The sequence below is a fragment of the Mesorhizobium sp. B2-8-5 genome (assembly GCF_006440675.2).
In the GTDB taxonomy this organism is placed as follows: domain Bacteria; phylum Pseudomonadota; class Alphaproteobacteria; order Rhizobiales; family Rhizobiaceae; genus Mesorhizobium.
This window is the reverse complement of sequence record NZ_CP083951.1, coordinates 1821028-1875885: the sequence shown is the minus strand read 5'-3', so window position 1 is coordinate 1875885 and position 54858 is coordinate 1821028. Positions and strand designations below refer to the sequence as shown.

The following is a 54858-nucleotide window of genomic DNA, read 5'->3' as shown; positions in this document are numbered from 1 at the left end:
GAAGGCCGATATTCGGGACAAGGAGATATTGCCATGAACGCTCAGATGACCATGAATACCCGCATGAAACCGACCGCGATCCTCCAGAACGACATCACGCCGGAAGGCAGCGACTACGAGGTCGTGCGCCGCGCCATCGAGAAGATCAGCCTCGACTATCGCGACCAGCCCTCGCTCGAGGTCCTGGCCGAAGAGGTCGGCGAGACGCCCACCGGCCTGCAGAAACTCTTCACCCGCTGGGCCGGCCTATCGCCCAAGGCCTTCCTGCAGGCGGTGACGCTCGACCATGCGCGCAGGCTGCTCGATTCCGGCATGCCGCTGCTGGAGACCTCGTTCGAGCTCGGCATGTCCGGTCCCGGCCGGCTGCACGACCTCTTCGTCACCCATGAGGCGATGTCGCCCGGCGACTACAAGACCCGGGGCGCGGGCCTCACCATCCGCTACGGCTACCACATCTCGCCTTTCGGCATTGCGCTGATCATGGTCACCGACCGAGGTCTCGCGGGCCTCGCCTTCTGTGACGCCGGCGGCGAGCGGGCGGCCTTCGCCGACATGTCCGGCCGCTGGCCGAACGCGACTTACGTCGAGGACATGTCGGCCACCCAGGCTTACGCCGCGCGGGTCTTCGACCCGACGCAATGGCGCGCCGACCAGCCGCTGCGCGTGGTGATGATCGGCACCGATTTCCAGCTTCGCGTCTGGGAAGCGTTGCTGCGCATCCCGATGGGCAGGGCCTGCACCTATTCCTCGATCGCGGCAAGCATCGGCGCACCCAGCGCCAGCCGGGCCGTGGGCGCGGCCGTGGGCGCCAACCCGATGTCCTTCGTGGTGCCCTGCCACCGGGCGTTGGGCAAGTCCGGCGCGCTCACCGGCTATCACTGGGGGCTGACGCGCAAACGCGCCATCCTCGGCTGGGAAGCGGGGCAAGTAGCGTCGTGAAGTCGACGGCCAAGGCCCTGTGGAGATCTTCCTAGCACTTTGATTTTGCGCATGATCCTTTCTAAAATCGGTTCCGATTTTCAGGGGCATGCGTTAGCCTCCCGCGCAACCAGCGGGAGGCACTTTCTTGATTATCGTTGTCGGCTCTATCAACCTCGACCTCATCGCCAATGTCGACCGCTTGCCGGCGCCCGGCGAGACGGTGCGCGGTTCCGGCTTCGCCACCGCGCCCGGCGGCAAGGGCGCCAACCAGGCCCTGGCCGCGGCGCGCGCCGGCGCGCAAGTGCGCATGGTAGGCGCGGTCGGCAAGGATAGCTTTGCCGCCGAGGCGCTCGCCCTTCTCAAGGCCGGCAATGTCGATCTGTCCGGTGTCGGCCAGAGCTTCGCCTCCACCGGCACGGCGTTGATCCTGGTCGGCGCTGATGGAGAGAACGTCATCGCCGTCGTGCCGGGCGCCAATGATTCGGTGGTGCCGGGCGATATCGCCAAGGCCTTCCTCAAAAAGGGCGACGTCGTGCTCTTGCAGCATGAGATCCCGCTGCAGGCGGTCGACGCCACACTCGACGCGGCGCGCGCGGCGGGCGCTGTCAGCGTGCTCAACACCGCCCCTTTCCGTGCCGAGGCCGCCGGCTTCGTCGGCAAGGCCGATTATGCCGTCGCCAACGAAACCGAGTTCGATCTCTATGGCGAGGCGCTGGCGCTTTCGGGGCGCGATCGCCCTGCCCGCATGCGCGACTATGCCAAGAAGACAGGCCGCGCCATCGTCGTCACGCTCGGTGGCGACGGAGTGCTGGCCGCCACGCCGGACGATTTCCTCACCGTTCCGGCGCTGAAGATCACGCCGGTCGACACGGTCGGCGCGGGCGACACCTTCTGCGGTTATTTCGGCGCCGGCCTGTCGTCCGGCCTGCCGCTTCAGGAGGCGCTCACCCGCGCCGCCGCGGCTGGCTCGCTCGCCTGCCTCAAACCCGGCGCGCAGCCGGCAATTCCACCGGCAAAGGATGTCGACGCCGCCTTGGCGGCGGCGCGGTAATGGCCATGCGTCCCGTCACCAAGCACGCAGTGCCGCCGGCCGGCGATATCTGCCGCCTCCCCGCTGTCGAGCTTGCAGGGAAGATCAGGCAGCGCCATTTGTCGGCGCGCGAGGTGGCCGGCGCTTTCCTCGACCGCATCGAGGCGGTGAACCCGCTGGTCAACGCCGTCGTTTCGCTGCGCGAGCGCGCCGATATCCTGGCCGAGGCCGACAGGGCCGATGCTCATCTGGCCCACGGCGGCGAGGCCGGATCGCTCTTCGGCCTGCCGATCGCCATCAAGGACCTCGCCCTGACCAAGGAGCTCAGAACCACCTTCGGCTCGCCGATCTTCGCCGATTTCATCCCCGACGTGGACGATTTCTTCGTCGAGCGCGTCCGCAAGGCCGGCGCCATCATCATCGGCAAGACCAATGTCCCGGAATTCGGGCTGGGCTCCAACACCTACAATCCGGTCTTCGGGCCGACGCTCAACGCCTTCGACCCGGCGCTGACCGCCGGCGGCTCGAGCGGCGGCGCGGCCGTGGCGCTGGCGCTCGACATGGTGCCGGTCGCCGATGGCAGCGACTTCGGCGGCTCGCTGCGCAACCCGGCAGCCTACAACAATGTCTACGGCTTCCGTCCCTCGCAGGGCCTTGTGCCTGCAGGCCCGGACTTCGATGTCTTCCATTCGCAGATGGGCGTCGAAGGGCCGATGGGCCGCAACATTCGCGACATCGCGCTTTTGCTTGATGAACAGGCCGGCTATCACCCGCGCGCGCCGCTGTCATATGCCAAGGAGGGTTCGTTCCTCGACGGCTTGAGCGCGAAAGCGTCCGGCGGCCGCATCGCCTGGCTGGGCGACCTCGGCGGCCACCTGCCGACGGAACCGGGCGTGCTTGACCTTTGCGAGGCCGCGCTTGCCCGCTTCGCCGCTGCATCCTTCCGCAGCGAGGCCCTGGTTCCGGATGTCGATTTCGAGGCGCTCTGGCAGGCCTTTGTCACCTTGCGCCAGGCGAGCAGCGGCTGCGGGCTGAAGGCGCACTACGACGACCCGGCAAAACGCAAACTTCTGAAGCCCGAGGCTGTCTGGGAAGTGGAGCAGGCGATGGGCCTGACCGCGCCGCAGGTCCATGCCGCCAGCGTCCGGCGCACCTCGTGGCACCGAACGCTGCTTTCGCTGTTCGAGCGTTTCGACCTGATCGCGCTGCCGACCGCGCAGGTCTTCCCGTTCGACGTCACGACCCACTGGCCGCGCGAGGTCGCGGGACGACCCATGGACAGCTATCACCGCTGGATGCAGGTCTCCGCCTTCGCCACCCTGGGCGGCTGCCCGGCGCTTAGCGTCCCGGCGGGGTTCGACGAGAAAGGCCGACCCATGGGCATGCAGTTGATCGGCCGCCCACGCGGCGACCTCGCTGTGCTCAAGGCCGGCGCCGCCTATGAGGCGATATTGCCGTGGACGGCGGGCGCCTGCTGAGCAGCCTCTGAATCGGGCAAGTCGGCACCGCTTGCGCCAACAGTGACGCCGTGCATTGATCCAGCAGCCACCGCCGCATCACCTCTGTCGGTCCAAGGAAAGACCATGTCGCTGGAACTTTACGCAACCTATGTCGTTGCCTGCATCGTCATCATCCTGGTGCCCGGTCCGACGGTGACGCTGATCATCGCCAACAGCATCCGCCACGGCTCGCGCGCGGGCCTGGCCAACGTCGCCGGCACCCAGGCCGGGCTCGCGATCATGATCGCCATCGTCGGCATCGGCCTCAACACGCTGATCGCCGGCATGGGCCACTGGTTCGAGTGGGTGCGGCTGATCGGCGCCGCCTATCTGATCTGGATGGGCGTGCAGATGTTCCGCTCCAAGGGCCCGCTCAATCCCGACGGAACGGCGAGAAAACCGCGCGGCGGCTTCTTCCTGCAGGGTTTTCTGGTGGCGATCAGCAATCCGAAGACCTTGGTCTTCTTCGGCGCCTTCTTCCCGCAGTTCATCGCGCCGCAGGGCAATTACACGCTACAGATCGTCGTGATGGGCCTGACCGCGATGACCTTCGCCGCCATGTCGGATTCGACCTATGCCCTTGCCGCGGGCCGCGCCGGGCGCGTTCTGTCGGCCAGCCGCGTCAGGCTGATGTCCAGGATCAGCGGCAGCTTCCTGGTCGGCGGCGGGCTATGGCTGGCGTTTTCGAAGGCGAAGTGAGCGCCTCACCTTCTCCCCTTTTGGGGGCCCACAGGGGGAAGCTTGCGGGCCCCCAGGGGGAAGGAAGAAGCGGCCCTTACAGCCGCCCCAGCCTCTCGACCAGCAGCGCGAAGAAGCCGTCATGGTCGATGTCGCGCATCACCATGGCGTTCTTTTTCCGCTTGGTGACACCCCACCAGTCGATCACCGTCATGCCCATGGTGAGCTCGGAGGTCGTCTCGACGCTGACGTTGCAATGGCGGCCCTTGAACAGCTCGGGCTTGATCAGATAGGCGATCACGCACGGATCGTGCAGCGGCCCGCCATCGGTGCCGTATTTTTCCTCGTCGTAGCGCTCGAAGAACTCCAGCATCTCGGCGGTCGCGGTGCCGACCTTGGTGCCGAGCTGGCGGAAAGCCTGCGTGCGCTTGGACGTGGTCAGCGCCTTGTGGGTGACGTCGAGCGGCATCATCACGATCGGAATGCCCGATTTGAACACCAGATCGGCGGCCTGCGGGTCGACATAGATGTTGAATTCGGCGGCCGGCGTGACATTGCCGCCCTCGAAGAAGCCGCCGCCCATCAAGACGATTTCCTTGATGCGCGGCGCGATCCTCGGCTCGCGGATCAGCGACAGCGCGATGTTGGTGAGCGGCCCGAGCGGGCAGAGCGTGATCGTGCCGCTTTCCTCGCGCATCAGCGTCTCGACGATGAAATCGACGGCGTATTGTTCCTGCAACGGCATGGTCGGCTCGGGTAGTTGCGGGCCGTTGAGGCCGGTCTTGCCGTGCACTTCCTCGGCGGTGACGAGTTCGCGCGCCAGCGGCCGGATGGCACCGGCATGGACCTTGATGTCGGGCCGGCCGGCCAGTTCGCAGATCTTGCGGGCGTTGTTCTGGGTCAGTTTCAGCGGCACGTTGCCGGCAACCGCAGTGATGGCGACGATCTCCAGCTCGGAACTGCCGAGCGCCAGCAATATGGCGACGGCATCGTCCTGGCCGGGATCGGTGTCGATGATGATCTTTCTGGACTGGGGCATTTCAATTCCTTTGGGGAGTCTTTTTGGGCGGGATTTAGAGCATGATCCCGAAAAGTGGGACCGGTTTTCGGACAAGATCATGCTCCAACGAAGTGCTGAACCAGGATGGCGGTTCAACGAAACGTCATCCTGATTTCAGTGGCTTGAACTTGATCGCGCGGCGGACCATATCAAGACCATCGGGAAAAATGCCATCCGGGTTTTTCCAGTTTGTGTCGCTCTTCAGAGGACAGTGTAACAATGAGTCGAATGACGCCCTTCTCCAGCCCGCTTCTTCTGGGCTTCGATGCCATGGAAAAGACGCTTGAGCGTCTGGCGAAGTCCGGCGACAGCTATCCCCCGTACAATATCGAGCGCCTCAACGCCGCCGACGGCAAGGCCGAAAGGCTGCGCATCACGCTGGCCGTTGCCGGTTTCGCCGAGAGCGACCTCGATGTCACCACGGAGGAGAACCAGCTAATCGTGCGCGGACGTCAGACTGACGACACCGAGCGCGAATTCCTCCACCGCGGCATCGCCGCGCGCCAGTTCCAGCGCTGTTTCGTGCTGGCCGACGGCATGCGGGTGATCGCGGCGGAGCTGAAGAACGGCCTGTTGTCGGTCGATCTCGACCGGCCGGAGGCCGAGCGGCTGGTACGGAAAATAAACATATCGGTGAAAGACTGATCTTTGCCGATGGCTCTGTGCGAGGCGGCCAATCCTGGCGTCCTCGCGCCAAGGAGGCTTGAAATGACCAGAACTGACGAAACGACCACCATGACCAGCGGCGAACTCGCCCATCTCGGCGAAGGTTCGGTCGCCTATCTCAGGAAAGTGTCGAGCGACGACCTGCGCGGCCGCTTCCCCGGCCTCGACGAAATCGCGCCCGGTATGGAGCTGTGGGCGCTGTTTGCCGCCAACGGCCAGCCGATCCTGCTTTCCGATGCCCGGGACCGGGCGCTGGCGGGTGCGCGGGAGAACGACCTGACCACAGTCGCGATCCACTAACGCGACTCCTGGCCTTCGAGACTCCTGGCCTTCGAAATGAAAAGGGCCGCTCACGGCGACCCTCCGAAGGTTTCAATCCTAAGATTTCAGGCCGCGTGCGAGGCCTGTGTGTCCGACAGCAAGGCGTGGATCGCCACCGCGTCGCGCGTCCCCCTGATCTTGGCCACCGTGTCGGCGTCGCGCAGCACGCGCGCGATGCGCGACAGCGCCTTGAGATGGTCGGCGCCGGCGCCTTCCGGCGCAAGCAGCAGGAACACCAGGTCGACCGGCTGGTCGTCGAGCGCCTCGAAATCGACCGGCGTTTCCAGTCGGGCGAAGACGCCGGCGATCCGCTTCACGCCGGCGAGCTTGCCGTGCGGAATGGCGATGCCGTTGCCGACGCCGGTCGAGCCCAGCCGCTCGCGCTGCAGGATGGTGTCGAACACCTCCCGTTCCGGAATCCCCGAAATCGCCGAGGCCCTCTCCGACAGCAATTGCAGAAGCTGCTTTTTGGAATTCGCTTTCAACGCCGGCATGATCGCCGGGACGCTGATGAGATCACTGAGATCCATGCTTGAAAAATCCCTTGCTCGCCTGCCGCGCCAGTCGTCGCCCCCTCGCGCGGCTGGCTTTTTATCCCTGCGCGACTTTGGTCGTCGACGGATCGATCCAGCCGATATTGCCGTCCGGCCGGCGGTAGACGATGTTGAGATGGTCAGTTCCGGCGTTGCGGAACAAGAAGACCGGGCTGTCGCTGTTGTCGAGTTCGATGACCGCCGAAGCCACCGACATGGTCCGCAGCGTCATGCTTGATTCGGCGACGATGACCGGAGCGAAGTCCTCCGGAATATCTTCCTCATCGTCGGTGAGAGGAGCCATCACGGTGTAGGCGATGTCGGTCGGCTCTTCGCCATTGCCGTTGCCCGTATTGCGCGACTTCAGCCGGCGCTTGTAGCGCCGCAGCCGCGTTTCAAGGCGGTCGGCGGCCGCCTCGAAGGCCAGCGTCGGATCCTGGGCGTCGCCGGTCGCCTGCAGCGAAGCGCCGGAATCGAGCCGGACCATGCAGTCGGCGGAGAAACGCGACCCCGATTTGATGACCGTGACATGTCCTGAAAAACCCCGATCGAAATATTTCTCGATCGCCTCGCCGACCCGGTCGTTGATGCGTGTGCGGAACGCATCGCCGATGTCCATGTGTTTTCCCGAAATGCGTAGATTCATCTGAAAACTGACCTTCCTTGCTCAGGCTTCAAACTGTTCCCGAGTTTATACCCGTGGTGCGCGCGCACAAGCTTTGCAGCGGCATGCGCGCCGATTTTAGACCCGAACTTTCCGGTTGATCACAAGTCGCCTTCTTGGCCGTCCATGGCCGTGTCTGACGGACCCATTCGCTAGCGGGCATCACCGCCCTGCTCCATGCGGGCGGGCTTCTAGACACTTCATTGCGGCTTGTCAATGAAACTCGGGAATTGTGGGAAATCAGCACCGTCTCGCACCGGCCAGGGCTTGTCGAGATTCGCATCGGCCTAGCGGCCGGCGTTCGCGAGCGCCCGCTTCTCCCGCCGCCGCTGCACCGACGAGGGAATGTTCATGCCTTCGCGATATTTCGCGACGGTGCGGCGCGCGATGTCGACCCCGCTTTCCTTGAGCATGTCGACGATGGCGTCGTCGGAAAGCACGTCGATGGGCTTTTCCTCGTCGATCATCTGCTTGATGCGGTCGCGCACGGCCTCGGACGAATGCGCTTCGCCGCCTTCCGCGGAGGCAATCGACGCGGTGAAGAAATAGCGCAGCTCGAAAACGCCGCGCGGCGTCAGCATGTATTTGTTGGCGGTGACGCGGCTGACCGTCGATTCATGCATGCCGATGGCGTCGGCCACCGTACGCAGGTTGAGCGGCTTGAGGTGACGCACGCCATGGACGAGGAAAGCGTCCTGTTGCCGCACGATCTCGGACGCCACCTTGAGAATGGTCTTGGCCCGTTGATCGAGACTGCGCGTCAGCCAGTTGGCGTTCTGCAGGCATTCGGCGAGAAACTCTTTTTCCGCCTGGTCCTTGGCATGGCTCGAAATGCGGGCGAAATAGACATTGTCCACCAGCACGCGCGGCAGCGTATCGGCATTGAGCTCCACCGCCCAGCTGCCGTCATTGGCGGCGCGCACCTCGACATCGGCGACGATCGCGTCGCTCGCGCCGCCCGAAAACGCCAGGCCGGGCCGCGGATCGAGCGCGCGGATCTCGGCCAGCATGTCGAGCAGGTCTTCCTCGTCGACGCCGCAGATGCGTTTCAGCGTCTGGAAATCCCGCCGCGCCAGAAGCTCGAGGTTGGCGACCAGCGCCTTCATCGCCGGATCGAACCGGTCGCGCACCGCCAGTTGCAGCGACAGGCACTCGGCAAGGTCGCGCGCGAAAAGTCCTGCCGGCTCGAAGGTATGGCAGACGCCAAGCACCCGCGCCACCGCCGCGCCGTCCGTGCCGAGCCGGACCGCGATCTCGTCGAGTTCGGTGCGCAGGTACCCGGCTTCGTCGAGCCCTTCGGCCAGCTCACCCGCAATAAGGCGTTCGCCGGGGCTCAGGGAGGCAAGCGCGATCTGCTCGCCGACATGTTCGCGCAGCGTGATGGCGGCCGCGGCCATGTCGCCGACGTCGAACCCCTCGGACGATGCTGCGCCCGCGCCGCCCCCGGCGGCCGACTTCCATTGCGCCGTGAGATCCGGCCCCAGCCTCTCGCTGGTGCCTGGATCGTCGGGAAACAGGTTCTCCAGGGAAGAATCGAGCTTTTGCGAGATCGCTTCCGCGCTCCACTCCATCTCGCCCTCGAACCAGTCGCCTTCTCTGTCCTTTTCCGGCGATGTCTCGCTTTTCTGGGATAGATCGCCGGCGGCATCGTCCTGCGGCTCGGCCCGTTCCAGCAGCGGGTTGCGCTCGATCTCCTCGTCGATGAAGCGCTCGAGCTCGACATGGGTGAGCTGCAGCAGCCGGATCGACTGCATCAGCTGCGGCGTCATCACCAGCGACTGGGATTGTCTGAGCTGCAGTTTGGCTGCCAGCGCCATGATGGACTTCAAACGCCTCGTCTACGCGTCGACTGTTTTTCGGTCGGGCATAGAAACTGGCCCGGCTTTTGCTTGTCAAGGAAAACGCTAGCAGTTGCGGCTTACCGGAGCGTTATCGAGCGCTAAAATGACCGAAAGCCGTGACGCGGCCATCGAACCGCGTCGAAACCCGCGGTCAGAGCGTGAAACCCTCGCCGAGATAGAGACGCCGCACATCGGCATTGGCGACGATCTCGTCGGCGCGGCCATGCGTCAGCACCTGACCGGCATGGATGATGTAGGCGCGGTCGATCAGACCGAGCGTCTCGCGCACATTGTGGTCGGTGATCAAGACGCCGATGCCGCGCGCCGTGAGGTGGCGAACGAGCTGCTGGATGTCGGCGACGGCGATCGGATCGATGCCGGCGAAGGGCTCGTCGAGCAGCATATAGGCAGGCCGCGTCGCCAGCGCCCGCGCGATTTCGAGGCGACGCCGTTCGCCGCCCGACAGCGACATGGACGGCGCCTTGCGCAGATGGCTGATGTGAAACTCCTCGAGCAGCTCGTCGAGCGTGCGCTCGCGTTCCTTGCGGCTCTTTTCCACCACCTCCAGCACGGCCCGGATGTTCTGCTCGACATTCAGGCCGCGGAAGATCGACGCTTCCTGCGGCAGATAGCCGATGCCGAGGCGGGCCCGCCGGTACATCGGCATCGAGGTGACATCGAAGCCGTCGATCTCGATCGAACCTTCGTCGACGGGAACAAGGCCGGTGACCATGTAGAAACAGGTGGTCTTGCCAGCGCCGTTGGGGCCGAGCAGGCCGACAGCCTCACCGGCGCGCACGCCGAGCGTCACACCGCTCACCACCTTGCGGCCCTTGTAGCTCTTGGTCAGCCCCTTGGCGATCAGGGTGCCCTTGAACTTCGCCTTGTCGGCGCCGACCGTCGCCGGCGCAGCGGGTTGTGCGGCTGCCCGTCCCGGGAGACGGGCCAGCAGCGAAGTCACGCCGGCCATTACTTGCTCGACGCTCCCTGCTGCGCGTCCTGTTTCTGCGGCTTGAACATCATGATGACGCGAGGACAGCCTTCGACATTGCCGAGGCCGCTCTTCATCTGCACGGTGAGCTTGCAGCCCTTGAGCACATTGTCGCCCTGCGACAGCACCACTTCCTTGCCGGAAAGCACCAGCACCTGCGTCTTCATGTCGAATTTGCCGGTGTCGCCGGTGGCGATCTGGTCGTTCGATTTGATGTAGACTTTGTTCTCGACCTCGAGATGGTCGATATTGGCGGCGCCCGTCATCGCCGATGCGCCTGCCGCGGCACTTTTGCCGGCATTGGCATCCTTGACATAGTAGACCGTCATCTTGCCGGCCTTGAGCAGGGTCGGCCCCTGATTAACCGTCACATTGCCGCTGAACACGGCCATGCTGTCGGCCTGGCGGACCTCGAGCTTGTCGCTTTCGATCTGGATCGGCTGGTCACCCGACAGCTTGAGCCCGGGAATCTGGCTGGTCGCGCTCGATTGCGCGAACGAATGCGCCGTTGCCAAAAACAGCAATGCGGAAGCAGCGCCCGGAAGCCATGCGGATTTACTGCGACGCATTCTGTTCTCCACCGTTTACCCCCGCTGCCTTCAGCGCAGTTGGATCTATGTTGACGCGAACCCGGCTCTCGAAGACCACGAGCCTGCCATTGTCCTCGACCGACATCGAGTCCGCGGTGATGCGCGACCCGCCACGGCTGACGTCGACCGGATTGCTCGTCTTCATAGAGCCTTTGCCCATGTCTAGGAAGATCGATTTGAACTTCGCCATCAGGCCGTCCGTCGTCGTCACGCTGACGTCGCTGGTCAAATCCATCGTGTTGGCGTCGCGATTGTAGATACCGTGCGCGGCATCCACCGACACGATGTTGTCGGTGGCGACGGGCAGTCTGGCGTTGATGCCTTCGAGGTCGATGACGGCCTGCTGGCCGACATCCTGCGTCGCCCTGGTAGCCGTCAGCGAATATGGCAGCTTCTGCTTGGTGAAGCCGTTGAGCTTCGGATTGGCCATCACCAGCTTGCCATCGGAAAACGCCGTGCCGTCGGCCTGCACCGATACCGACAGCGGCGCTTTGAGGTAGGAATAGACCGGAAAGGCGACGGCGATCGCGACCGCGAGCAGCGGTACCGCAAATTTCAGCACGCGGACGCGGCGCGAGTGCCGCCGGGCGCGGTTGAACGCATCGCCACGCGTGCCGCCTTGGTTCGCGGGAGCCGATGCCTCACCGGCATCGCTCGTTTCGTCAGATCGCGCCAACATGACTTTTTCTAATGGACCTTTGCCCGCCCAAACACCGCCTATAGGTGGTATGCCGGCACCTACAAGCAAGCACAAGCGGAGGAAAACTGCAAAAATGTGACAGCTGCCGCGCGCAAAATCGAAAGGAATTCGGCGATACGGCCTGTACTTCATAGCAGATACGGACTGCTTGCGTTAATTTTTCGTGAGCCCGGCGTCACCGCCGGAGGCCGAAGCCGGGCCTTTCGGAACAGTTCCGGGAAAGCTGCGAGCGGTTTCCGACAGGAATTGCATCAGGACAAGAAAGTAGAGGGGTCACCCTTCTGTGAAGCGGATGACCCGCGCCAGGAAACGGTAGCCGTGTGTAGAAGCTTGCTTTAAAAGCGTGCTTTCCCACCACCCATGAGGCTGACAATGGCAATGAGAGCCGACGACTTGATCGACCGCCGCCGCTTGCGCCGCAAGCTGACGTTCTGGCGCGTGGTCGCGTTTCTGGTTCTGGCGGCAGCGATCATCGCTTTCTCGACCTGGGTCTATGACGACAATTTTACCGGCCGGGCGGTCCCCCACATCGCCAAGGTCAAGATTGAAGGCACCATCACCGAAGACGAGGAGCTGCTCAAAAGGCTGGAATCGATCCGCAAGTCGCCGGAGGTGAAGGGCGTCATCCTTTCGATCGATTCGCCCGGAGGCACCACGGTCGGCGGCGAGTCCACATTCGACGCCGTGCGCAAGCTTGCCGGTGACAAGCCGGTGGTGGCCGAAGTCGGCACGCTGGCGGCATCGGCCGGCTATATGATCGCAAGTGCAGCCGACCACATCGTCGCCCGCAAGACATCGATCGTCGGCTCGATCGGCGTGCTGATCCAGTATCCTGACGTCAGCGGTCTCATGGACAAGCTCGGCATCAAGCTGGAGGAGGTGAAATCGTCGCCGCTCAAGGCTTCGCCCTCGCCCTTCAAGCCGACCAATGACGACGAGCGCGCCATGGTGCGCAAGCTGATCCTCGACAGCTACGACTGGTTCGTCGGCATCGTCGCCGATCGCCGCAAGATGACGCATGAGCAGGCGCTGGCGCTGGCCGACGGTTCGATCTTCACCGGCCGCCAGGCTTTGGCCAACCACCTGGTCGACGCCGTCGGCGGCGAGCAGGAGGCGATCGACTGGCTGGCGACCAAGGGCGTGGACAGCAAGCTCAAGGTCGTCGAGTGGAAGGACAAGGACAGGCGTGGCGGTTTCCTGTTTTCCCAGTCGATGGCAAAATTGGCGGCCAAGGCGCTCGGCCTGCCGGATGCCGGCGGCGATATCATTCACGAACTTGGCGCCGACCGCTTGTTTCTTGACGGTCTCGTTTCGGTCTGGCACCCTTAAGGTGCCGTTGGGACGAGCCGAAAAAGCAATAAAATCATCCTGATAATCGGTTGCAGTGGTTTTACGGGGAATGTTCTATGATCAAATCCGAGCTTGTGCAGATCATTGCTGCACGCAACCCGCACCTTTTCCTGCGCGACGTCGAAAACATCGTCGGCGCGATCTTTGACGAGATCACCGACGCGCTTGCTGAGGGCAACCGGGTCGAACTGCGCGGTTTCGGCGCCTTTTCGGTGAAGAACCGTCCGGCCCGCACCGGTCGCAACCCGCGCACCGGCGAATCCGTTGAAGTCGAGGAAAAATGGGTGCCGTTCTTCAAGACCGGCAAGGAGTTGCGCGAAAGGCTGAACGGCGGCAAATAGGCGCCGGGCCGGCGGATCGAAACGGCATCTCGGCGCCTAAACGCATGTCTCCCGAAAGTGGAGACCGGTTTCGGGACAAGGACATGCGCGCTTCAAGAAGCCTCTCCATGGAGATTTGATGTTCAATCGCTTCGTCCTCGTCGTGGTCTTCGTGCCGCTGGCCGTCATCCTGATCGCGCTCGCCGTCGCCAATCGCGGCCCTGTCGCCTTCACGGTCGATCCATTTCATCCCGGCAATCCCGCGCTGACGCTGAGCCTGCCGCTTTTCATCTTCCTGTTCCTGGCTTTGGCCATCGGCATGGTCGTCGGAAGCCTGGCCACCTGGGTGAAGCAGGGACGCTATCGCAAGCTCGCGCGCCAGCGCGGCCTCGAGGCGGAAAACCTGCGCCAGGCGGTGAGCCGCACGCCCGTGGCGCCCAAGGGACCGGCGCTGCCCAACCCGACGAACTAATGCATGTCGCCCAGAAGTGCGCAGCGGTTCTGGGACAACGACATGCATCGAACAAAGGCTTAAAGCGCGTCGCCTGAATCTGTTTTCAGCGCGACGCGCTTTAGCAATTCCAGGCAAAGTGCGTAGCGGTTTTCCGTCCGGAATTGCGTAGAAGATAGCCGAGCGTCCTTTCCACACCACGGAGCTTTCAATGCTGACCATTTCGGCCGCACAGGTCGACCGCGCGCTGACCTTTCCCGGCCTTGTCGAGACGCTGCGCACCGCCTTCCGCGATGGCGCCGTGCAGCCGGTTCGCCACCATCATGGCATCGAGCGGCCGGACGGCGCCGCCTCGACCTTGCTTTTGATGCCGGCCTGGACCGACTTCAACGCCGCGGGCACCTCCGAGGGAGGCCATATCGGCGTCAAGATCGTCACCGTGTCGCCGGACAACAATACCATCGGCAAGCCGGCGGTCATGGGCCTTTATCTTTTGCTCGACGGCGTCACCGGCGAGCCGCAAGCGCTGATCGACGGCCAACGGCTGACGCAGTGGCGCACGACCTGCGCTTCCGCGCTCGCTGCCTCCTATCTCGCCCGCAAGGATGCCTCGCGGCTTCTGGTGATCGGTGCCGGCGCGCTGTCGCCCTTCCTTGCCAAGGCGCATTCGGCGGTCAGGCCGATCACATCCATCCGCATCTGGAACCGCACGCCGGCCAATGCCGAAAAAGTGGCCGCCGCCTTGCGCGCCGAAGGCCTTCCGGCAAGTGCCGCCGGCGATCTCGATGCGGAGCTTGCCGAGGCCGACATCGTCGCCTCCGCAACCATCTCGAACACGCCGCTGGTCAAGGGCGCGCTGCTGAAGCCGGGCGCCCATGTCGATCTCGTCGGCGGCTTCACGCCGACGATGCGTGAGAGCGATGACGATGCGATCAAGCGCGCCCGCGTCTATGTCGACACCCGCGCCGGCGCCACCAAGGAAGCCGGCGACATCGTCCAGCCGCTGGCGTCAGGCGTGCTGAAGCCGGAAGCGATCGTCGCCGACCTGCACGAGCTCGCGCGCGGCGAGAAACAGGGCCGGCAAACCGACGACGAGATCACGCTGTTCAAGTCGGTCGGCGCGGCGCTAGAGGATCTCGCCGCCGGCGTCGCCGTCTACAACGCGCTCAAATAGGCAGTAGGGATTGGGCAGCAGGCAATAGGGAAGATAGGCCTACTGCCTACTGTCCATTCGGCCAGTAGACGCGCAGGCGGTGATTGTCGGGATCGAGCGCGACGAAGGTGCGGCCGAAATCAAGATCGGTTGGGGTCTGCAGAATGTTGAGGCCCCTGCCAGTCCAATCCGCATGGGTGGCGTCGACCGCAGCCGCATTCTCGACCGCGATCACGAGCTCGCCGCCACCGCCTGCTGCCGCCGCAGCCGGCTCGACCGTGTGGCGCGACCAGAGGCCGAGCTTGAACCCCTTGTCGAGCACGAACATGACGAAGGTCGGCGAGGATTCAACCGGCTCGCGTCCGAGCAGCGAAGCGTAGAACGCGCCGCTCTTTTCCGGGCTGTCGACATAGAGGATGACGAAATTCGGCGTGGTCATATCTGATCTCCAAAGTGTCTGAACCTTGGAGACGATATGCGAACCTGCTGTCAGATTCTGGCAGCAGCGATCAGCCGGAAGCGTCTTTCGCGCGTTTCCGGCCGGGCGCGTCAAGGCTCGCCCGCCACTCCTTCAGCATCGCCTGGCGGCGGCGCGGATAGCGGATGTCTGTCGCTGTCAGGCCGGACATCCGGTCGGCGCGGAAATGCCGGAAATCCTGGCGCGTTTCGCACCACGCCACCATCACCCGCACCTTGTCGAAGAAGGCGAGCGCGAACGGCCAGACCAGACGCTTCGATGCCGCTCCCCCCGCGTCACGGTAGAGGAAGCCAAGCTTGCGCTCGTCCCGGATCGCCTGCCGCACCATGCCGAGGTCGATCGCTTCGGCATTTTCCGAGCGCGGCCCGACGAGCAGTGTCGTCGCGTCGAGATCGTCGCGCAGATCATCCGGCAGCACCGCCGCGATCTTGGCCAGCGCATCCGCCGCGGCGGCCGCCAGCCTTTTGTCCGGCTGCTTCGCCACCCAGCGCGAGCCGAGCACGATTGCCTCGATCTCCTCGTCGCTGAACATCAGCGGCGGCAGCATGAAGCCGGGCTTCAGCACATAGCCAAGCCCCGCCTCGCCTTCGATCGGCGCGCCCTGCCCCTGCAGCGTCGCGATGTCGCGATAAAGCGTGCGGATCGACACGCCGATTGCGTCCGCAAGCGTGCGGCCGCTCACCGGCCGGCGGTGGCGGCGAAGGATCTGGACGAGGTCGAGCAGGCGGGCTGAACGGGACATGAATGGCTAACCGGCGTGCCGGACAATAGGGCTGGCCTGCACATCGCGGCAAGCGACCTTCTGCCACGGAACGCCCGCGTCCCGTTCCCGTTCTCCCCACAATGGAGATGCGCGGGACCCTGCTGTTCTGGTCGGTGCTGACCGCTTTCGTCGCGGCGCTCAGCCTTGGGCCGTCCTTTGCCCATGTGCTGGAATCGCTGCCCAGGCTGACGAAATGGTCGCCGGCGCTCTGGCGAGAGGCGACGGTCTTCAACGGTCAGTTTCTGCTCTTTGCCGTCATTGGAGCGCCGCTCGATATCGCTGCGATCCTCTGCCCGGCGCTGCTTGCCTGGATGCTGCGCGGCCAAGCGACAGCCTTCTGGCTCGTGCTCGCCGCCACAGTGCTTTATGCCGTCTCGCTGGCGCTCTGGTTCGGACTGGTCAAACCGGCCAACGACATTCTTGCGACCTGGGCGCCCGGACCGATCCCGGACAATTTCGAAGCCGTCCGGCTGCGTTGGGAGACCGGCCACATGGCGGTGGCCGCGGCGAAGGCGCTTGGCTTCATTTCGCTTTGTTTCGGCCTGCTCGGCATCCGGCATGGTTGATGACAGCACCATTGAATGAGGCAGGCTTTGTTGCGCCGGTGGGCTGAGCTGTGGCAGAAGCGGGCCGAACCGCCGGAGATGACCCTTCTTGAAATCTTTTCGCGACAAACGCCGCGATGGCCGACCGCATCCCGCAAGGGCGGAACAGCCCCGCCCGCGTGATGCGTTCGCGGCCGGACGGCAGCAGGCCGCACCTGCCGAGCGCCGTGAAACGAAACCGGCGGAGCGGCAGGAAGCCAAGCCGGCGCCGCGCGTGCTCGCGCGCCGCGAAGGCGCGTTGCCTGCCGAGCGCCTGCCGTTGATCCTCGAAGTCGCGCCAAACGCCGATTACGCCCTGCTTGACAGCGGCGCCGGTGAGAAGCTCGAGCAATACGGCCCGTACCGCATCATGCGGCCCGAAGGCCAGGCGATCTGGCAGCGGGCCCTGCCGGCGAAGGAGTGGGAGCGCGCCGACGCCATCTTCACCGGCGACACCGACGAGGAAGGCATCGGCCGCTGGCGCTTTCCGAAGGCGCCGCTCGGCGAAACCTGGCCGATGAAGCATGACGGCATCGATTATCTCGGCCGCTTCACATCCTTCCGCCATGTCGGCGTCTTTCCGGAGCAAGCCTCGCATTGGGACCATATGGCGGGGCTGATCGCGTCGGCGAAGCGTCCGGTCAAGGTGCTGAACCTTTTCGGCTATACGGGGCTTGCCTCGCTGGTGGCGGCTCGCGCCGGCGCCGAGGTCACCCATGTCGATGCCTCGAAGAAGGCGATCGGCTGGGCGCGCGAGAACCAGGAGATGGCCGGCCTTGCCGACAAGCCGATCCGCTGGATCGTCGAGGACGCGATGAAATTCGCCGAGCGCGAGGAACGCCGCGGCAGCCGCTACGACATCGTGCTGTTCGATCCGCCGGCCTATGGCCGCGGACCCAAGGGCGAGGTCTGGCAATTGTTCGAGGACCTGCCGGGCCTCACCGAGCTTTGCCGCTCGATCCTGACGCCGAAACCGCTCGCCGTCGTCCTCACCGCCTATTCGATCCGCGCTTCCTTCTTCGCCATCCATGCGCTGATGCGCGATACTTTCGCCGGTATGGGCGGCACGGTCGAATCCGGCGAGCTGATCATTCGCGAGAAATCCGCCGGCCGCGCGCTGTCGACTTCGCTGTTCTCGCGCTGGGTGGCTTGAATGACGGCACATGACGGCGCTCGCCCGGTCGGGCAGGTCAAGGAAGTCACCAGCCTTGCCAATCCCCTGGTCAAGGACATCAAGGCGCTGGCGCTCAAGAAATTCCGCGACCAGCAGAACGCCTTCATGGCCGAGGGCCTGAAGCTGGTCATCGATGCCCTCGACCTCGGCTGGTCGATCAGGACCTTGGTCTTCGCCAAGGCCGGACGCGGCAACCCGGCCGTCGAAAAGGTCGCCGCGAGGACCGTCGCCGCCGGCGGCATGGTGCTCGAAGTTTCCGAAAAGGTGCTCGCTGCCATCACCCGCCGCGAGAACCCGCAAATGGTGGTCGGCGTCTTCGCGCAGCAGACGGTGCCGCTGAAGGACATCCGCGCCAGGGATGGCGATGTCTGGGTGGCGCTCGACCGGGTGCGCGACCCCGGCAATCTCGGCACCGTGATCCGCACCGTCGACGCCGTCGGCGCCAAGGGCGTCATCCTGGTCGGCGACACCACCGACCCGTTCTCGCTGGAGACGGTGCGCGCCACCATGGGCTCGATCTTCGCCGTGCCGGTCGCCAGGGCGACCGAGCAGGCCTTCCTCGCCTGGCGCCGCGATTTCTCCGGCCTTGTCGCCGGAACCCATCTCAAGGGCGCGGTCGACTATCGCTCGGTCGATTTCTCCAGGGGACCGGTCCTGCTGCTGATGGGCAACGAGCAACAGGGCCTGCCGGACAGTCTCGCCGAAAGCTGCGACCGGCTGCTCAGAATTCCCCAGGCAGGCCGGGCCGATTCGCTCAATCTGGCGGTCGCCACCGGCGTGATGTTGTTCGAGATCCGGCGCGGCGCGTTGAAGCTCGAGCCTGCCAATGACATCCGATGAGAACCGCCAAATGAAATACTGGTCGCCTTACGTCGTGCTGGTCGTCATCGCCATTGCGCTCGACCAGTGGATCAAGCAGCTGGTCGAGAACGGTCTCGCCTTTCAGGAGAAGGTCGATCTGCTGCCATTCCTGGCGCTGTTTCGCACCTACAACACCGGCATCGCCTTCTCGATGTTCGAGTCCTTCGGCGATACCGGCCTGGTAGTCATCGCCGTGCTCGTCGTCGCCTTCGTGCTCTATCTCGCCACGCGCACGCAAGCCGGCCATGTCGTCGCTCGTATCGGCTTTGCGCTGATCATCGGCGGCGCGCTCGGCAACCTCATCGACCGCGCCGTCTACGGTCACGTCATCGACTACATCCTGTTCCACACGCCCGTCTGGTCCTTCGCGGTCTTCAATCTCGCCGACACCTTCATCTCGGTCGGCGCAGCGCTTGTCGTCTTCGACGAACTGATCGGCTGGGGCCGCGAGGCCAAGCCGCAGGATCCGGGCAATTGACCTCACGCGGTTGAAACCGCAGACTTCTCAACAGCCAGAACCGAGGAGAAAAAAATGTCGGATACCTTCAAAGCCATCCTCGTTTCGCGCGATGCGGACAAGAAGCAGTCCGTCGATGTCGTCGACCTCGCCGAGGCCGACCTGATGGAAGGCGATGTCACTGTCGCCGTCGAGGCGACGACGGTGAACTACAAGGACGGGCTCGCCATCACCGGCAAGGCCCCGGTCGTGCGCCGCTGGCCGCTGGTTCCAGGCATCGATTTCGCCGGCACCGTGATCTCCTCCTCGCATGCCGACTGGCGCAAGGGAGACAAGGTAATCCTCAACGGCTGGGGCGTCGGCGAGACGCATTACGGCGCCTATGCCGGCCGCGCCCGCGTCAAGGGCGACTGGCTGGTGCCGCTGCCCGAGGGCATGAGCGCGCATGATGCGATGGCTGTCGGCACGGCGGGCTACACGGCAATGCTCTCGGTCATGGCGCTGGAGCGGCACGGCATCGTGCCGGACCGCGGTCCCGTGGTGGTGACGGGCGCTGCCGGCGGCGTCGGCTCGGTCGCCATCTCGATCCTGTCGAGCCTCGGCTACCATGTCATCGCCTCGACCGGCCGCAACGCCGAGAGCCCCTATCTGATCGACCTGGGCGCGGCCGAGGTGATCTCGCGCGAAGAGCTCAGCCAGCCCGCGAAACCGCTCGCCAAGGAGCGCTGGGCAGGCGGCGTCGACTCGGTCGGCAGCCATACCTTGGCCAATGTGCTGTCGATGACCTCCTATGGCGGCGCGATCGCCGCCTGCGGCCTGGCCGGCGGCATGGATCTGCCGGGAAGCGTCGCGCCCTTCATCCTGCGCGGCGTCTCGCTGCTCGGCATCGATTCGGTGATGGCGCCGAAGCCGGTACGCCTGGAAGCATGGCGCCGCATCGGCACCGACCTCGACTCCAAGAAGCTGTCGACGTTGTCCCGCACGATTGGTTTCGACGGCATTGTCGCCGCCGCGCGCGATATCGTCGAAGGCAAGGTCAGGGGGCGCGTCGTTGTCGATATGTAGCTCGCAACGACCTCGCGAAGCTCGGTTTCGCCCGCGCATGCGGACAGCCGGATCCGCTCAAATAGCTAAAATTCGAACGATCCCTCCCAGCCTTCCATAATTTCTGTCTGGCATGATCTGCGCATGGTCGCGGACTCCGACATCAGACAGGACAGCAAAGCCGCTGGCGCTCACAGGCTCATCCCCGATGCGCCGAAGCGGCAGGTGCTCGTCGCGCCGCCGCTGGCTCCCGACCTGCCGGGGGCCAGCCACGACGGCCTGCCCTTCCTGACGATCGTTGCCGCCATCGCCATCATGGCGGGGCTCGCGCATCTCACCGGAGCGCCGCTCATCATCACCGCCGGCCTCGCCGCCATAGCCTTTGCGGGCTTGGCCATGCATCTGCGCAGCCGTCGCGATGAGCGCCGCACCGCAGCGCTTCTCGACGAGACCGCCGCGCGCAGCCGCGCCGAGATCGAAACCCTCGCCGACCGCATGTGGGAGATGCAGGAGAGCGAGGAGCGCTTCCGCGGCCTGATCGACGCGCTGGGCGACCTCGTCGTCCATCGCGATCGCGACGGCCACATCGTTTATGCCAACAGCGTCTTTGCCTCGCTTGTCGAGCTCGATGCGCGCGATCTTGCCGGCAAGACCTTGTCTGAGCTTGGCATCGATGTCGGCATCGTTCCCGACGCCGCCTTCTCCGATCATGAATGCCTGAGCTCGACGGATGTCGCGATCCGCACCCCGAACGGACCACGCTGGTTCTCCTGGATCGAATTGTCGGTGCGCGACAAGGACACGGGCGCGGTCTCGCACCGGGCGATCGCCCGCGACATCACCGCCCGCAAGCGCGCCGAATCCTCGCTGATCACCGCGCGCGAACGGGCCGAATATGCCAGCCAGGCCAAGTCACGCTTCCTCGCCACCGTCAGCCATGAGATCCGCACGCCGATGAACGGCATCATGGGCATGGCGAAGCTGCTTGCCGATACCGACCTCTCGCCCGAACAGCGCACCTATGTCGGCGCCATTTCCACCTCGGCCAGCGCGCTGCTCGCGCTCATCGAGGACCTGCTCGACTATTCCAAGATCGAGGCCGGCCGCTTCGAACCCGAGCCCCAGCCGACCTCACTGCGTGAGATCGCCGACAACATCATCGAGCTTCTGGCCGCAAAGGCCTTCGCCAAGAACATCGGCCTCGGCTGCCATGTCGAGCCCGATGTGCCGCAGATGATCACCGCCGATCCCGGCCGCGTGCGCCAGGTGCTGCTCAACCTCATCGGCAATGCGGTGAAGTTCACCGACACGGGCGGGGTGCTGCTGACCGTGGCGCGCGCCCGCAGCGAAACCACCGACCGTATCTGCTTCACCATCGCCGACACCGGCCCGGGCCTGCGCGAAGAGGACATGGAGCGCATTTTCGAGGAATTCGAGCAGTCCGACGGCACCTCGACCAGGGTGCATGGCGGCGCCGGCCTCGGGCTTGCCATCTCGAAGCGGCTGGCGACGGCGATGGGCGGCTCGATCTCGGTCTCGAGCCGGCTCGGCGAAGGATCCGAATTCGTCCTGGAGCTTCCGGCGGTCGCCGCGACCGAGCCGCCGCCGCATCGCCACAACATCCTTGCCGACCGGCGGGCCGTAATCGTGTCGAAAAACGCCATCGAGGCCGATGCCATCGCCCGCGCGATCAAGGCCCATGGCGGCATCGTCGAGGTTGCCGCGACACCGGGCCAGGCCGCCACCTTCGCTGCAGGCTGCAACGTCCTTCTGATCGATGCCGCGCTCGAAAACAGCGACGGGAGGCTGCTCAAGCGGCTGCGCGATTCTGGCTTTGCCGACTGCGAGGCCATCACCCTGATTGCGCCGACGGATCGCGGCATGCTCGGCGAATTCCGGGCCAGCGGCTATGCCACCTTCCTGGCCCGGCCGGTGCGGGGCGAGACCCTGCTGCGTGTGCTGTTGACCAGCCATGGCTCGGCGCTAGCCAAGCCGCTGCCGAAGCCGCGCGGTGCCCCCTCGGTGCGCAAGCGCGACCAGGGCCTGTCGGTGCTGATCGCGGAAGACAATGACATCAACGCCATGCTCGCCCGCGCCACGCTGCTCAAGGCCGGACACCGCGTCAAGATCGTCGGCAACGGCAAGGCCGCGGTCGATGCCGTTACCGATGCCGGCCTCAAGTTCCGCTTCGACGTGGTGCTGATGGACCTGCATATGCCTGTCATGGATGGGCTGGACGCGATCGCCGCCATCCGTCGCCATGAAGAGTCCCTGGCCATGCCCCCGATTCCGATCATGGTGCTTTCGGCCGACAGCCAGGAAAAGACCCGGCATGCCGTGCTCGCCCATGGCGCCAGCGGTTTCGTGACCAAGCCGCTCGACCCGGACGCGCTCGTCCAGGCGGTCGAGGGCCAGGTTGCCGCCTGAGGAAATTTCTAACCGTTGAACACCTTGGCTTGCTTGGCTTTCGCGATCACAAGATAGCCGGTTGAGTGTATTGCCCAGCCGACAAAGTATTGCCCGCCACGTCGTATCACGGTACTGTCACAATCCTGTTGCACCTACACCGTATCCCCGTGCCAAGAGGGATGGCTCGAAGGAGAATCACTCGTGCATACAGTCGTGCCTGAATGTGACACTCGGCCGAATGCCGGCGGCGCCCTGCTCGCCGCCCGTACCGCCGACGCCGTCGCAAGCGGCGCTCCGCTGGGCCGCATCGGCAATCTCGAAGTGCGGCTCGCCCGCAACGAGGCCGAGATCGCCGCCGCCCAGGAAGTGCGCTACCGGGTATTCTACGACGAGCTTGGCGCGAGGAAGGACCTGTTCCAGGCGCAGGACCGGCGCGACGCCGACCGGTTCGACCCGCTCTGCGATCACCTTCTTGTGTCCGATACCTCCCTTCCCGGTCCTGAGCATCGCCGCATCGTCGGCACCTACCGCTTGCTGCGGCAGGAGATCGCCACGGCCGCCGGCGGCTTCTATTCCGAAGGCGAATTTGAGCTCACCAAGCTGATCGCGCGGCATCCCGGCCAGCGCTTCCTCGAGCTCGGCCGTTCCTGCGTTCTGCCGGAATACCGCTCAAAGCGCACCATCGAGGCGCTCTGGCAAGGCATCTGGGCCTATATCAACCATTACGGCATCGGCGTGATGACGGGCTGCGCCTCCTTCCATGGCATCGTGCCGGCGGCGCATGCCGAGGCGCTGACCTATCTCGCCCATCATTGCCGCACCGATTCCGCGTGGGATGTCCGCGCGGTTCCGGGACGCTACTGCTCCATGGACCTGATGCCGATCGAGGCGGTGAACACCAAGGCGGCGATCGCCGCCATGCCGCCGCTGGTCAAGGGCTATCTGCGCGTCGGCGCCCGCATCGGCGACGGCTGCGTCATCGACCACGAATTCTCGACCGTCGACGTCTTCGTCGTCATGCCGGTCAAGGAGATCGGCGCCCGCTACGTCAACTACTATGGCGGCGAAGGGCAGCGTTTCGCGGCGTGATTCCAGTGAGTAGTGAGTAGTGAGTAGTGAGTAGTGAGTAGTGAGTAGTGGTGGACACCATCGCTCGAGCTTTGTCACTACTGACTACTGACTACTGACTACTGACTACTGACTACTCACTAACCCCTACTCACTAACCCCTACTCCCTCAGGGAATATCCTCCGGCCTTCGCCCCGGCCGGCTCTTATAGGCCGGAAACGACCAGCCGAATTTAAGCGCTCCGCCGCGCACCGCGAATGCGCCCGCGAAGCCGAGCAGGCTGGACACCAGCGCAGGCAGGCCGGCAAGATCGCCAAGTGTGAAGATTGTGGCGCCGGCAAGGGCGGCCGTGACATAGATCTCGGGCCTGAGCAGAACCGAGGGCTCGCCGGCTAGCAGGTCGCGCAAAATGCCGCCGAAGGTCGCCGTCAAGACGCCGGTGATGACCGACACGACGGGCGAGCCGGTGATCGCCAGCCCCTTGGCCGCGCCCATCACCGAAAAAGCGGCAAGTCCGATGGCATCGAGCCACAGCAGCAATTTGTAGCGGGATTCGAACCGGTGGGCGCTGAAGAAGACCAGCACCGCGACCACGGCGCAGATCAGCACATAGCCGCTGTTGGCGACCCAGAACACCGGCAGGTTGAGGATGACGTCGCGCAGCGTCCCGCCGCCGATGCCGGTGACGCTGGCCAGGAACAGGAAGCCGATGATGTCGAGCTCTTTGCGCGACGCGGCAAGCGCGCCCGTCGCCGCGAAGACGGCGACGCCGGCATAGTCGAGCAACGCGATGGGGTTCATGGCTGAGCGAGTAGTGAGTAGCGAATAGTGAGTAGCGAAATAGCACGAAGCCGCGGATAAATATCAGCCCCTGCTCACTACTCCCTATTCGCTACTCACTATCAAGCGTCCTTCTCGGCCTGCTCGTTCACCGGACCCGGCTCGACCTTGGCCTCGGCGGCCGTCTTCGGGCCGCCCTTCGCGACACCGACCATCGCCGGCCGCAGCACGCGCTCGCCGATCGAATAGCCCGGCTGCACCACCTGGACGACGGTACCGGCCGGAACCTCCGGATTGGGCACCTCGAATATCGCCTGGTGGAAGTTCGGATCGAACTTCTCGCCTTCGGGCGCGAGTTTCTTCACGCCATGGCGTTCCAGCGCCGAAAGCATGGCGCGCTCAGTGAGGTCGACGCCCTCGATCAGCGCCTTGAAACCGGCGTCGCCGCCAGCCTTCGCCTCGGCTGGGATCGCATCCAGCGCGCGGCGCAGATTGTCGGACACCGACAGCATGTCGCGCGCGAAATTGGCGACGGCGTAGGCGCGGGCGTCCTGCACGTCGCGCGCGGTGCGCCGCCGCAAATTCTCCATTTCGGCCGCCGTGCGCAGCGCGCGGTCCTTCAGTTCCTCGTTTTCCTTCAGCAGCCGCACAAGCGCTTCGTAGTCGCCGTCGACGCCACCTTCCGCACGCTCGCCGGAAGCCTGGGTGGCTTCCATGTCTTCGGGCGTGCGTTCGTCTTTTGCCTGGTCGCTCATCGCGTTTCCCGTCATTCGGATTGGTCTGGATTTGCGCCCGATATCGAGGTTTGGAAGCGAAAAATCAAGGGGTAAGCGCTGGCGTCCGATGTCGGGCTGCCATTCCAAATTAATTCAAATTTTACCGTACCACGCGGCTTTGCTTGCCCTCAAATGCCGTTGCGGGAACCATAAGCGGGCTGGAGGAGTTTCGAAGCCAACACAGGATTTTGGGGCTATGAACGGCAACAAAGGCAACAGGCGCGCCGAATTGGCCAACGATATCAGGCGGCAGGCGGGCAGCGAAGCGACCAAGCGCTTTCTGCGCACCTTGCCCGCATTTCGCCTGGAAAAGGAAGTGCCCCGGCAACTGAGCGACCTGCTTGACCGCCTCAGCGGCGCAGAGGCTGAGAATGCAGGCGGCGGGCGGCGGCGGTAGCCGCGCGCCGCGACTGACGATTCAGGCCGCCTTCCGGTCGTCACGCATCAGCGCTTCGCCATGGCGGATCTCGGTGCCGAGCACTTTCAGGCATTCCCGCATGAAGGCGGCAAGGCCCGGCCAGCCCTTGGCTGAGACCAGATTGCCGTCGACATGCGCGCCGGTCGGCGCGACATCGATATAGATGCCGCCGGCAAGCGTCACTTCCGGCTCGCAATAATGCAGCGCCGCCACTTCCTTGCCGCGCACCACGCCGTCGACCGCGATCAGGATCTGCGCGCCATGGCAGATGGTGAAGATCGGCTTGCCGGTCTCATGGAAATGCCTGACAAGCGCCTGCACGCGCTTGTCGATGCGGATATATTCCGGCCCGCGCCCGCCCGCCGCGTAGACCGCGTCGTAGTCGGCCGGGTTCACCTCGGCGAAGGTCTTGTTGAGGATGTAGTCGTGGCCGAGTTTTTCGGTATAGGTCTGGTGGCCCTCGAAGTCGTGCAATGAGGTCTTGAGCACGTCGCCGGCCTTCTTGTCCGGGCACACGACATGGACGGTGTGGCCGACCGCGTGCATGGCCTGTTCGAAGACGAAAATCTCGTACTCCTCGCTGAACTCGCCAACGAGCATCAATATCTTCTTGCCTGCCATGCCGTTTCCTCCCTTAGCTGGCTATTTATTTCGCGGCACGAAATAATGACCCTATCCTAAGGGCAAGATAACGGGAGGGGAAGTCAAAATCGCACAAGTGGTCTGACCAGATGGATTTGATTGCACCGGCCGGCATACACGAACGACGCCATGCCGGGAAAATCGAAGAGGCTGGTCCGACCAAGAAACCAAGCGTCAGGTGGTCGCCCGGATCATGTCCCCGGCCTTCTCGGCGATCATGATCGTCGGCGTATTGGTGTTGCCGCCGATCAGGGTCGGCATCACCGAGGCGTCGACCACGCGCAACCCCCGGTCCGCGCACCTTGGGCTGCGGGTCGACCACGGCCATGTCGTCGACGCCATCTTGCAGGTGCCCGCGGGGTGGTAGATCGTGTCGGCGCGCGCCCTGATATGCGCCATCAATTCAGCATCGCTTGAAGCGCCGGCGCTGTAGATCTCCCTGGCGCGATACTTTGCCAGCGCCGGCGCCTCCAATATGGCGCGCGTCATCCGCACGCCCTTGAGCAGAAGAGCGGCGAGCAGGCAGACCGTCTTCGACGGGTCTTCGGAAAACCTGGCGGCAAGCGTCGAGCCGGCGGAGCCGCCGCCGGCGATGACATAGTCGTAGCGCATCCTCTCCTGCCGGCGGATGTTTCCGTCCGTTCACCTGAGAGAATGCCCGCCGGCGTGGCTTGCAAAGATGCCGCGGCGTCAGCTGGGACGCTTGCGCCGCCACGAATATTTTGGACCCTTGGGCTCCACTTCCACGGCCGGCTGGTAATAGACCGGCAGGCCACCGGTGCGGCCTTCCTCCAGGCGCTTCAAGAGCACCGGATTGGAGACCTCGAACTCGTCGAAGCCGAGCCGCAGCATATGCGGCAGCTGGTCGACCAGAACTTGCCCAGTGGCGCGCACCGCGCCCTTGAAGTCATGCCGGGCGCGCAGCAATTCGCCCTTGGAAAAGGAGCGGCCGTCATTGAAGGCGGGGAAGGCGAGCGCCACCAGCGACAGCTGGTCCAGCAGGCCGGTTATCTTGTCGAGCTCGTCGCCAGGCTGCAGCAGCACGCCAAGGCGTTCGCGCGCCGACTTGCGGACCTCTTCGTCCAGCCCCAGGAAGACCTGCAGCGGCAGGATGAAGCGGCCATTGCCGGCCAGCGCCTCGGCGCTTTCGGCATGCGTCCACTCATCCTCGCGAAAACCATCCGGGGTCCAGAGGCGGGTCCCCCCCGTCGTCGATCCAGTCATCAAAAATCCTAAAGTTCAAAAATCCAAGGTATGTCGAGAGTCAGGTCAAGCCGAGCCGAGAATGGTGGCTTCCGAGACCCGGAGCGGAGCGTACTTCAAGTACGTGAGCACCGGAAGCGCAGGAAGCCGCCGTTCGCAGGCCGGCCTCACCTGACTATCGGCATAGCCTAAAGTGAGGCGTCGGTCAGCGACTTTTCCAAACCGGAGAGGTGAATGCCGCACTCGGTCTTGGCGTGGCCAGCCCAGCGGCCACTGCGCGCATCCTCGCCCGGCTGCACCGGCTGCGTGCAGGGAAAGCAGCCGATCGAAAGGTAGCCATAGGCGACCAGCGGATTTTCGCGCAGCGCATGCGCGCGCATGTAGTCGGCCTGGTCGGCGGTCGTCCAATGCGCCAGCGGGTTGATGCGGATGCGCGAGCCGACCGCCTCGAAGACGGGCAGTGCCGCGCGCGTCGAAGCCTGGAAGCGCTTGCGCCCGGTGAACCAGGCGCGGAACGGCTCGACGCCGCGCGCCAGCGGCTCGACCTTGCGCACATTGCAGCAGGCGTCGGTGTTGGTCTCATGCAGCCTGCCGGTTGGGTCGACACGTTCTAACGCCGCCTCCTCCGGCTTGATCACCCTGACATCGGTCAGGCCGAAATCGGCGACCAGCGCGTCGCGATAGCCGAGCGTCTCCTCGAAATGCTTGCCGGTATCGAGAAAGATCACCGGCAAGGTTCGGTCGATCTCCGAGATCATGTGCAGAAGCACGGCGGAGTCAGCGCCGAAGGACGACACCGCGGCGACCTCGCCGCGGAAGGCTTCGCGCGCCGAGCGCTCGATGATCTCGATCGGCTTCAGATGGCCGAGCAGCGCGTCCAACCCCGCCGCTTCCGCGGCAACGCCGGCCTCGACGCCGACTACCCTGTCAAGCGGCCTTGGTTTCGCCAGCATAGAGCGCCTCCTTGAACGGCGCGGGACCGACACGGCGGTAGGCGTCGATAAAACGTTCTGCGGGATTGAGCCGAAGGCCAAGATAGGTATCGACGATCTGCTCGATGGCATCGGTGATCTCTTCCGAGGAGAAGCCACGGCCGATGATCTCGCCGACCGAAGTGTTCTCGTCGGCCGAGCCGCCGAGCGTCACCTGGTAGAGCTCGGAGCCTTTCTTCTCGACGCCGAGGATACCGATATGGCCGACATGGTGGTGACCGCAGGCGTTGATGCAACCGGAGATCTTCAGCTTCAATTCGCCGATCTCGCGCTGCCGCTCGAGCGAGGCGAAGCGGCGTGAGATTTCCTGAGCCACGGGAATGGAACGCGCCGTGGCCAGCGCGCAATAGTCGAGGCCCGGGCAGGAGATGATGTCGCTGATCAGGTTCGAATTGGCGGTCGCCAGGCCGATCTCGACCAGCGCGTCATAGACCGCCTTCAGATCGGCGCGCGCCACATGCGGCAGGATCAGGTTCTGCTCGTGGCTGACGCGCAATTCGTCGAACGCATGCTTCTCTGCGATGTCGGCGACTGCCTCCATCTGACTGTCGGTGACATCGCCGGGTACCTCGCCGATGCCCTTGAGCGAAATCGTCACCGCCGCGTAGTCGGGATGGCGATGCGTCACGACATTCTGGTCGAGCCATTCCGAAAAGCTCTTGGAATCGAGCCGCGCTTGCTTGACGAGGGCATCGCCTTCCGGCCGGGCCAACAGCGCCGGCGGCGCGAAATAGGCGTTGATCGCCTGGATGTCGGCCTCCGGCAACTTCAAATCGGTGTCCTTGAGCTCCTGCCATTCGGCCTCGATCTGCCGCATGATCTCCTCGACGCCGGTCTCGTGCACCAGGATCTTGATGCGCGCCTTGTACTTGTTGTCGCGGCGGCCGTAGAGGTTGTACACGCGCAGGATCGCCGTGCAGTAGGACAGCAACTCGGCCTCCGGCAGGAAGTCTCGGATCTTCTTGGCGATCATCGGCGTGCGGCCCAGGCCGCCGCCGACATAAACGGCAAAACCCAGTTCGCCGGCCGCGTTCTTCTTCAGGTGCAGGCCGATGTCATGCGCCTGGATGGCAGCCCGGTCGCGCTCGGCGCCCGTCACCGCGATCTTGAACTTGCGCGGCAGGTACGAAAATTCCGGATGGACCGAGGACCATTGCCGCAGGATTTCCGCGTAGGGACGCGGATCGGCGACCTCGTCCGCGGCCGCCCCCGCGAAATGGTCGGCGGTGACGTTGCGGATGCAATTGCCGCTGGTCTGGATGCAATGCATCTCGACGCTGGCGAGATCGGCCAGGATCGCCGGAACGTCGGCGAGCGCCGGCCAGTGGAACTGCAGGTTCTGGCGCGTGGTGAAATGGCCGTAGCCCTTGTCGTACTTGCGCGCGATGTGGCCGAGCATGCGCAATTGCCGGCTGTTGAGCGTGCCGTAGGGCACCGCAATGCGCAGCATATAGGCATGCAACTGCAAATAGACGCCGTTCATCAGCCGGAGCGGCCGGAACTGGTCCTCGCTGATTTCGCCGGCAAGCCGGCGCTTCACCTGGTCGCTGAACTCGGCGACACGGGCCTGAACGAAATCGTGGTCGAACTCGTCGTAACGGTACATGCTTCGTCTTTCAGGGCGCGTCCGCCCGCTGCCTACCTTGGATTTAAACCGCCCGCGCCGCTTGCTTGCCGAGATCGGGATGGATGGTCGGGCCGGCGGCGCGGATCTTCTCGCGCAACCGCACCGGCTCCACCAAGCCATCGACAACCGTGACGTCGATCACGTTGACGTCCAGGACTTCGTTGTTGGCGGCGGCAGCGGCGCCGATCGCTTCCAGCCGGTCCTCCGCCGCCTTGTCATGCGCGATATCGGCATGACCGACCGTCTCCGCCCAGCCGCCATCGGCGTACCAGACGGCGATGCCGTCGGAGAGCCTGTTCGCGGTGAGAACCTTCATTGCCGGACTCCTTCGGCCATGGCTGAAGCCGCGCCCTCATGCTTGTGTGCCGCGAGCGGCTCGGATTGTTCAAAATTGGCGCCGGCGACCGCATCGCCGATGATCGTCATCACCGGTCCGGTGAGATCGGCGCGCTCCTCCAGCGACGGCAGGTCGGCAAGCGTGCCGTGGAAACGGCGGCGCTCGCCGAGGCTGGCGTTCTCGACGACGGCAACCGCCGTGTCCGGCGACAGCCCCGCTTCGATCAGCCGGCCGGCGACCTCGGCCGCGACCGAACGGCCCATATAGACGGCGACAGTCGCGCCCGAGATGGCGAGCTTGGCCCAGTCGGGCAGCGAGTTGCCCTTGAGATCGTGGCCGGTGGTGAACACCATCGACGACGAAACACCGCGCAGCGTCAGCGGCAGCTCGAAATCGGCGGCGGCGGCAAAGGCGGCGGTGACGCCCGGAACCACTTCATAGGCGATCCCGGCCTCGCGAAGTGCTGCCATTTCCTCGCCGGCGCGTCCGAATACCAGCGGATCGCCGGACTTCAGCCGCACCACGCGCTTGCCGGCACGGCCGAGTTCGATGAGCAGCGCATTGATTTCAGCCTGGCTCTTGGAATGGCAGCCCTTGCGCTTGCCGACCGGCAGGCGCTCGGCGTCGCGGCGGCCCATGGCCACGATCGCCTCCGGCACCAGCGCATCGTAGACGATGGCATCGGCTTCCATCAGCAGGCGATGCGCGCGCAAAGTTAAAAGGTCCTCCGCGCCCGGACCGGCGCCGACCAGCGCGATATGTCCTTCAACCGGAGCATCCTGGGCCAAAAGCGCGACCACCGCGCCATGCGCCTGAGCGAATTCGCCGGCTTCGATGGCCTTGGCCGGCGCGCCGGCGAAGAAATCGCTCCAGAAACGGCGGCGGCGATGGCCCTTCGGCAGCGTCTCGGCGGCAGTGCGGAAAGAAGCGGCAAGCGCCGCCAGCCGGCCAAGCGACGGCGACAGCATGCGGTCGATGCGCCCGCGCAGCATCTGCGCCAGGACCGGTCCGGCGCCTTCGGTGCCGATGGCAATCGCCACCGGCGCCCGGTTGACCAGCGCCGGTGTGAAGAAATCGCAAAGCTCCGGACGATCGACGGCGTTGACCGCGATGCCCAGCCGACGTGCGTCCTCGACGACGCGGCGGTCGACCGCTTCATCGCCGCTGGCCGCGAACACCAGGACGGCACCTTGGAGATGCACGGCCTCATAGGCCGTGTTGATATGAACGGCGCCGGCCGACGCGATGAAATCCAGCAGGCCGTCGCTGGCATTGTCGGCAACGATGCGCGGCACCGCGCTCGATTGCGAAAGTAGCCGCGCCTTGGCAAGCGCCTCCTCGCCATTGCCGACAATGGCTACGGCTTCGCCGTCGACCCGCATGAAGACGGGAAAGGCATTGAGCTTGGCGTTGGCTGGCGACATGGCGATGAGCAATAGTGGAACAGTTTGGCAGTTTTACGCGGCCACGCCAAAAATCAGAAGGCAAGCACTCGCGCGCCGCCGAACGGCAGGCAATCGCTTTTTCGCAACCGCGAAAGGCAAGAGAAAAATATTCTACTTTGGGAGTGAAGCCGCCAGAGCGGCATAAGAAACTGCCTTGATCCGTCGTAATTTTTAGCGCCGGACGGGGAAAGCTGCAAAACAGTTTTTTCTAAATTCTACTAAGTTAGTAGATTAAAGCCTGCCTCGGCTGTTTCGGCGCCAGCCTCGTCGGCTGAGAGTGATCTAAGCGCGGCCGCCAGATCGGAACAATCATGCTTCGCGGCTCGTTTGCTTAGCAATCCATTTGTCGATCCGAAGCTCCATCGATCGGCAATCATGCAAGCAAGGAGGAACGCGATGAGCATCAAGCTGAAGCACGGATTATGGGTCGTCGTGGCCGATGGCGAGAAGGCGCTCTTCCTGCGCAACCAGGGCGACAGCAAGTTCCCGAATTTGGAAGTGGTGCAGGAGATGGAGCAGGAGAACCCCGCCACGCGCGAGCAAGGCAGCGACAAGCCAGGCCGCCAGAGCAACGAGGGTCCGCGCAGCGCCGTCGAAGAAACCGACTGGCACCGTCTCGGCAAGGAGCGCTTCGCCGTCGAGATTGCCGACCGGCTCTACAAGCTCGCGCATCGTGGCGAGTTCGACGCGGTCGTGCTGATCGCACCGCCGCAGGTGCTTGGCGAGATGCGCCAGAAACTGCACAAGGAGGTCGGTGAGAAGGTACAGGCGGAAATCCCGAAGACGCTCACCAACCACACCATTTCCGACATCGAGAACCTGCTTCAGGCGGCATGAAGCGGCGGAACGAACGCAGCTTCGAAGCCTGATTGGTCTAAGAGCCGTCTCTTTGGCGGCGCGGCGCCGATTTTCCAGCGCGCGCCGTTGCGATTCTGCGCGGCGATGGTTGCATCATCGCCGCTCTCCCCGCCATATTGCCAGGAGGCGTCGACCCTTTGGACGACGCTCATCCGACATCGTCAGTTTTTGAAAGGCGCTCCATAGACAATGCCGCATGACACACCCCTTATCGCCACCATCGTAGCCGGTCTGGGGCTTGCTTTTGTCTTCGGGGCTTTAGCCAACCGGTTCCGCATCCCGCCGCTCGTCGGCTACCTTGTCGCCGGCGTCCTTGTCGGCCCGAACACGCCCGGCTTCGTCGCCGATGCCAGCCTTGCCAATGAGCTCGCGGAAATCGGCGTCATCCTTCTGATGTTCGGCGTCGGCCTGCATTTTTCGCTGAAGGACCTTCTGTCCGTCCGCGCCATCGCCGTGCCGGGCGCCATCGTGCAGATCGGCTTTGCGACGCTGCTTGGCGTTGGGCTTGCCTGGCTGCTCGGCTGGTCGCTGGGGGCCGGCCTGGTCTTCGGCCTCGCGCTTTCGGTCGCCTCGACCGTGGTGCTTTTGCGCGCACTTCAGGAGCGGCGGCTGATCGAGACCGAGCGCGGCCGCATCGCCGTCGGCTGGCTGATCGTCGAGGATCTCGCCATGGTGCTGGCGCTGGTGCTTTTGCCGGCGCTCGCCGGCGTGCTCGGCGGCCAGCCCCAGGTCGACGACCATGCGAGCCTGCTCTCGCTGCCTGCCAGCTACGGCATATGGGGCGTGGTCGGCATCACGCTCGCCAAGGTCGCCGCCTTCGTCGTCGTCATGCTGGTGGTCGGCCGCAGGGTCATTCCCTGGATCCTGCATTATGTCGCCCATACCGGCTCCCGGGAACTGTTCCGCCTCGCGGTGCTTGCCATCGCGCTCGGCGTCGCCTTTGGCGCGGCGAACCTGTTCGGCGTCTCGCTGGCGCTCGGCGCCTTCTTCGCCGGCATGATCATGAGCGAATCCGAGCTCAGCCACCGCGCGGCGGAAGAATCGCTGCCGCTGCGCGATGCCTTCTCGGTGCTGTTCTTCGTCTCGGTCGGCATGCTGTTCGACCCGTTCAGCCTGATCAGCAACGGCCTGCCCATCCTCGCCACTTTGGCCATCATCGTCATCGGCAAGTCGATCGCTGCTTTCGTCATCGTCATTGTCTTCCGCTACCCGATCGCCACCGCGCTGATGATTTCGGCGAGCCTTGCCCAGATCGGCGAATTTTCCTTCATCCTGGCCGAGCTTGGCGTCGGCCTGAAACTGTTGCCAGAGCAGGGCCGCGACCTGATCCTGGCCGGCGCCATCCTGTCGATCCTGCTCAATCCGCTGATGTTCCTGATCGTGGACTGGATGAAACCCTGGCTGGAAAAGCGTGCCGGCAAGGATGCCGCGCCGGCCGTGGAGCAGCGACCAATCGGCCCGGCGACCGAGCCCGGCCAGGTCGCTTCGGTGTCGGCCCCGGGTAAGGAAGACGGCCCGCCACCGAAAACGGCGCTTGCCGGCCATTCCATCCTGATTGGCTATGGCCGCGTCGGCAGCCTGGTGGGCGCGGCTCTGAAGGAAGCCGCCCTGCCCTTCCTGGTCATCGAGGATGCCGACAAGACGCTGGCGAAGCTGCGGGACGACGGCGTCGAAACCGTTGCCGGCAACGCCGCCAATGCGGACGTCTTCTCGGCCGCCAACCCGGAAGGCGCCAGGCGGCTTATCCTCGCCATCCCCAACGCCTTCGAGGCGGGGCAGGTTGTGCTCAGGGCCCGCGCGGCCAATCCGGCGATCAACGTCATTGCCCGCGCGCATTCCGACGCCGAGGTCGAGCATCTGAAAGGCCTCGGCGCCGACACCGTCATCATGGGCGAACGCGAGATCGCCCGCGGCATCGTCGAGGTGGTGACCGGCAAGACCGTCGATCGGGCCGGGCCTGCCATGGAGATCAACCCGCAGCCCGCTTGATTGGCATCACGCCACGAACGCAGAGCCGCTATTCTGCGCGATATCGCTGAGATATTTGGCCGGCGGCTTGCCCAGCGCCTTCTTGAACATGGTGATGAAGGCGGTGACGGATTCGTAGCCGAGATCGCCCGACACCTGCTGCACACTGGCGCCGGCGGACAGTTCCCTGAGCGCCACGATCAGATGCAGCTGCTGGCGCCAGCGCCCGAAACTCAAGCCGGTCTCCTTCACCACGAGACGCGCCAGGCTGCTTTCGCTGAGCGCAACGCGGTCTGCCCAATCGGCCAAGGTGCTGCGATCGGCGGGGTCGTCCGCCAACGCTTCGGCGATCCGTCGCAACCGCGGCTCGGCCGAGATCGGCAGGTGCAACTGCTGCACAGGCATACAGGGCAATTCCGCGAGCAGCACGCTTCCCAGGAAGTTGCCGCGCGCATCGTCCGGCGCGCACTCCGATAGCTCGATGATCAATTCGCGCAGCAGCGGCGAGATCGAAAGCGTGCAGCACCGGTCCGGCAGGTCGGCGGCGCCCGGCTCGATATAGACGAAGAAAATCCGCGCATTCGCCGTCGCGATGTTGCTGTGTTCCATGCGGCTCGGCACCCACACCCCGCAATGCGGCGGCACCATCCAAAGCCCGCTCGGAACGCGGCAGGTGACGCCGCCGCCGAGCGCGAAGACGAGCTGCCCTTTGCGATGCCAATGCGCCGGCACCTCGGCCTTGGTCCCCGTGACATCGACGCCAATGGCGATCGCCGGCGCGGCCACGTCGTCGACGTCGAAATCCAGCCAGGGCCAGCGGAGCGGCTGTCTCATATCTGACGGCTTTTAGCGATCATTTGGCTTTATCTCTAAATTCAACAACCGCGAAAGTCGATAGGTTTCGAGCTGTTTCCGTCGCAATCGATCGCGGCTCTCGAGCGTCATTCAAGGTGGCCCCATGCTTGCTCTCGCTATCTCTTCAGACAGTCCGAACAGGCTGAAGCTCGTCGAAATTGATGAGCCAAGCTGCAATACGAATGAAGCATTGGTGGCTGTTCATGCAACATCGTTGAACCGTGGCGAGCTGCGCCTGCTCGGCATCCGTCCCGACGGCTGGATCCCTGGCCAGGACATCGTCGGCATTGTCGAGTGCGCGGCGGCCGATGGCTCCGGCCCGGCTGCCGGCACGCGCGTCGCGGCTTTGATCGACCAGGCCGGCTGGGCTGAACACGTCGCCGTTCCGACCGACCGCCTTGCCGTCCTGCCGGACGTGGTCAGCTTCGCGTCCGCGGCCACGCTCCCGGTGGCGGGCACGACGGCGCTGAGAACTTTGCGCCATGGCGGCGATCTCGCCGGCCAGCGGGTCCTGATCACCGGCGCGAGCGGCGCGGTCGGCCGCTTCCAGATCCAGATCGCCCGCGAGCAAGGCGCTTCGGTGACGGCGATCGCTTCGGCCCGGCACCACGATGATCTTCGCGATCTGGGCGCCGGGCAGGTCGTCGAGTCGATCGAACTGGCCGGGGGACTATTTTCATTGATCACCGAGTCGGTCGGCGGCAAAAGCCTCGCCGACGCGATCGAGCGTGTCGCGCCCGGCGGGACTGTCGTCATGTTCGGCTCGAGCAGCGGCGAGCTCACGCCGATCGGATTCCGGCAGTTCGTTCCGGGCCACGAGGGCGCAAGGCTCCAGACTTTCGCCTACTATACGTCCGGCTCGGCCATCGGCGCCGACATCGCCGCGCTGCTCGATCTCGTCGCGGCCGGCCGGCTGGAGACCCGCGTGGCCATGACTGTGCCATGGACGGACATCGGCCAGGCCCTGGACGCGCTGCGGCAGCGCAGCTTCAGCGGCAAGGCTGTTGTCAGCATGGCCAGATGAGCCGACTGCGGTCTATCGCTTCACAACAGTAAGATCGGCTTCTATCAGCCGCTTCCTGATACTTTGAACGTCGGGCGACGGAACGTTCCATTGCCATGTTACAGCCGAAACCTTCCGTAAGACGCCAAATGAATTTTCTTCAATCCAGTTTTCCAAGTATTTGCCATCGATCTGGCGGTTCAGGTGGCCTTCTGACAGCAGATTGAAGGGAAACAGATCGCGAATTTTTTGGTCCAACTGCCGCCGAGCGCTTTCAGCTCGGAAAATTGGGCCGAAGGCGAAAGACTGCTCTTTCATTTCAAGTGGAGGGCCATAAACCGTCTTGTCCACGGTAGCGAAACGGGAAGATGCCGACCCTCGCGCAAATGCCCTCGGCCCCCAAAAGTACGGCATCGACAAACCGATCCCGTAAACAGGTTGCAACTCCTCGCAAACCAATCTGGTGATCCTCTGGAATGTACCGTTGAAATCCGTGACCGCCGCCTTGTCGATATGGATTTCGAAGCATCGGAAACTCTCGGGAGAGCAGGCAATTTCTATTGCAAAATCCGAGAGTGTATCGACACCCCTCTTCCAGAGATAACTCAGCGCTTGCCATTCTTGCTTTCGGAGCACATCGCGCTTTACGAAGTTGCGAAAGAGATAGTCCTTGCTGGTTTTCGCGCCAACGACGGTTGCGATATCTGGTGCTAAGCCGATAATTCCGGCGATCTTATCCAGTATGTCGCGCGCTCGGCGTATATCGAGCTCTGCGGCCCACTCATAGATGACGAGCGACCCAACGATGTTGGTTTCTGTGTAACGCTCGAAACCCTGACTCACACGTGCTGGCCGCCATTGATGTGGATTTCCGAGCCGGTGACGTAGGACGCCTGGCCTGAGCACAGGAAGAAGATGATGTCGGCGACTTCCGAGGTGGCGCCAAGCCTTCTCAGCGGAATCGTCTCGACGATCTTGTCGGTGCCGGGCGAAAGGATCGCGGTGTCGATCTCGCCCGGCGCGATCGCGTTGACGCGGATGCCGTGCGGACCGAAATCATGCGCCATCTCGCGCGTCAGCGAGCCGAGCGCCGCTTTCGATGTGGCATAGGCCGTGCCGGCGAAAGGATGCACGCGGGTGCCTGCGATCGAGGTGACGTTGACGATCGAGCCCTTGGCGGCGGCGAGTTCCTTGAACAGCCCCCTTGCCAGCATGATCGGCGCGAAGAAATTGACCTGGAACACGTCGCGCCAGACATGCATCGGCGTCTCTATCGAATCCATGCGCCTGCCGTCTTTCAGCTTCGGCGAGATGCCGGCATTGTTGACCAGCGCGTGCAACTGTCCGCCATGCGCCTCCAGCCGGTGGCGGATTTCCGAGACGGCGATGCCGACATCCTCCTGGTCGGCGAGGTCGACCTTGATGTGGTCCTCGGGGCCGGCCGGCCACGGGCAATCCTCGGCGAAAGCCTGGCGCGAGCAGGTGATGACGCGCCAGCCCTCGCGCGAAAAGCGCTTCACGGTCGCATGGCCGATGCCGCGGCTGGCGCCGGTGAGCACGATGGTTTTTCTGCTGTCGGTCTCGGCCATGACTTGATCTCCGGCCGGACATGTAGCCGAAGGCGCTTGCCATTACGAGAGGGCGAGTTGCCGCTTCAACCGCCGCCCAGGATATCGAGGATCGAAGTCTGCCGCTTCTTCGTCGGTCCGCCGACATTGCCGGGCGGCACCGGATGCTTGATCGAGGCGGTCGATCCGCTGTCGCTTGGCATGTCGAAGCCGTCCGCATCGACGGTCTGGGCCGGGCGCGCCTGACGTACCGGCGCTGGCGCCGGAGCGACCGGCTGTGACTGGCCGACGGCCGCGGGCGGCGCTGGCGGCTGCGAGGCGTCAGCCGATGGGATCTCGTCCGGCACGATCGTATCGGACGGCGTCGACTTCCAGGTGCCGGGCAGCGGCCTGACCGGCACGCCTTCATGCGCGGCCACCATGAATTCGTGCCAGGCCTGCGCCGGCAGGGCGCCGCCGGTGACCTTCTTCATCGGGCTGCCGTCGTCATTGCCGAACCACACGCCCGTGGTGAGATTGGCGGTGTAGCCGACGAACCAGGCATCGCGCGAGTTCTGACTGGTGCCGGTCTTGCCGGCCGAAGGCCAGTTGAACGCCGCCTTCTTGGCGGTGCCGACCTCGACGGTGCCCGTCATCATCGAGTTCATCATGCCGACGATATCGGCCTTGATGACGCGCGGCGCGCTGCCGCCGCTGTTCTCGTAGAGCACCTTGCCGTTGGCGGTGGTGATGCGCTGGATGAAGTGGATGTCCGGCTTGTAGCCGCCGTTAGCGAAAGGCACATAGGCCGAGGTCAGTTCCAGCGGCGTCACCTCCGAGGTACCGAGCGCGATCGAGGTGTTGGCCTGCAGGTCCGACTGGATGCCCATGCGATGCGCGGCTTCCACCACGGCGTCGGGGCCGACCTCCATGGTGAGCTGGGCCGCCACCGAGTTGAGCGACTTGGCCAAAGCTGTCGCCAGCGTCACCTTGCCGTAATATTTGCCGCCGTAATTGTCCGGCGTCCATTTGCCGATCTTGATCGGCGCGTCGTTGCGGATGCTGTCAGGCGTGCGGCCGGCCTCCAGCGCCGCCATATAGACGAAGGGCTTGAAGGCCGAGCCCGGCTGCCGGCGCGCTTCCGAGGCGCGGTCGAACTGGCTGGTCGAATAATCGTAGCCGCCGACCATCGCGCGCACCGCGCCGGAATCGTCGATCGACACCAGCGCGCCTTGCGTGACGTTCAACTTCTTGCCGCTCTCGTCGATCAGCCGGCGGATCGACTGTTCGGCAAGCTTCTGCAGGTTGAGGTCGACCGTGGTGTTGATGACGATGTCGCCGCGCACGTCGCCGATGAGGTCCGGGAGTTCGTCCATCACCGTATCGGCGACATAGTTTTCCGAGCCGGTCCAGTAGGACGGCGCGCGCGTCGCCGGCGCGCTCAACGCCGTCTTGTATTCCTTGTCGCTGATCTTGCCGGTCTCGCGCATGGCCGCGAGCACGAGTTGCGCCCGCTCCTCGGCCGCCTTTGGGTCGCGCGCCGGTGACAGCTTGGACGGCGCCTTCAGCAGGCCCGCCAGCAACGCGGCTTCCGAAAGCGTCACGTCGCGCGCGCTCTTGCCGAAATAGCGCCGCGAGGCCGCCTCGACGCCATAGGCGCCCGAGCCGAAATAGACCCGGTTGAGGTACATTTCGAGGATCTGGTCCTTGCTGTGCTTGTGCTCGAGCCACAGCGCGAGCAGCACTTCCTGGACCTTGCGCTCCAGCGTGCGGTCGGGTGTCAGGAACAGGTTCTTGGCCAGCTGCTGCGTCAGCGTCGAGCCGCCCTGCGAGAAATGGCCGCCAAGCAGATTGGCGACCATGGCGCGCGACAGGCCGATCGGGTCGATGCCGAAATGCGAATAGAAGCGCCGGTCCTCGATGGCGACCACGGCCTCGGGGATATAGGGCGACATTTCGTGCAGGCCGACGGCCTCGCCGCCCGACGCACCGCGATTGGCGATCAGCGCGCCATCGACCGAGACGATCTTGATGTTCGGCGCACGGTCCGGGACCGACCACGTCGTCGCCGCCGGCATCTTGGCGCCGTAATAGACGACGATGCCGGCCGTCGCGATACCGCCCCATATGCAGAGCACGAAGCACCAGTAGACAAGCCGCGTGGCGATGCCGAGCAGCCCGCGCCGATTGCGGTCGCGGCCACGGCCGCGCGATTTCGCCTTGGCGGACCTGCCCTTCGAAGCGGATTTACGACTGCCCGGCACGACACGATCCTCCTCGCTGACCGAAAAGCCTTCGGAGGATTTCGCGCGCGGCGATCCCTCGAAGCTCGGTTCGATGCGACTGTCTCTGCGGTTCGCCATGCGCTCTTGCTTGCTGCCCCGGTGCCGATGGCGTTCGGGTTGAAGACTAGATGCGGCGGTTTAAAGGCGGGTTAAAGCAGGGTTTATGCAGCCTTTTGAAAACCCTTACGATTTTCTAAATCCAACGGTCTCTCGCGCTATCTTTCGCAGTCGGGTCCATTGCGGGGCGCCGCATGATTACGAGTGGATGGTTGCTCAAAGTCCCGCTGCCTTGGCCAGATAGGGCGCCAGCGCCAACGCGTAGGTTGCCGTCAGATGATGGTTGTCGCGCAGCACGACAATGTTGCCGACCACCGCCGGGCAGCTCTCCTTGCCGCATAGCGCATCGTTCATGTCGACCACGCTCACCCCCGGTACGGACCGGGCGGCGAGCGCATAGATGTTTTCCCGTTCGACCTCGCTGCGCGGATTGACGCATTTGCCGGGATCGGTCCCCAGGCAATTGCGCGGATCGAACAAGCTGAAAGGTGTGTTGCGGATGGCGACGACGCGCACGCCCTGCCCGCTGAGCTCGCTCCAGACGCTGCGCAGCCCCTCGATCATCGCGTCCTGCGCAACGCTGGTGTAGTTGCTCTGGCTGGTGAACACCAAATCGGGTTTCAGTTTCGCAATCTCGGAGAGAATCCTCTCCCGCCACAGCGCACATTGCTCATACGGCTTGCCGTCGTCAAGGATGGTGACCCGGGTTACCGGGCATGCCGCCTTGGTGAAGCTGACGAGCTTCCATTTTCTGTCTTTGGCGATTTTGTCGATTGCCGGCACCCATTGCGCCGCGTGGGAATCGCCCATCACGACGATGGTCCTTGTCCCCGTCGGGTCCCCGAGCTGGCAACCGGTCGCGTCGATGCCCTTCTGCTCCTGATGACATTTCATTTTGTATATGATCGGCACATCGCTGCCGATCTTGCTCAAAGGTGGCAGCGGCTTGACGCCCGCGGGAACGACAGCGTTCGCCAGCAAGGCCGCAGGCCCCGGATAATTCGGCGTTCCGATCAGGCTGGTATCGATGGGCTGCCGGTCGATCGCATGGACGAGTCCGCCCGCCACCGCCACGCACAACCCCACCGCCACCGTGCCGTCGATCAGCGGCCGCCATGCCAGGGACGAGCGCGAATGGCGATAGGGCTGTTCGATGAAGCGGTAGGAGAGACCGGAAACGACCAAGGTGGCGATGATCAGCCCAACGCCATCGAGAAGGTCGATCGCGCCGCACTGCGCCGCATAGAAAATGATCAGCGGCCAATGCCACAGATAGATCGAATAGGAGCGATCGCCGATATAGCGCAGCGCCGCGATGTCCAGGCCGCGGAAGCGGCCCATGCGTACGCTGCCGGCCGCGATGATCAGAGCCGCGCCGAGCGTCGGCAGCAGCGCCTTGAAGCCCGGAAAATCGGTCGCCCTTGTAAACAGCATCGCCGACGCAAGCATCGCCAGCATGCCGGCGACAGCCATCCCCGCCCGGGCACGCGCTTTCGGCTGGAACCGGTCCAGGGTCAGCGCCAGCAGCCCGCCAAGCGCCAGTTCCCAGACCCGGGTATGGGTAACGAAATAGGCCCATGCCGGATCGGATCGGGTGAGCGCGACGGAAGCCGCGAGCGAGCCCGCCAGGACCACGCCGAGCACGAAGGTAAGTGTTTGCACGGGCGAGTGCCCGCGACGCCTGGCCCACCAAAGCGCAGCGATCATCAGCACAGGCCAGACGATGTAGAACTGCTCCTCGATCGACAGCGACCAGAAATGCTGCACCGGGCTCGGGGCGTCCTCGGCGCCGAGATAGTCCACGGCCTGCTCGGCAAGCCGCCAGTTCTGCACGTAGAGCGCGCTTGCAATAACCTGCCTGGCGGTTTCTTCCCACCAGGCGTCCGACACGAACAGCAGCGTTCCCGCGAGCGTGACGAAGAGCGCGACGATCGCCGCCGGCAGCAATCGCCTGACCCGGCGCGTATAGAAGCCGACAAGCGAGATACCGCTATCGCTCAGAGCCATGCGCGTAAGCAGGCCGGTGATCAGGAAGCCGGAGATGACGAAGAAGATGTCGACCCCGACATAGCCGCCGGGAAGTGCTGCCGGCCAGATATGAAAGATCACCACAAAGGCTACGGCGAGCCCGCGCAGCCCCTGTATCTCCGGCCGAAATCCCCCCGGCGCAATGTCGTCTCGCAAAGCCAGTCTAGCCCCTCACGGTGGCCAGCCACTTCCGGCTGGCCACCGTGGTCAATTCTGCTGGATCGAAATGCCCTTGTCGTCGATCTTGAGCTCGACGCCTTTCGGCCTGGTCTGCTCGCGATAGACATAGATGCCGAGCGCGATGACCACCGCGACCAGCGCCCCGATGATAAGATAGAGCGTGTTCTGCCTCATTGCGTCCCCTTGTTTCGGTCGAGGCCCGCTTTGAAGCCTGCACGCAGCCTACTAGTCGTCGTCATTTGATGCTGGGCGCCAGCTCGTCGGATCGACCTTCTTTTGCGTGTCGCTGTCGGTGTAGACCCACCAGCCGCCGTCGCGATACTGACCGATGGATTCGTTGACGACGCCGTCGCCGTCCTTCCACAGGATGGTGACCTTCGAGCCGTCCTTCGGCGCGCTTTCTATCGATTTGCGCTCTGCCATGTCACTCCCTCCATGAACCGGCCCCGCCGCGAACCGGCCCTCCGTAGACCGGCATGAACGTCCCTGGACGCGCCGGGTTCCGTCAGCTGTGCGCGAAGATGTCTTCCTCGGCCCAGCCCATAAGGTCGAGCTTGGCGCGGGTCGGCAGGAAACGGAAGCAGGCGTCCGCCTCCTTGGTGCGGTTTTCGCGCGCCAGGCGCGCGCCCAGCACCTCATGCAGCCTGTGCAGGTAGAGCACGTCCGAGGCGGCATATTCGAGCTGTTCGGGCGAGAGCGTTTCGGCCGCCCAGTCGGAGGATTGCTGCGCCTTGGAAAGGCCGATGCCGAGCAGTTCGTTGCAGAGATCCTTCAGCCCGTGACGATCGGTATAGGTGCGGGTGAGCCGCGAGGCGATCTTGGTGCAGAACACCGGCTCGGCCATCACACCGAAGGTGTGGTAGAGCACGGCGATGTCGAACCGGCCGTAGTGAAACAGCTTGGTGATTGTGTTGTTTCTCAACAGGCTGGCGAGGTTCGGCGCCTCTTTCTGGCCTGGAGCGATCTGGATGACGTCGGCGCTGCCGTCGCCGGGCGAAATCTGCACCACGCAGAGCCGGTCGCGATGCGGGTTGAGCCCCAGAGTTTCCGTGTCGATGGCCACCGCCCCGACATTGTAGCGCGACAGGTCAGGCAGATCGTTTTTGTGGAAACGGATATCAGTCATTCTCTTCTCCGGATCGCGGCCGCAATACCGCGCATCGCCTGGGATGCGCCAGCAGGCGGCGCGTTGCGCTGGTCATTCGTCCTCGCCGCGATCCGGAGAAAAATCAACAGAAAGTTGAATTTCAACGCGTCAGCGCGTCGAGGATTCGCGCCCAGGACCGCTGCCCCTTGTGGAAGGAGGTCAGCTCGTATTTCTCGTTCGGCGAGTGGATGCGGTCGTCGTCGAGGCCGAAGCCGACCAGCAGCGATTCCATGCCGAGATAGGTCTGGAAATCGCCCACCACCGGGATCGAGCCGCCGCCGCCGGTGGTCACGGCCTGCCTCTCCCACTCGTCCGACAGCGCGTCCTTGGCTTTGGTCAGGAACGGCGAGTCATAGGAAAGCTGGATCGCCGGCGAGCCGCCATGCGGGTGGAATTCTACCGAGCAGTCGCCGGGGATGCGCTCGCGCACAAAGGCCTGGAAGGCGGCGCGGATCTTCTTCGGATCCTGCTTGTGAACGAGCCGGAACGACACTTTCGCCGACGCTTCCGCCGCGATCACCGTCTTGAAGCCCCTGCCGGTATAGCCGCCGATGATGCCGTTGAATTCCGCGGTCGGCCGCGCCCAGGTGAGCTCGAGCACCGAGCGCCCTTTTTCGCCGGCCGGAATGGAAAGTCCGACCGGTCCAAGGAAGGTCTCGGCCGTTTCGCCGAGCCCTTCCCAGGATTTCAGCACCTGCGAGGGCGTCTCCTCGACGCCGTCATAGAAGCCCGGAATGGTGACATGGCCGTCCTTGTCGTGGACATCGGCCAGCACCTTGGCCAGGATGCGGATCGGATTGGCGGCCGGCCCGCCATAGAGGCCTGAATGCAGGTCGCGGTTGGCCGCCTTGACGGTGATCTCCTCGCCGACCATGCCGCGCAGTGACACGCAGATCGACGGCGTCTCGCGATTCCACATGCTGGTGTCGCAGACCAGCGCGAAATCCGCCTTCAGCTCGGCGGCGTTGGCTTCTAGGAACGGCTTCAGCGACGGCGAGCCGGATTCTTCCTCGCCCTCGAACAGGATGGTAACGCGGCAAGGCAGATTGCCGTGCACCTGCTTCCAGGCGCGGCAGGCCTCGACGAAGGTCATCAGTTGCCCCTTGTCGTCGGCCGAGCCGCGTCCGGTGATCACTTTGCGTCCAGGCTCGATCTCCTTGATCGACGGCGCGAACGGATCGGTTTCCCACAATTCGATCGGATCGACCGGCTGGACGTCGTAGTGGCCGTAGAACAGCACATGCGGCGCGCCTGCCGGCCCCTCGTGATGCGCCACCACCATCGGATGTCCGGGCGTGTCGCGTACGCTTGCGTCGAAGCCGATCAGCTTGAGTTCGGCCACCAGCCATTTGGCCCCCTTGCGGCAGTCGGCGGCAAAGGCGGGATCGGTGGAGATCGACTTGATGCCGAGCAGGCCGAACAGCCGCTCCAGGCTCTGGTCGAGGTTCTGGTCGAGACGGTCGAGGACGGGGGAGAGTTTGGACATTTTGGGGGCCTTTCGATTTTTGCGGCAGACCCTAAAGGGCGATGCGGAAAACGAAAAGCCGCGATCGTTGGACCAAGCGGGAAAGGCTTGCCTGGAGGCAAAAAAGAACCGCCGTGGTGGAGGGGGAACCACGGCGGTCTTTACTCGAAACGATGCGGCAGCCCGGAGAGGGGGGATAGGCTGCCGCAAGTTGCCCGGGATAGGCGGGGGACGGGCCTTACTCCGGACTTCGGCGAAAACTGCCGATGAGATGTATTTGGGTCTGTGAACGTGGCGATTCAAGGGCACGAAAATTACACTTTTGTAACATGCCCGTGAGCAGTGGATTCCCGCCAGGACAGTATCTGTCAGGGGTGTTGCCCGAACTGGCAGGTTGCACAGCCTTTGGCATGGACCGCGAAGGCTGGCCGCGCTATCCCTGCCGGCATGAAAAAAGGCGATCACCTCTTCCTCGTCGACGGCTCCGGCTACATTTTCCGCGCCTATCACGCGCTGCCGCCGCTGAACCGCAAATCCGACGGCCTGCCGACCAGCGCCGTGCTCGGCTTCTGCAACATGGTGTGGAAGCTGATGCAGGATGCCCGCAACACCAGTGTAGGCATCGTGCCGACGCATTTCGCCGTTATCTTCGACTATTCCTCGAAAACCTTCCGCAGCGATCTCTATCCCGAATACAAGGCGAACCGCTCGGCGCCGCCGGAGGACCTGATCCCGCAATTCGGGCTGATCCGCCAGGCGACCGTGGCCTTCAACCTGCCCTGCATCGAGATGGAGGGGTTCGAGGCCGACGACATCATCGCGACCTATTGCCGGCTGGCCTGCGAGGTCGGCGCCGACACCACCATCATCTCCTCCGACAAGGACCTGATGCAACTGGTCGGTCCGACGGTCGGCATGTACGACCCGATGAAAGACCGCCAGATCGGCATTCCCGAGGTGATCGAGAAATGGGGCGTGCCGCCGGAGAAGATGATCGACCTGCAGGCGCTGACCGGCGACTCGGTCGACAACGTGCCGGGCGTGCCCGGCATCGGCCCGAAGACCGCGGCGCAGCTGTTGGAACAGTTCGGCGACCTCGACGGGCTGCTGGCGCGCGCTTCCGAGATCAAGCAGGACAAGCGCCGCGAAACCATCATCGCCAATACCGACAAGGCGCGCATCTCGCGCGAGCTGGTGACGCTGAGGAACGACGTGCCCCTGAAGGAGGGACTGGACGATTTGGTCCTGCATGAGCCGGACGGGCCGAAGCTGATCGGCTTTCTGAAGACGATGGAATTCACCACGCTGACGCGGCGCGTCGCCGAGGCGACCGCCACCGAGATCGGCGATGTCCAGGCTTCCGCCGTCACCGTCGAGCGCGCCGATACCGCGCATGGCCCCGATGTCGGCGCCGGCGCGCCATCGAGACAGCCGGCACCTGAATCGAAGGGTACCGCGAAACCTGCCACAAGGGGCGAGGACGCGCCGCCGCAGGGCGACACCCCTTCGCTGCTCTCGGCGCTGCGGCTCGAACAGGCGGCGGCCCGCAAGATCGACGCCTCGGCCTATACCGCCATCCGCGATGCGGCGGCGCTCAAGGCCTGGATAGCCGAAGCCCGCGACGCCGGCGTCCTTGCGCTCGACGCCGAGACCAGCTCATCCGATCCGATGCAGGCCGACCTTATCGGCATTTCCATGGCGATCGCGCCGGGCCGGGCTGTCTATGTGCCGCTCGCCCACAAGAGCGGTAATGGCGACCTGCTCGGCGGCGGCATGCTGGAGAACCAGATCCCGGTCCGCGAGGCGCTGGCGCTGCTCAAGCCGTTGCTCGAGGACCGGTCGGTTCTCAAGATCGTCCAGGACACGAAATACGACATCGTCGTGATGGGCCGGCACGGCATCGAGGTCGGGCCGTTCGACGACACGATGTTGATCTCCTACGTGCTTGACGCAGGCACCTCCGGCGGTCACGACCTCGTCTCGCTGTCGGAGAAGTGGCTCGGTCACGCGCCGGCCTCGAAGAAGGAACTCGCCGGCTCGGGCAAGAGCGCCATCGGCTTCGACCAGGTCGATATCGAGCGCGCGACGAGATACGCCGCCGAGCAGGCCGACATTGCGTTGCAGCTCTGGCTGGTGCTGAAGCCGAGGTTGGCCGCCAAGGGCCTCGTTTCCGTCTACGAGCGACTGGAGCGGCCGCTGGTGCCGGTGCTTGCCCGGATGGAACAGCGCGGCATCTCGGTCGACCGCCAGATCCTGTCGCGACTGTCGGGCGAATTGGCGCAGGGCGCCGCCCGCGTCGAGGAGGAAATCTACGGAATCGTCGGCGAACGCATCAACATCGGCTCGCCGAAGCAGCTCGGCGATATCCTGTTCGGCAAGATGGGCCTGCCGGGCGGTTCCAAGACCAAGACCGGCCAGTGGTCGACCTCGGCGCAGCTTCTGGAAGACCTTGCCACCGAAGGCCACGAGCTGCCGCGCAAGATCGTCGACTGGCGCCAGCTCACCAAGCTGAAATCGACCTATACCGACGCGCTGCCGGGCTTCATCAACCCCGGCACCAACCGCGTCCACACCTCCTATGCGCTCGCCGCGACCACGACGGGGCGTCTGTCGTCGTCCGATCCCAATCTGCAGAACATCCCGGTGCGCACCGCCGAAGGCCGCAAGATCAGGACCGCCTTCATTGCGGAGAAAGGCCACAAGCTGGTCTCGGCCGACTACAGCCAGATCGAATTGCGCGTGCTTGCCCATGTCGCGGAGATCCCGCAGCTCAAGCAGGCCTTTGCCGACGGCGCCGACATCCATGCCATCACCGCATCGGAGATGTTCAACGTGCCGGTCGAGGGCATGCCTTCGGAAGTGCGCCGGCGCGCCAAGGCGATCAATTTCGGCATCATCTACGGCATCTCGGCCTTCGGCCTCGCCAACCAGCTGTCGATCCCGCGCGACGAGGCGAGCGCCTATATCAAGCGCTATTTCGAGCGTTTCCCAGGCATTCGCGACTATATCGAGGAAACCAAGGCCTATGCGCGGGAAAACGGTTTCGTCGAGACCATCTTCGGCCGCCGCATCCACTATCCGGAGATAAGGTCGTCCAACCCGTCGGTGCGCGCCTTCAACGAGCGCGCCTCGATCAACGCCAGGCTCCAGGGCACCGCGGCCGACATCATCCGCCGTGCCATGGTGCATATGGAAGAGGCGCTGGACAAGGCGAAACTCTCCGCCCGCATGCTGTTGCAGGTGCATGACGAACTGATCTTCGAGACGGTGGACTCGGAGGTCGAGGCGACGATCCCGGTGGTACGCCGCGTGATGGAGAACGCGCCGATGCCGGCGGTCTCGATGTCGGTGCCGCTGCACGTCGACGCGCGAGCGGCGAACAACTGGGACGAGGCGCATTAGGCGCTACCCCACGCTGTAAGAGCGTCGAGATTCAGGTCAGGTCGAGTCGAAAATGGTGGGTCCCGAGAACCGGAGCGGAGCGTACTTAAAGTACGTGAGCACCGGAAGCGCAGGGAGCCGCCATTTGCAGGCCGACCTCACCTGAATATCGGCGTCCTTACGCCGCTTCAGCCCTGCATTTGGCACACACCCCGCGAAACTCTATCACCGCTTTTTTCGCCGCAAATCCCGTCGAGCGCACCCATTCGTCAAGCCGGTGATCGACATCGTGGTCGGACATTTCGGTCACCTGGCCGCAATTGTCGCAGATGGCGAAGGCCGTCATCGAATGGCTGTGGTCGTGCGGCTCGGCGCAGGCGACGAAGGAGTTGAGGCTTTCGAGCCGATGCACGAAACCGGACTTCACCAGCGTGTCGAGCGCCCGATAGACCTGCAGCGGCGCCCGGAAACCGCGCTCGCGCAGCTGGTCGAGCAGCGTATAGGCGCTGAGCGGCCCGCTGGACGCCTCGAGCTTCTCGAGCACGCAGAGCTGGTTCTTGGTTAGCGCATCTCTTGCCGTCATCTTGTTCGCCCAATCGACGCTCGCAGCAGATCTCGCATGCGAACGACCTCCATTCCCCTGAGATAGCGACGAACGAGTGATTTTGCCACTGTTTCCGAAGCGCGCCCCCTCCGACACGACGCGACGGCGATGGTTCGCCGGCTAACCGCTACTTGCGCGGCGGTCCCTTGCGTTCGGCCGAAGCCGCCCAAAGGTTGATATCGGACTCCCGCGCGTAAGTGTCGATCTCGGCAAGCTCCGCGTCGCTGAAGTCGAGCCCCTTGAGCGCGCCGACGCAATCCTCGACTTGTTCCGGCCGGCTGGCACCGATCAGCGCCGTGGTCACGCGGCCTTTGCGCAGCACCCAGGCCAGCGCCATCTGCGCCAGCGTCTGGCCGCGGCGGCCGGCAATGGCGTTGAGCGCCTGGATGTTGGCGATCGACTGGTCGTTGATGAAGGTGGGCTTGAGCGATTTGCCCTGGGATGCGCGGCTACCGTCGGGAATGCCGCCGAGATATTTGTCGGTCAGCATGCCCTGCGCCAGCGGCGAGAAGACGATCGAGCCGATGCCGAGCCCCTCCAGCGTGTCGAGCAGCCCGTCCTCCTCGACCCAGCGGTTGAGCATCGAATAGCTCGGCTGGTGGATCAGGCATGGCGTGCCGAGCTGCCGCAATATGTCGGCCGCCTCGCGCGTGCGCTGCGAATTGTAGGAAGAGATGCCGGCATAGAGCGCCTTGCCCGAGCGCACTGCGTGGTCGAGCGCGCCCATCGTTTCCTCGAGCGGCGTCTCGGGATCGAAACGGTGCGAATAGAAGATGTCGACATAGTCGAGCCCCATACGCTTGAGGCTCTGGTCGAGGCTGGCCAGCACATATTTGCGGCTGCCCCATTCGCCGTAGGGACCGGCCCACATCTCGTAGCCGGCCTTGGTCGAGATGATGATCTCGTCGCGGTAAGCAGCGAAATCGGTGCGCAGTATCTCGCCGAACGCGGTTTCCGCCGAGCCGGGCGGCGGGCCGTAATTGTTGGCGAGGTCGAAATGGGTGATGCCGAGGTCGAAGGCCTTGCGCACGAGCGCCTGCTTGGTCCTGTGCGGCGTATCGTTGCCGAAATTGTGCCACAGCCCGAGCGAGATCGCCGGCAGCTTCAGGCCTGACCGCCCGCAGCGATTATAGATCATCTTCTCGTAGCGGTTTTCGGCGGCGACATAGGGCATGGGAAATCCTCGGGGTCGAAGCGGCGCCGCGGGCGCCGTCATGGCGGATTGAATCGATGCTTGTCCCCCACCATTACCCTCTCCCCGCCGGGACGGCAGGGGAATCGCATATGGCGTTTTTGGGGTTGAGTTTAGGCTGAGAAAGGATTCTTTGGAGAGGCAGTTGAGCGAAGGAGCGACTGCCATTTCCTGTCTTGAGAGCTACTTTGGCGCGGTGCCTGATCCCCGCGCGCCCAACGCCACGCACCGGCTTGGCGACCTGATCGTGATGATGATCGCGGCAAGCCTGTGCGGTGCCAGTAATGCGACGGAATTTGCCTTGTTCGCACAGGAGCGCAAGCAAGCGCTGTCGCGGCTGATCGACTATGACGCAGCCCCCAGCCACGACACTTTCTCGCGGCTGCTGCGCCTGCTCGACCCGGAGGCCTTCGGTCGCGCTTTTGCCGCCTTTGCCGCCGCTTTCGCCCGAGCCAGCCGAGAGACGCCCGAGGTGGTATCGCTTGACGGCAAGGTTTTGCGGCGGGCCTACGAGAAGGGCTTGGCAGCCAGTCCGCCGTTGACGGTGTCGGCCTTCGCGGCCGAGACCCGGCTGTGCCTGGCGGCAGTCTCGCCGAGTGATGGTGAGAACGAAGTCGAGGCCGCGCTCAAAGTCGTCGAACTCATTGATCTTACGGGCAGATTGGTCACCGCCGACGCGCTCCACTGTCATACCCGAATGGCTGCGGCCATTACCCAAAGAGGTGGCGATTACCTGCTTGCGCTGAAGGGCAACCGGCGTCATTGGCTGCGCCATGCCAACTTGAAACTGGCCGACGCGACCCCTTCCATTGCCGAGCGGACCGAGACCAGCCACGGCCGCAACGAATGGCGGCAAGCCGAGATCGTGGCGGCGGCCGAGCCGCTGATGCCTGGCCACCTGGCCTTCATCCGCATCACCAGCCGACGCGATCAGGCCAAGCCGTTGATGCGCCTGTTCATGGCCTCCACGCTCATGTCGCCTCAGCAGGCGCTCGACCTCACTAGAGCTCATTGGCAGATCGAGAACGGCCTGCATTGGATGCTCGATGTTCATCTTGATGAGGATCTCAGCCGTGCCCGCAAGGACAATGCTCCCGCCAACACAGCCCTTCTCAATCGCCTCGCTAGAAACATCCTTCAGGCCGCCGATGCTGCCAAAGTCCCCATCAGTCATCGCATCAAGAAATGCGCCTGGAACGACGACTATCTCATCAATGCGATCACTCATATGCGATAGCCCTGGCCGGGACGGGGAGAGGGTCGCCACCTACTTTTTCTTCGCCAGCAGCGCCTTGGCGTCCTTGACGCCGAGCGCGGCGGGCCGCTCGCAGGTCGTCTGCATGGCGACGTACTTGCCGCTTTCGCCGGAACGCAGGATGCCGGTCATGACATCGACCGCGTGCAGCGCCAGCTCCATCGAGCAGCGATGCGGCCGTCCCTCGGCAATCGCGACCGCCATGTCGGCCAGGCCGGCGGTGCGGTAGTTCGCCATCATGCCATGGCCATGCATCTCGTTCGGCACGCCGAACGGATGGTTCCATTTCGGCAGTTTCTTCACCGGCTTGGCCGAGTCGGTGAAGCGCACCTCGCCGCCGAAGAAATTCGGGTCCGGCACGAAAACGGTGCCCAATTCACCGTAGAGCTCCATCGGCGCGTGGCCATGGCTCCAGACATCCCAGCTGGTGTTGAGCGTGATCACCGCGCCATTGGCGAATTCAAGCAGCGCATGGATGGTGGTCGGCGTGTTCACCGGGATCTTTTCGCCCGCACGCGGCTTCGACGAAATCGTACGCTCCTTGGCCGGCGTCGTCGCGAAGGCCGCCACCTGTTTCACCGGCCCGATCAGCTGGACCAGGTTGGTGACATAATACGGCCCGATATCCAGCACCGGACCGGCGCCCGGCTGGAAGAAGAAATCCGGGTTGGGGTGCCAGTGCTCCATGCCGTGGCCCATCACATGGCAGGTGCCGCTGGTGATCGCGCCGAGCTTGCCGCTGTCGATCAGATCGCGGACCAGTTGGTGCGCGCCGCCGAGGAACGTGTCTGGCGCCGAACCGATGCGCAGGCCCCTCTTCTCGGCCCGTTTCTTGAGATCGAGCCCTTCCCCGATCGACAGCACGAACGGCTTTTCCGAATAGACATGCTTGCCGGCGTCGAGCACCGCTTTGGTGACTTCGTAGTGCACCGCCGGAACCGTGAGGTTGACGATGATGTCGATCTCGTCGTCCTTGAGCAGGTCGTTGACCGTCTCGGCACGCAGCTTGAACTCCTTTGCCCGCGCTTTCGCCGCATCCATGTTGATATCCGCGCAGGCGCGCATCTTGATGCCGCGAAACAGCGGCGACAGCGAGAAATACGCCTTCGAGATGTTGCCGCAGCCGACGACGCCGACGCCAAGTTTTTCTGCCATTTCGATCACTCCTGCCAGCTCTTGGCTGCCGCGATGGAGCGGCGGGCATAGCGCTCGATGTCGTTGGGGTTGTCCTGCTCCATGATGAAATACTGCGCCGCGCTCTTGGCGCGCAATGTCTTGAACAGGCCCGCCCAGTCGATCGTGCCGTGGCCGACGTCGGACCAGCCGTCCTCGTCCAGCCCCTCGCCCGGCTTCGCCATGTCCTTGACGTGCACGGCGACGATGCGCTTGCCGTGCTTTTCGATCCAGGGCAGCGGATCGGCGCCGCCGCGGATCACCCAGGCGACGTCCATCTCCCAGCCGATTTCGGGCGCGGCGGACAGGATATGGTCCTGCGGCAGCGAGCCGTCGGCAAGCGGCTTGAACTCGAAATCATGGTTGTGCCAGGCAAAGCCATAGCCGGCCTTCTTTGCCACCTCGCCGACCTTGGCGAGACGCTCGCCGAAGCCGCGCCAGCCGGCGGCATCGGACGGGCGCTGATCGGGCATCAGATAGGGGCAGATCAGGAGCGTGATGCCGAGCGCGTCGGCGGTTTTGCGCACGCCGTCGAAATCATTCTCCAGCGCGTCGATCGAGAAATGCCCGGTCGGCATCGCAAGCCCGTTCCTGTCGAGCTCGGCGCGGAACGCTTTCGGGTCGTCATAGACGCCGCCGAAGCCCTCGACTTGGCTGTAGCCGAACTCGCCGAGCATTTTCACCACGCCGTTCCATGGCTGGAAATTGCGGGCGCTGTAGAGTTGGAATGACCAGTTCATCTGTCCTGTCCGTTCTGTTGGTCCTGGGGAGTTAAATTCGGTTGCCGGTTTGAGCGTCGAAGAGCGAGGCGCGCAGCGGATCGAAGCCGATGCCGACCGCATCCCCGTTCTTCGGCGTGCGTTCGGAGGTGACGCGCACGGTGAAGTTCTGCCGGCCTAGTTTCAGCCACACCAGTGTGTCGGAGCCCATCGGCTCGACGACCTCGACATTGGCTGTCGCGGTGAAGGGCCACCCCGTGCCGCTGTTGAAGGCGACATGCTCTGGCCGGATGCCGAACACAGCAGGGCCCGGCGCCGGCTCCTTCTCGAAGGAATAGGTTGCAAGCGGAATGCGCAGATCCTCGACGGCAAAGTGCCAGTCGCCGCCGTCCTTCTCCAGCCTGCCTTCGATGAAATTCATCGCCGGCGAGCCGAGGAAGCCGGCAACGAAGCGGTTGACGGGGCGGTTGTAGATCGTCTGCGGCGCGTCGAGCTGCTGGATCACGCCGCCCTTCATCACCGCGATCCGGTCGGCCAGCGTCATCGCCTCGATCTGGTCGTGGGTGACGTAGATCATCGTGTTCTGCAAGCGGCGGTGCAAAAGCTTGATCTCGACGCGCAACTCCGAACGCAGCTTGGCATCGAGATTGGAGAGCGGCTCGTCGAACAGGAAGACGTCGACGTCGCGCACCAGCGCGCGCCCTATCGCCACGCGCTGGCGCTGGCCGCCGGACAGCGCCGAAGGCTTGCGCTGCAGCAGCGGCTCGATCTGCAGGATCTCGGCGGCGCGCGCGATGCGCTTGGCGATTTCGTCCTTCGCCACGCCGGCGACGCGCAGGCCGAAGGAAAGGTTCCTCTCCACCGTCATCTGCGGGTAGAGCGCATAGGACTGGAACACCATGCCGATGCCGCGGTCCTTCGGCTCCTCCCAGGTGACATTCTTGCCCTTGATGAAGATGCGCCCGTCGGAAATGTCGAGCAGCCCGGCGATGCAGTTGAGCAAGGTCGACTTGCCGCAGCCGGACGGCCCGAGCAGCACGATGAATTCGCCGTCGGCGACATCCAGGTTGAGCGTCTGCAGCACCGAGACGGCACCGAAATTGAGCGAAAGGTCCTGGATCGAAACGCTGGGATTGGCGATTTCAGCGGCCATCATCATCCTTTCACCGCGCCGGCGGCGATGCCGCGCACGAAGAGCTTGCCGGAAATGAAGTAGACGACGAGCGGAACCAGCCCGGTCAGGATGGTCGCGGCCATGTTGACGTTGTATTCCTTCACGCCCTGCACCGAGTTGACGATGTTGTTGAGCTGCAC

At 64.3% G+C, this 54858-nt stretch carries 57 protein-coding genes (1 of these 57 only partly in view); 23 read left to right on the top strand and 34 right to left on the bottom strand.

All coding sequences use genetic code 11. The features are described from left to right. Positions 1-33 precede the first annotated feature (33 nt). The 4 genes from FJ430_RS09100 to FJ430_RS09085 all read left to right on the top strand — a co-directional run bounded on the left by FJ430_RS09100 (position 34) and on the right by FJ430_RS09085 (position 4149). Complete coding sequence (locus FJ430_RS09100) at positions 34-939, top strand: methylated-DNA--[protein]-cysteine S-methyltransferase (protein WP_181175567.1); 906 nt, start codon at positions 34-36, stop codon at positions 937-939. Between the two features lie 127 nt (positions 940-1066). Then, the gene (locus tag FJ430_RS09095) at positions 1067-1972 is read left to right on the top strand and encodes a ribokinase (protein WP_140658069.1); all 906 of its coding nucleotides are present in this window, start codon (positions 1067-1069) and stop codon (positions 1970-1972) included. After that, the gene (locus tag FJ430_RS09090; RefSeq protein ID WP_210242119.1) at positions 1972-3429 is read left to right on the top strand and encodes an amidase; all 1458 of its coding nucleotides are present in this window, start codon (positions 1972-1974) and stop codon (positions 3427-3429) included. The genes FJ430_RS09095 and FJ430_RS09090 overlap by 1 nt, the downstream gene beginning before the upstream one ends. Positions 3430-3534: 105 nt before the next feature. Then, entirely contained in the window at positions 3535-4149 is a 615-nt protein-coding gene (locus tag FJ430_RS09085) for a LysE family translocator (protein WP_140710220.1), read from the top strand. 76 nt (positions 4150-4225) lie between these two features. On the opposite strand, the gene FJ430_RS09080 is transcribed toward FJ430_RS09085, so the two are convergent. Next, positions 4226-5167, bottom strand: a complete 942-nt coding sequence (locus FJ430_RS09080) for a nucleoside hydrolase (protein ID WP_140710218.1) — start codon at positions 5165-5167, stop codon at positions 4226-4228. A gap of 240 nt (positions 5168-5407) precedes the next feature. On the opposite strand from FJ430_RS09080, the gene FJ430_RS09075 reads away from it, so the two are divergent. Beyond that, positions 5408-5833, top strand: coding sequence for an Hsp20 family protein (locus tag FJ430_RS09075; RefSeq protein WP_140710216.1), 426 nt, complete (start codon positions 5408-5410; stop codon positions 5831-5833). A 63-nt stretch (positions 5834-5896) separates the two neighbouring features. Then, positions 5897-6154, top strand: coding sequence for a DUF1150 family protein (locus FJ430_RS09070; protein ID WP_140644558.1), 258 nt, complete (start codon positions 5897-5899; stop codon positions 6152-6154). Positions 6155-6240: 86 nt separating this feature from the next. On the opposite strand, the gene ptsN is transcribed toward FJ430_RS09070, so the two are convergent. From ptsN to lptC, 6 genes are all read right to left on the bottom strand, one after another. Continuing rightward, positions 6241-6705: a PTS IIA-like nitrogen regulatory protein PtsN gene (gene ptsN, locus FJ430_RS09065; RefSeq protein ID WP_140644559.1), complete on the bottom strand. Its 465-nt coding sequence runs from the start codon at positions 6703-6705 to the stop codon at positions 6241-6243. A 61-nt stretch (positions 6706-6766) separates the two neighbouring features. Continuing rightward, positions 6767-7354 (bottom strand): ribosome hibernation-promoting factor, HPF/YfiA family, encoded by a 588-nt coding sequence (gene hpf, locus FJ430_RS09060; RefSeq protein WP_140644560.1) that lies wholly within the window; start codon positions 7352-7354, stop codon positions 6767-6769. A 305-nt stretch (positions 7355-7659) separates the two neighbouring features. Further along, positions 7660-9189: an RNA polymerase factor sigma-54 gene (gene rpoN / locus FJ430_RS09055; protein WP_140710214.1), complete on the bottom strand. Its 1530-nt coding sequence runs from the start codon at positions 9187-9189 to the stop codon at positions 7660-7662. A gap of 175 nt (positions 9190-9364) precedes the next feature. Next, a complete protein-coding gene (lptB, locus tag FJ430_RS09050) occupies positions 9365-10183 on the bottom strand; it encodes an LPS export ABC transporter ATP-binding protein (RefSeq protein ID WP_095769266.1) in 819 nt (272 codons plus the stop codon). After that, positions 10183-10773: an LptA/OstA family protein gene (locus tag FJ430_RS09045; RefSeq protein ID WP_095769265.1), complete on the bottom strand. Its 591-nt coding sequence runs from the start codon at positions 10771-10773 to the stop codon at positions 10183-10185. The genes lptB and FJ430_RS09045 overlap by 1 nt, the downstream gene beginning before the upstream one ends. Further along, positions 10760-11473 carry an LPS export ABC transporter periplasmic protein LptC gene (lptC, locus tag FJ430_RS09040; protein ID WP_140710212.1) on the bottom strand — a complete coding sequence of 238 codons (714 nt, stop codon included), beginning with the start codon at positions 11471-11473 and terminating at the stop codon, positions 10760-10762. The genes FJ430_RS09045 and lptC overlap by 14 nt, the downstream gene beginning before the upstream one ends. A 393-nt stretch (positions 11474-11866) precedes the next feature. Here lptC and sppA point away from each other — a divergent pair, with 393 nt between their 5' ends. The 4 genes from sppA to FJ430_RS09020 all read left to right on the top strand — a co-directional run bounded on the left by sppA (position 11867) and on the right by FJ430_RS09020 (position 14789). Continuing rightward, complete coding sequence (sppA, locus tag FJ430_RS09035) at positions 11867-12823, top strand: signal peptide peptidase SppA (RefSeq protein ID WP_140710210.1); 957 nt, start codon at positions 11867-11869, stop codon at positions 12821-12823. 77 nt (positions 12824-12900) lie between these two features. Further along, entirely contained in the window at positions 12901-13185 is a 285-nt protein-coding gene (locus tag FJ430_RS09030) for an integration host factor subunit beta (protein WP_027165368.1), read from the top strand. Positions 13186-13303: 118 nt separating this feature from the next. Next, complete coding sequence (locus tag FJ430_RS09025; RefSeq protein WP_140710208.1) at positions 13304-13636, top strand: LapA family protein; 333 nt, start codon at positions 13304-13306, stop codon at positions 13634-13636. 190 nt (positions 13637-13826) lie between these two features. After that, positions 13827-14789, top strand: coding sequence for an ornithine cyclodeaminase family protein (locus FJ430_RS09020; RefSeq protein ID WP_140710206.1), 963 nt, complete (start codon positions 13827-13829; stop codon positions 14787-14789). A 46-nt stretch (positions 14790-14835) separates the two neighbouring features. Here the strand turns inward: FJ430_RS09020 and FJ430_RS09015 are convergent, their stop codons facing one another. Together FJ430_RS09015 and FJ430_RS09010 are read right to left on the bottom strand one after the other, a co-directional pair. Beyond that, positions 14836-15207, bottom strand: a complete 372-nt coding sequence (locus FJ430_RS09015; protein ID WP_140710204.1) for a VOC family protein — start codon at positions 15205-15207, stop codon at positions 14836-14838. Between the two features lie 70 nt (positions 15208-15277). Beyond that, positions 15278-15988 carry a helix-turn-helix transcriptional regulator gene (locus FJ430_RS09010; RefSeq protein WP_140710202.1) on the bottom strand — a complete coding sequence of 237 codons (711 nt, stop codon included), beginning with the start codon at positions 15986-15988 and terminating at the stop codon, positions 15278-15280. Between the two features lie 101 nt (positions 15989-16089). Here FJ430_RS09010 and FJ430_RS09005 point away from each other — a divergent pair, with 101 nt between their 5' ends. The 7 genes from FJ430_RS09005 (at position 16090) to FJ430_RS08975 (ending at position 23627) form a co-directional block, all read left to right on the top strand. Then, on the top strand, positions 16090-16575 hold the full coding sequence (locus FJ430_RS09005; protein WP_140710200.1) for a DUF1772 domain-containing protein: 486 nt from the start codon (positions 16090-16092) through the stop codon (positions 16573-16575). Between the two features lie 88 nt (positions 16576-16663). Next, positions 16664-17746, top strand: coding sequence for a class I SAM-dependent rRNA methyltransferase (locus FJ430_RS09000; RefSeq protein ID WP_140710198.1), 1083 nt, complete (start codon positions 16664-16666; stop codon positions 17744-17746). Continuing rightward, on the top strand, positions 17747-18607 hold the full coding sequence (locus tag FJ430_RS08995; protein WP_140710196.1) for a TrmH family RNA methyltransferase: 861 nt from the start codon (positions 17747-17749) through the stop codon (positions 18605-18607). Positions 18608-18617: 10 nt separating this feature from the next. Then, positions 18618-19106, top strand: coding sequence for a signal peptidase II (gene lspA, locus FJ430_RS08990; RefSeq protein ID WP_140710194.1), 489 nt, complete (start codon positions 18618-18620; stop codon positions 19104-19106). 54 nt (positions 19107-19160) lie between these two features. Beyond that, on the top strand, positions 19161-20150 hold the full coding sequence (locus FJ430_RS08985; RefSeq protein ID WP_140710192.1) for an MDR family oxidoreductase: 990 nt from the start codon (positions 19161-19163) through the stop codon (positions 20148-20150). Positions 20151-20273: 123 nt separating this feature from the next. Further along, a complete protein-coding gene (locus FJ430_RS08980) occupies positions 20274-22556 on the top strand; it encodes a PAS domain-containing hybrid sensor histidine kinase/response regulator (RefSeq protein ID WP_140710190.1) in 2283 nt (760 codons plus the stop codon). A 183-nt stretch (positions 22557-22739) separates the two neighbouring features. Beyond that, on the top strand, positions 22740-23627 hold the full coding sequence (locus tag FJ430_RS08975) for a GNAT family N-acetyltransferase (RefSeq protein ID WP_140644577.1): 888 nt from the start codon (positions 22740-22742) through the stop codon (positions 23625-23627). A 148-nt stretch (positions 23628-23775) separates the two neighbouring features. On the opposite strand, the gene FJ430_RS08970 is transcribed toward FJ430_RS08975, so the two are convergent. Together FJ430_RS08970 and grpE are read right to left on the bottom strand one after the other, a co-directional pair. Next, positions 23776-24408: a trimeric intracellular cation channel family protein gene (locus tag FJ430_RS08970; protein WP_140710188.1), complete on the bottom strand. Its 633-nt coding sequence runs from the start codon at positions 24406-24408 to the stop codon at positions 23776-23778. Between the two features lie 101 nt (positions 24409-24509). Continuing rightward, positions 24510-25142, bottom strand: a complete 633-nt coding sequence (gene grpE, locus FJ430_RS08965) for a nucleotide exchange factor GrpE (protein WP_140644579.1) — start codon at positions 25140-25142, stop codon at positions 24510-24512. Positions 25143-25392: 250 nt separating this feature from the next. Between grpE and FJ430_RS08960 the strand changes: the two genes are divergently transcribed. Next, positions 25393-25560, top strand: a complete 168-nt coding sequence (locus tag FJ430_RS08960) for a hypothetical protein (RefSeq protein ID WP_319023000.1) — start codon at positions 25393-25395, stop codon at positions 25558-25560. A 21-nt stretch (positions 25561-25581) separates the two neighbouring features. On the opposite strand, the gene FJ430_RS08955 is transcribed toward FJ430_RS08960, so the two are convergent. The 7 genes from FJ430_RS08955 to cysG all read right to left on the bottom strand — a co-directional run bounded on the left by FJ430_RS08955 (position 25582) and on the right by cysG (position 31806). Then, positions 25582-26202, bottom strand: coding sequence for a DJ-1/PfpI family protein (locus FJ430_RS08955; protein ID WP_140644581.1), 621 nt, complete (start codon positions 26200-26202; stop codon positions 25582-25584). A 195-nt stretch (positions 26203-26397) separates the two neighbouring features. Continuing rightward, on the bottom strand, positions 26398-26835 hold the full coding sequence (locus FJ430_RS08950; protein WP_181175566.1) for a GMC oxidoreductase: 438 nt from the start codon (positions 26833-26835) through the stop codon (positions 26398-26400). Positions 26836-26913: 78 nt separating this feature from the next. Beyond that, positions 26914-27447 carry a DUF934 domain-containing protein gene (locus FJ430_RS08945; protein ID WP_140710186.1) on the bottom strand — a complete coding sequence of 178 codons (534 nt, stop codon included), beginning with the start codon at positions 27445-27447 and terminating at the stop codon, positions 26914-26916. A 167-nt stretch (positions 27448-27614) separates the two neighbouring features. Beyond that, entirely contained in the window at positions 27615-28379 is a 765-nt protein-coding gene (locus FJ430_RS08940; protein WP_140658027.1) for a phosphoadenylyl-sulfate reductase, read from the bottom strand. Beyond that, positions 28354-30024, bottom strand: coding sequence for a nitrite/sulfite reductase (locus FJ430_RS08935; protein ID WP_140658025.1), 1671 nt, complete (start codon positions 30022-30024; stop codon positions 28354-28356). Before FJ430_RS08935 ends, FJ430_RS08940 begins: the two co-directional genes overlap by 26 nt. A gap of 43 nt (positions 30025-30067) precedes the next feature. Next, positions 30068-30361 (bottom strand): DUF2849 domain-containing protein, encoded by a 294-nt coding sequence (locus FJ430_RS08930; RefSeq protein ID WP_140710184.1) that lies wholly within the window; start codon positions 30359-30361, stop codon positions 30068-30070. After that, complete coding sequence (cysG, locus tag FJ430_RS08925; RefSeq protein WP_140710182.1) at positions 30358-31806, bottom strand: siroheme synthase CysG; 1449 nt, start codon at positions 31804-31806, stop codon at positions 30358-30360. Before cysG ends, FJ430_RS08930 begins: the two co-directional genes overlap by 4 nt. Positions 31807-32223: 417 nt before the next feature. Between cysG and FJ430_RS08920 the strand changes: the two genes are divergently transcribed. Continuing rightward, positions 32224-32664: a host attachment protein gene (locus FJ430_RS08920; protein ID WP_140644587.1), complete on the top strand. Its 441-nt coding sequence runs from the start codon at positions 32224-32226 to the stop codon at positions 32662-32664. Here FJ430_RS08920 and FJ430_RS08915 read toward each other — a convergent pair. Continuing rightward, complete coding sequence (locus tag FJ430_RS08915; protein ID WP_140658021.1) at positions 32652-32837, bottom strand: hypothetical protein; 186 nt, start codon at positions 32835-32837, stop codon at positions 32652-32654. The two genes, FJ430_RS08920 and FJ430_RS08915, sit on opposite strands and share 13 nt — an antisense overlap. 37 nt (positions 32838-32874) lie before the next feature. Here FJ430_RS08915 and ybaL point away from each other — a divergent pair, with 37 nt between their 5' ends. After that, a complete protein-coding gene (ybaL, locus tag FJ430_RS08910; RefSeq protein ID WP_181175565.1) occupies positions 32875-34674 on the top strand; it encodes a YbaL family putative K(+) efflux transporter in 1800 nt (599 codons plus the stop codon). Positions 34675-34680: 6 nt separating this feature from the next. Here the strand turns inward: ybaL and FJ430_RS08905 are convergent, their stop codons facing one another. Continuing rightward, the gene (locus FJ430_RS08905; protein WP_140710180.1) at positions 34681-35487 is read right to left on the bottom strand and encodes an AraC family transcriptional regulator; all 807 of its coding nucleotides are present in this window, start codon (positions 35485-35487) and stop codon (positions 34681-34683) included. A 124-nt stretch (positions 35488-35611) separates the two neighbouring features. Here FJ430_RS08905 and FJ430_RS08900 point away from each other — a divergent pair, with 124 nt between their 5' ends. After that, the gene (locus tag FJ430_RS08900; protein WP_140710178.1) at positions 35612-36532 is read left to right on the top strand and encodes a zinc-binding dehydrogenase; all 921 of its coding nucleotides are present in this window, start codon (positions 35612-35614) and stop codon (positions 36530-36532) included. A 12-nt stretch (positions 36533-36544) separates the two neighbouring features. Here FJ430_RS08900 and FJ430_RS08895 read toward each other — a convergent pair whose 3' ends face one another. The 8 genes from FJ430_RS08895 to FJ430_RS08860 form a co-directional block, all read right to left on the bottom strand. Further along, on the bottom strand, positions 36545-37354 hold the full coding sequence (locus FJ430_RS08895) for a hypothetical protein (RefSeq protein ID WP_140710176.1): 810 nt from the start codon (positions 37352-37354) through the stop codon (positions 36545-36547). Continuing rightward, the gene (locus tag FJ430_RS08890; RefSeq protein WP_140644591.1) at positions 37351-38100 is read right to left on the bottom strand and encodes an SDR family NAD(P)-dependent oxidoreductase; all 750 of its coding nucleotides are present in this window, start codon (positions 38098-38100) and stop codon (positions 37351-37353) included. Before FJ430_RS08890 ends, FJ430_RS08895 begins: the two co-directional genes overlap by 4 nt. Before the next feature lie 65 nt (positions 38101-38165). Then, a complete protein-coding gene (locus tag FJ430_RS08885; protein WP_140710174.1) occupies positions 38166-40421 on the bottom strand; it encodes a transglycosylase domain-containing protein in 2256 nt (751 codons plus the stop codon). A gap of 195 nt (positions 40422-40616) precedes the next feature. Continuing rightward, positions 40617-42509, bottom strand: a complete 1893-nt coding sequence (locus FJ430_RS08880; protein ID WP_413467836.1) for an acyltransferase family protein — start codon at positions 42507-42509, stop codon at positions 40617-40619. A 126-nt stretch (positions 42510-42635) separates the two neighbouring features. Continuing rightward, complete coding sequence (locus FJ430_RS08875; RefSeq protein ID WP_140644594.1) at positions 42636-42782, bottom strand: hypothetical protein; 147 nt, start codon at positions 42780-42782, stop codon at positions 42636-42638. 51 nt (positions 42783-42833) lie between these two features. Next, positions 42834-43031 (bottom strand): hypothetical protein, encoded by a 198-nt coding sequence (locus FJ430_RS08870; protein WP_140710170.1) that lies wholly within the window; start codon positions 43029-43031, stop codon positions 42834-42836. Between the two features lie 82 nt (positions 43032-43113). Continuing rightward, positions 43114-43734 carry a ribonuclease D gene (locus tag FJ430_RS08865; protein WP_140644596.1) on the bottom strand — a complete coding sequence of 207 codons (621 nt, stop codon included), beginning with the start codon at positions 43732-43734 and terminating at the stop codon, positions 43114-43116. A 121-nt stretch (positions 43735-43855) separates the two neighbouring features. Continuing rightward, positions 43856-45241 carry a M20/M25/M40 family metallo-hydrolase gene (locus tag FJ430_RS08860; RefSeq protein WP_140710168.1) on the bottom strand — a complete coding sequence of 462 codons (1386 nt, stop codon included), beginning with the start codon at positions 45239-45241 and terminating at the stop codon, positions 43856-43858. Between the two features lie 426 nt (positions 45242-45667). On the opposite strand from FJ430_RS08860, the gene polA reads away from it, so the two are divergent. Then, entirely contained in the window at positions 45668-48622 is a 2955-nt protein-coding gene (polA, locus tag FJ430_RS08855) for a DNA polymerase I (protein ID WP_181175563.1), read from the top strand. 157 nt (positions 48623-48779) lie between these two features. Here polA and FJ430_RS08850 read toward each other — a convergent pair whose 3' ends face one another. Next, positions 48780-49184 carry a Fur family transcriptional regulator gene (locus FJ430_RS08850; protein WP_041003614.1) on the bottom strand — a complete coding sequence of 135 codons (405 nt, stop codon included), beginning with the start codon at positions 49182-49184 and terminating at the stop codon, positions 48780-48782. 148 nt (positions 49185-49332) lie between these two features. Continuing rightward, positions 49333-50379, bottom strand: coding sequence for an L-glyceraldehyde 3-phosphate reductase (mgrA, locus tag FJ430_RS08845; protein ID WP_140710164.1), 1047 nt, complete (start codon positions 50377-50379; stop codon positions 49333-49335). Positions 50380-50542: 163 nt separating this feature from the next. Between mgrA and FJ430_RS08840 the strand changes: the two genes are divergently transcribed. Continuing rightward, on the top strand, positions 50543-51634 hold the full coding sequence (locus FJ430_RS08840) for an ISAs1 family transposase (protein WP_226891871.1): 1092 nt from the start codon (positions 50543-50545) through the stop codon (positions 51632-51634). A gap of 30 nt (positions 51635-51664) precedes the next feature. Here the strand turns inward: FJ430_RS08840 and FJ430_RS08835 are convergent, their stop codons facing one another. The 4 genes in view from FJ430_RS08835 to FJ430_RS08820 are tightly spaced (at most 31 nt apart) and all read right to left on the bottom strand, a layout consistent with a single transcriptional unit that may run on beyond the window. Continuing rightward, positions 51665-52807 (bottom strand): Gfo/Idh/MocA family protein, encoded by a 1143-nt coding sequence (locus FJ430_RS08835; RefSeq protein ID WP_140709598.1) that lies wholly within the window; start codon positions 52805-52807, stop codon positions 51665-51667. A gap of 5 nt (positions 52808-52812) precedes the next feature. Next, entirely contained in the window at positions 52813-53565 is a 753-nt protein-coding gene (locus FJ430_RS08830; protein ID WP_140709595.1) for a sugar phosphate isomerase/epimerase family protein, read from the bottom strand. Between the two features lie 31 nt (positions 53566-53596). Beyond that, positions 53597-54697 (bottom strand): ABC transporter ATP-binding protein, encoded by a 1101-nt coding sequence (locus FJ430_RS08825; protein ID WP_140709606.1) that lies wholly within the window; start codon positions 54695-54697, stop codon positions 53597-53599. 2 nt (positions 54698-54699) lie between these two features. After that, positions 54700-54858, bottom strand: partial view of a carbohydrate ABC transporter permease gene (locus FJ430_RS08820; RefSeq protein ID WP_140709593.1) — the 3' portion only. It continues 774 nt past the right edge of the window; 159 of the gene's 933 nt are visible here — the last part of the coding sequence; the start codon falls outside the window, past its right edge; it ends in the stop codon at positions 54700-54702.

Bases quoted from the DNA above. Each gene is read 5' to 3' on its own strand.
- FJ430_RS09100 (WP_181175567.1), top strand. From the start codon at position 34: ATGAACGCTCAGATGACCATGAATACCCGCATGAAACCGACCGCGATC.
- FJ430_RS09090 (WP_210242119.1), top strand. From the start codon at position 1,972: ATGGCCATGCGTCCCGTCACCAAGCACGCAGTGCCGCCGGCCGGCGAT.
- FJ430_RS09085 (WP_140710220.1), top strand. From the start codon at position 3,535: ATGTCGCTGGAACTTTACGCAACCTATGTCGTTGCCTGCATCGTCATC.
- FJ430_RS09080 (WP_140710218.1), bottom strand. From the start codon at position 5,167: ATGCCCCAGTCCAGAAAGATCATCATCGACACCGATCCCGGCCAGGAC.
- FJ430_RS09075 (WP_140710216.1), top strand. From the start codon at position 5,408: ATGAGTCGAATGACGCCCTTCTCCAGCCCGCTTCTTCTGGGCTTCGAT.
- FJ430_RS09070 (WP_140644558.1), top strand. From the start codon at position 5,897: ATGACCAGAACTGACGAAACGACCACCATGACCAGCGGCGAACTCGCC.
- ptsN (WP_140644559.1), bottom strand. From the start codon at position 6,705: ATGGATCTCAGTGATCTCATCAGCGTCCCGGCGATCATGCCGGCGTTG.
- hpf (WP_140644560.1), bottom strand. From the start codon at position 7,354: ATGAATCTACGCATTTCGGGAAAACACATGGACATCGGCGATGCGTTC.
- rpoN (WP_140710214.1), bottom strand. From the start codon at position 9,189: ATGGCGCTGGCAGCCAAACTGCAGCTCAGACAATCCCAGTCGCTGGTG.
- lptB (WP_095769266.1), bottom strand. From the start codon at position 10,183: ATGGCCGGCGTGACTTCGCTGCTGGCCCGTCTCCCGGGACGGGCAGCC.
- FJ430_RS09045 (WP_095769265.1), bottom strand. From the start codon at position 10,773: ATGCGTCGCAGTAAATCCGCATGGCTTCCGGGCGCTGCTTCCGCATTG.
- lptC (WP_140710212.1), bottom strand. From the start codon at position 11,473: ATGTTGGCGCGATCTGACGAAACGAGCGATGCCGGTGAGGCATCGGCT.
- sppA (WP_140710210.1), top strand. From the start codon at position 11,867: ATGGCAATGAGAGCCGACGACTTGATCGACCGCCGCCGCTTGCGCCGC.
- FJ430_RS09030 (WP_027165368.1), top strand. From the start codon at position 12,901: ATGATCAAATCCGAGCTTGTGCAGATCATTGCTGCACGCAACCCGCAC.
- FJ430_RS09025 (WP_140710208.1), top strand. From the start codon at position 13,304: ATGTTCAATCGCTTCGTCCTCGTCGTGGTCTTCGTGCCGCTGGCCGTC.
- FJ430_RS09020 (WP_140710206.1), top strand. From the start codon at position 13,827: ATGCTGACCATTTCGGCCGCACAGGTCGACCGCGCGCTGACCTTTCCC.
- FJ430_RS09015 (WP_140710204.1), bottom strand. From the start codon at position 15,207: ATGACCACGCCGAATTTCGTCATCCTCTATGTCGACAGCCCGGAAAAG.
- FJ430_RS09010 (WP_140710202.1), bottom strand. From the start codon at position 15,988: ATGTCCCGTTCAGCCCGCCTGCTCGACCTCGTCCAGATCCTTCGCCGC.
- FJ430_RS09005 (WP_140710200.1), top strand. From the start codon at position 16,090: ATGGAGATGCGCGGGACCCTGCTGTTCTGGTCGGTGCTGACCGCTTTC.
- FJ430_RS08995 (WP_140710196.1), top strand. From the start codon at position 17,747: ATGACGGCACATGACGGCGCTCGCCCGGTCGGGCAGGTCAAGGAAGTC.
- lspA (WP_140710194.1), top strand. From the start codon at position 18,618: ATGAAATACTGGTCGCCTTACGTCGTGCTGGTCGTCATCGCCATTGCG.
- FJ430_RS08985 (WP_140710192.1), top strand. From the start codon at position 19,161: ATGTCGGATACCTTCAAAGCCATCCTCGTTTCGCGCGATGCGGACAAG.
- FJ430_RS08980 (WP_140710190.1), top strand. From the start codon at position 20,274: ATGGTCGCGGACTCCGACATCAGACAGGACAGCAAAGCCGCTGGCGCT.
- FJ430_RS08970 (WP_140710188.1), bottom strand. From the start codon at position 24,408: ATGAACCCCATCGCGTTGCTCGACTATGCCGGCGTCGCCGTCTTCGCG.
- grpE (WP_140644579.1), bottom strand. From the start codon at position 25,142: ATGAGCGACCAGGCAAAAGACGAACGCACGCCCGAAGACATGGAAGCC.
- FJ430_RS08955 (WP_140644581.1), bottom strand. From the start codon at position 26,202: ATGGCAGGCAAGAAGATATTGATGCTCGTTGGCGAGTTCAGCGAGGAG.
- FJ430_RS08950 (WP_181175566.1), bottom strand. From the start codon at position 26,835: ATGCGCTACGACTATGTCATCGCCGGCGGCGGCTCCGCCGGCTCGACG.
- FJ430_RS08945 (WP_140710186.1), bottom strand. From the start codon at position 27,447: ATGACTGGATCGACGACGGGGGGGACCCGCCTCTGGACCCCGGATGGT.
- FJ430_RS08940 (WP_140658027.1), bottom strand. From the start codon at position 28,379: ATGCTGGCGAAACCAAGGCCGCTTGACAGGGTAGTCGGCGTCGAGGCC.
- FJ430_RS08935 (WP_140658025.1), bottom strand. From the start codon at position 30,024: ATGTACCGTTACGACGAGTTCGACCACGATTTCGTTCAGGCCCGTGTC.
- FJ430_RS08930 (WP_140710184.1), bottom strand. From the start codon at position 30,361: ATGAAGGTTCTCACCGCGAACAGGCTCTCCGACGGCATCGCCGTCTGG.
- cysG (WP_140710182.1), bottom strand. From the start codon at position 31,806: ATGTCGCCAGCCAACGCCAAGCTCAATGCCTTTCCCGTCTTCATGCGG.
- FJ430_RS08920 (WP_140644587.1), top strand. From the start codon at position 32,224: ATGAGCATCAAGCTGAAGCACGGATTATGGGTCGTCGTGGCCGATGGC.
- FJ430_RS08915 (WP_140658021.1), bottom strand. From the start codon at position 32,837: ATGAGCGTCGTCCAAAGGGTCGACGCCTCCTGGCAATATGGCGGGGAG.
- ybaL (WP_181175565.1), top strand. From the start codon at position 32,875: ATGCCGCATGACACACCCCTTATCGCCACCATCGTAGCCGGTCTGGGG.
- FJ430_RS08905 (WP_140710180.1), bottom strand. From the start codon at position 35,487: ATGAGACAGCCGCTCCGCTGGCCCTGGCTGGATTTCGACGTCGACGAC.
- FJ430_RS08900 (WP_140710178.1), top strand. From the start codon at position 35,612: ATGCTTGCTCTCGCTATCTCTTCAGACAGTCCGAACAGGCTGAAGCTC.
- FJ430_RS08890 (WP_140644591.1), bottom strand. From the start codon at position 38,100: ATGGCCGAGACCGACAGCAGAAAAACCATCGTGCTCACCGGCGCCAGC.
- FJ430_RS08885 (WP_140710174.1), bottom strand. From the start codon at position 40,421: ATGGCGAACCGCAGAGACAGTCGCATCGAACCGAGCTTCGAGGGATCG.
- FJ430_RS08875 (WP_140644594.1), bottom strand. From the start codon at position 42,782: ATGAGGCAGAACACGCTCTATCTTATCATCGGGGCGCTGGTCGCGGTG.
- FJ430_RS08870 (WP_140710170.1), bottom strand. From the start codon at position 43,031: ATGGCAGAGCGCAAATCGATAGAAAGCGCGCCGAAGGACGGCTCGAAG.
- FJ430_RS08865 (WP_140644596.1), bottom strand. From the start codon at position 43,734: ATGACTGATATCCGTTTCCACAAAAACGATCTGCCTGACCTGTCGCGC.
- FJ430_RS08860 (WP_140710168.1), bottom strand. From the start codon at position 45,241: ATGTCCAAACTCTCCCCCGTCCTCGACCGTCTCGACCAGAACCTCGAC.
- polA (WP_181175563.1), top strand. From the start codon at position 45,668: ATGAAAAAAGGCGATCACCTCTTCCTCGTCGACGGCTCCGGCTACATT.
- FJ430_RS08850 (WP_041003614.1), bottom strand. From the start codon at position 49,184: ATGACGGCAAGAGATGCGCTAACCAAGAACCAGCTCTGCGTGCTCGAG.
- mgrA (WP_140710164.1), bottom strand. From the start codon at position 50,379: ATGCCCTATGTCGCCGCCGAAAACCGCTACGAGAAGATGATCTATAAT.
- FJ430_RS08835 (WP_140709598.1), bottom strand. From the start codon at position 52,807: ATGGCAGAAAAACTTGGCGTCGGCGTCGTCGGCTGCGGCAACATCTCG.
- FJ430_RS08830 (WP_140709595.1), bottom strand. From the start codon at position 53,565: ATGAACTGGTCATTCCAACTCTACAGCGCCCGCAATTTCCAGCCATGG.
- FJ430_RS08825 (WP_140709606.1), bottom strand. From the start codon at position 54,697: ATGGCCGCTGAAATCGCCAATCCCAGCGTTTCGATCCAGGACCTTTCG.